Genomic DNA, 57,671 nt, shown 5'->3' with positions numbered 1-57,671 from the left:
ATCGGTCCCCGCGCAGTCGAGCGCGACCGTCACCCCGACCGGTGCGGCCTCGCGTACGCGCTCCAGCAGCCCGTCTCCGTATGCGACCGGGATCGCACCGAGGTCACGCAGCTGATCGTGTCGGGCCGGGCTGGCGGTCGCGATGACGGTGGCGCCCCAGGCGACGGCGAACTGCACGGCTGCCTGGCCGACCGAGCCCGAACCGCCGTGCACGAGCAGCACGTCACCGTCCGTGACTCCGAGCGAGCGGAGCGCCTGATAGGCGGTGCCGGCGGGGATGCCGATGCCGGCACCCTCCGCTGCGGTGACGGAATCGGGCAGCGCGACGAGCTTGTCGACCGGTACGGCGCGCATGCTCGAGTAGGTGCCGACGGTGTCGCGGATCGCGACGCGGTCGCCCACCGCGAATCCGTCGACGTCGTCGCCGAGCGATTCGATGACCCCGGCACCGTCGAACCCGACGGCACGCGGCTCGGTGATCGGCGGCGAGGGGCGCTTCGCGCTGCGCAGCTTGGCGTCGATCGGGTTGGCACCCGCCGCCTCGATGCGCACCACGGCCTCGCCGCTGAGCGCGATCGGATCGGGGATCTCGATCAGGTGCAGCACATCAGGAGAACCGAACTCTGTGTAGACGATCGCGCGAGCCATGGATTCAGGCTACCCCCGAGACGACAGCACCTTCATGATCCGCTGCGGAGAGACGGGCTGCGCGGTGCCGAGACGCTGCGCGAACACGCTCACCCGGTACTCCTCGAGCAGCCAGCGGGTCTCGACCAGGGCCGGCGGCGCGTCGGCGGGCAGCGGGATCGCGCCCCCGGCATCCTCGAAGGCCTTCGCCATGCGCTCGAACTCGCTCATGCGCGTGCGGTCCTTGCCGGGCTCGTTCGCGAGCGTCTTCAGCCGCTCGAGCATCCCGTCGAGGTATCGCGGGAAGTGCGTGAGGCGCTCGACGCCTGCCGCCGAGACGAACCCGGGGTGCAGGAGTCCCGAGAGCTGCGTGCGGATGTCGTTCAGCGGCCCGAGCAGTGCGAGGGAGTTCTGCGAACGGATGCCGCGTTCGACATCGCGGGTCTTCGTGAGGATTCGAGCGACGAGCGACACGCAGGCGAAGAGGTCGTCGACGAGCGACGCCGACACCGCGTCGCGCACGCGCACGAACTCGGCCTCGGTGCGCACGAGGCCGCCCGGCGCCAGCCGATCGATCGTGCTCTGGACGACCGCGGCCCGGCAGTCCTCGATGAGCGCGGCGGCCGACTGGTAGGGCGACGCGGCGAGTGCGAGCTTCTCCTGGCTGGTGAGGTGCTGCTGCACGTACGACGAGGGCGAGGGCACACCGAGCAGCACGAGGCGCAGCACGCCCGCCCGCGTGGCGGTGGCGGCGGTATCCGCCGTGGACTCGACGCGCACCGAGACGGTCTTCCCCTGGTCGACGATCGCCGGGTACCCGCGCACCACTCCGCCGGCCACGCGGGTGTCGAGCACCTCGGGCAGGTCGCCGAACGTCCAGGCGGTGAGGCCGTCCTTCTCGATCGAGGTGGCGGCGGCAGCGGGCTGCGGTCCCTTCGAGGGGCCGGGGCGGCGGGGCGGGGTCGCGATCGACCGGGCCACGCTGCTGCGCGCACGGTCGGCGAGCTCGGCCTGCAGCGCACTGAGGTCGCGGTTCGATCCCGCGACGCGCCCGCGCTCGTCGACGGCGCGGAAGTTCATCCGCAGGTGTGCGGGCACGCGATCGTCTTCGAAGTCGGCAGCCGAGACGAGCTGATTCGCGAGCGGCTGGATGAGGCGTGCCAGCGCCTCTTTGAGCGTGCGATGAGGAAGGCCGCCGTGCGACTCGGGGCCGTCTCCGGCGAGCTCGGCACCGAACTTGTCGGCCCAATCGGCCGCAGGCACCACGTGCCGTCGGATCGCCTTGGGCAGTGCGCGGAGCAGGCCGGTGACGAGTTCGGCGCGCAGCCCCGGCACTTGCCAGTCGAAGCCCCTGTCCTCGATCTGCGCGAGCAGAGGCAACGGGATCACGACGCTCACGCCGTCGTCGGCCGCCCCCGGTTCGAAACGGTACGCGAGCCCGAGCACCTGGTCGCCCTGCGTCCACCGGGTGGGGAACTCGCTCTGATCGGCCCTGCTCTCGTCGTCGAGCAGGTCGGCCTCGCGCATCACGAGCAGCTTCGGGGTCGCGGCCAGCGCGTCGCGCCACCATTTCTCGAACGAGCGCACGTCGAAGACGTCGGTCGGGATCCGCTCGTCGTAGAAGCGGAACACCGCTTCGTCGCCGGCCAGGATGTCGCGACGCCTCTCACGTTCCTCGAGCTTCTCGAGGCGCTTGCGCAGTTCGGCGTTGCTGCGCCAGAAAGCGCTGACCCGCTTGTCGATGCGCGTCGGATCCCATTCGCCCTCGACGAGGGCGTGTCGCACGAACATCTCACGCGACGCCGCCCGGTCGATGCGGGCGAACTGCACACGGCGCCGGGGGATGATCTCGACCCCGAACAGCGTCACCTTCTCGTACGCGACCGCCGCGCCGGCATCCTTCGACCAGTGCGGCTCGGTGACCTGGCGCTTCGCGAGATCGCCCGCGAGCGCCTCCGCCCAGGCGGGGTCGATCGCGGCGACCGTGCGGGCGTAGGTGCGTGAGGTCTCGACGATCTCGGCGGCCATGACCGCCTGCGGGGCCTTCTTGCGCAGGGCGGATCCGGGGAAGATCGAGAAGCGGATGCCGCGGGCGCCACGGTATTCCGCCATCCTCTTCTTCTTCGGATCGAGGCCCTTGCCGGTGTTGCGCTCGTCGAGGATGCCGATCTGCGACAGGAGTCCGGCGAGCAGAGCCCGATGGATCGCATCCGGATCCGCGGTCCCCCCGCGCGAGGAGTCCTTCTCCCGCACGAGCGACCGCAGCTGACGGTGCACGTCGAACCATTCACGCACCCGGACGTAGTTGAGATGCTCCGAACGGCACAGGCGACGGAAGGCGCTCGAACCGAGCTCGCGCTGCTGCTCCCTGAGGTGGTTCCACAGGTTCAGGATCGACAGGAAGTCGCTCGTCGGGTCGGTGAAGCGCGCATGCATGCGGTCGGCTTCGTCGCGCACGCTCTGCGGCGCCTCCTGCGACGGCCGCTCGCGCACGTCCTGGATCGACATTCCGGCGACGATCGCGAGCACGTCACGGGTGACGTCGGCGCCGCCGGGGCGTCCGGCCTCGATCAGCATGCGGGCGAAGCGGGGGTCGATCGGGATTCGGGAGATGTCTCGACCGATGCGGGTGAGTCGAGGTGCGTCTCCGCTGCCGATGACGGCGCCCAGCTCGGTGAGCAGGTCGACGGCGGCCTTGACTCCCCGGGAGTCGGGCGGGGTGAGGAACGGGAAGGCGGTGATGTCGCCGAAGCCGAGCGACAGCATCTGCAGGATCACCGAGGCGAGCGAGGTGCGCAGGATCTCGGGTTCGGTGAACTCCGCGCGCTTGTCGAAGTCCTCCTCGCTGTACAGGCGGATCGCGATGCCGTCGCTCGTGCGCCCGGCGCGGCCCGAACGCTGGTTCGCGGAGGCCTGCGAGATCGCCTCGATCGGCAGCCGCTGCACCTTCGAGCGGTTGCTGTATCGCGAGATGCGCGCGGTGCCGGTGTCGATCACGTAGCGGATGCCGGGAACGGTGAGGCTGGTCTCGGCGACGTTCGTGGCGAGCACGACCCGGCGCCGCACACCGGCGACGCGGCTCTTCTCGAACACCCGGTGCTGCTCCGCCGCCGACAGCCGGCCGTACAGCGGCAGCACCTCGGTGGGGGAGCGATCCTTCGCGTACGCGCCGCGCACGGCATCGGCGGCATCCCTGATCTCGGCTTCGCCCGGCAGGAACACCAGCACGTCGCCCGGCTCCTCGCGGTCGAGTTCACGGAGGGCCGCGACGATGGCGGTCACCTCGTCGGACTCCTCGGTCTCCTCCGTCTGCTCGCGGTAGCGGATCTCGACGGGGAAGGTACGGCCGGACACCTCGATCACCGGCGCGGGCACACCCTCGGGCGTCGCGAAGTGTCGGGCGAAGCTCTCGGGATCGATCGTCGCCGACGTGATGATCACCTTGAGATCCGGTCGTTCGGGAAGGATCCGCACGAGGTATCCCAGAAGGAAGTCGACGTTGAGCGAGCGCTCGTGCGCCTCGTCGATGATGATCGTGTCGTAGCGGCGCAGCAGCCGGTCGCGGTGGATCTCATTGAGCAGGATGCCGTCGGTCATCAGCGCGATGCGCGTGTCGTCGGACACCTTGTCGGTGAAGCGCACCTTGTATCCGACGAGGCCGCCGAGCTCGACCTGCAGCTCCTCGGCGACGCGCTCGGCGATCGTGCGGGCGGCGAGTCGTCGGGGCTGCGTGTGCGCGATGCGCTCGCGCCCGAGATCGAGGCAGATCTTCGGCAGCTGCGTCGTCTTCCCCGAGCCCGTCGCTCCCGCCACGATGACGACCTGGTTGTCGCGGATGGCGTCGGCGATCTCCTCCCGCGCAGCGCTGACCGGCAGCTCGGGAGGATAGAAGATCACGGGGGAAGGCATAGAACTCCCATCGTACGATTCATCCGTGAGCACTGTGTCGAAGCCTCCTCCCGCATCGCGGTGGTTCCACGAGTTCGGGCGGGCTCCGCGCATCCTCGGACTCGACGTCGCCCGAGGGCTGGCGATCCTCGGCATGGCCGGAGCGCACATCGGCGAGACCGAGGCGTTCGATCCCTTCGACCTGTCGACCTGGACCGACCTGGTGCACGGGCGATCGTCGATCCTGTTCGCCGTGCTCGCCGGCGTCTCGATCGCCCTGATGACCGGCCGCAGCGTGCTGCCCGATCCCGAGCGGATGCCGAGCCTCCGCCTGCAGCTGATCGGTCGCGGAGCGGTCATCTTCCTGATCGGTCTGGCGCTGGAGATGCTGAACACGCCGATCGCGGTGATCCTCACGCTCTACGGACTGCTCTACGTCGCCGTCATCCCGTTCCTCCGGTGGCAGCCGTGGAAGCTGCTGATCGCCGCCGGCATCCTGGCACTCGCGGCACCGGCGCTGCTCGCGTTGCTCGCCGCACTCACCCTGAACCCCACCGGCGCGGGCGTCAGCCTCGTCCTCTACGGCTCGTATCCGATCACCGCGTGGCTCGCGTTCGTCTTCGCCGGTATGGCGCTCGGGCGCCTGCGTGTCGAGAAGCTCGAGACCGCGGCGATCACGCTGGGCGCGGGCGTCGGACTCATGGTCGTCGGCTACGGACTGGGCCTCGTCGGAGGAGTCACCCGCCTCGGCTCCGGCTCGGCGATCTTCGGCGGCGAGCCCGCCGCGGGGTGGAGCACCTACTCCGACGCGCTGGCCGCAGCGGATCCGGCAGGGGCCGTCGTCCGGGCGATCTTCGCCGTCGAACCGCACTCCGGCGGAACGGCCGAGATCCTCGGCTCGGGCGGGTTCGCACTGTCGGTCATCGCGCTGTGCGTGCTGCTCAGCGGGCCGTTGCGTGCGGTGCTCCTTCCGCTCGGGGCGTTGGGGTCGATGCCCCTGTCGGCCTACAGCGTGCACGTCGTCTCGGTCGCGCTCGTGGCAGGACCCGGCGGCTTCTTCTCGAGCAACGCTTTTTGGTTGGCGACGGCCGTCGCGCTGCTTCTCGCGACCACGCTGTGGTCGATCCTGTTCGGGAGGGGCCCGCTCGAGAGGCTGGTCGGCTGGGTCGCCTCGAGGATGGCGGAGGTTCCTCCTGGTCGACCTGTCATCACAGGTCGTAGGGTGGATTCATGACGATTTCTGCACTCGAACTGAACGACGGCCATTCCATCCCGCAGCTCGGCTACGGGGTGTTCAAGGTTCCGGCCGACGAGACCGAGCGCGCCGTGAGCGAGGCGCTCGAGATCGGCTACCGCCACATCGACACGGCCGCCATCTACGGCAACGAAGAGGGCGTCGGGGCGGCGATCGCCTCTTCCGGCATCCCGCGCGACGAGCTGTTCATCACGACCAAGCTCTGGAACGACCGCCACCACGACGACGAGCCGCGTGCGGCGATCGGCGAGAGCCTCGAGAAGCTCGGGCTGGATGTCGTCGACCTCTACCTCGTGCACTGGCCCACTCCGGCGAAGGACGACTACGTGCACGCCTTCGCTCGGCTCATCGAGCTGCGCGAGGCAGGACTGACACGCAGCATCGGCGTCTCGAACTTCCTCGTTCCGCACCTCGAGCGCGTGGTGGCCGAGACCGGCGTGACGCCGGCGGTCAACCAGATCGAGCTGCACCCGGCCTACCAGCAGCGCGACGTCGTCGACTGGGCGACCGAGCACGGCATCCGCATCGAGTCGTGGGGCCCGCTCGGCCAGGGCAAGTACGACCTGTTCGGCACGCCGGCGGTGGCCGAGGCGGCGGCGGCGCACGGCGTCACCCCCGCGCAGGCGGTGCTGCGCTGGCACCTGCAGCGCGGATTCATCGTCTTCCCGAAGTCGGTGCGCGCCGAGCGCCTGCGCGAGAACCTCGACGTGTTCGGGTTCGAGCTCACCGACGCCGAGGTCGCGGCGATCGACGCCCTCGACCCGCTCGACGGCTCTGGTCGGGTCGGATCGCACCCCGACGACGTGAACTGACACGCTCCGTGTCGACAGATGACGCCCCGTGTCGCTTCCCGCGACACGGGGCGTCGTCGTGAGTAGCGTCGTCCGCATGACAGCTCCCTACCGCGTCGTCGCCGTCTCCGGATCTCTGCACGAGCCCAGCAAGACCACGGCGCTCATCCGTGCGATCGCCGGGGCGATCGCCGAGCGCGCCGAGGTCGAGATCGAGGTCATCGAGCTCACCGACATCGGCCCGTCGCTCGCAGGAGCGCTGCGTCGCGACCAGCTTCCGGCGCGCGTCGAGGAGAAGCTGGTGGCGATCGAGGCGGCAGACCTGCTGATCGTGGGCAGCCCCGTCTACCGCGCATCCTTCACCGGCCTCTTCAAGCACTTGTTCGACTTCGTGGGTCAGTACGAGCTCGTCGGCAAGCCGGTGCTGCTCGCGGCGACCGGCGGCGGCGAACGCCACGCGCTCATCATCGAGCACCAGCTGCGGCCGCTGTTCGCGTTCTTCCAGGCGCTGACGCTGCCCCTGGGTGTCTACGCCAGCGACACCGACTTCGACGGCTACGTGATCGCCTCCGACGTGCTCCACGCGCGCATCGCCCTCGCTGCCGAGCGTGCGCTGCCGCTCGTCGGCTATGCGGCATCCCGGCCGGCGGAGCTGCTCGTCTCCTGACCGTCTCGTCAGGCGCCGATCGGCGTAGCGTGGACGTATGACGAACCGGCTCGCCGACACGCTCAGCCCGTACCTCCGCGCCCACGCCGACAATCCTGTCGACTGGTATCCCTGGGGCCCGGAGGCCTTCGCCGAGGCGCAGCGCCGCGATGTGCCGCTGCTGATCTCGATCGGGTACTCGACCTGCCACTGGTGTCATGTGATGGCCAGGGAGTCGTTCGCCGACCCCGACACGGCTGCGCTGATCAATCGCGACTTCGTCGCGGTGAAGGTCGACCGCGAGGAGCATCCCGACGTCGACGGCGCCTACATGGCAGCTGCCTCGGCGTTCACGCAGAATCTCGGTTGGCCCCTCACCGTCTTCACGACGCCGCGGGGCCGCACGTTCTACGCCGGAACCTACTGGCCGCCCGAGGCACGACAGCCGATGCCCGCGTTCCGTGACGTGCTCGCCGCGGTGCAGGAGGCGTGGACCCAGCGCCGTGCCCAGGCCGAGGAGTCTGCGGATGCCGTCACGGACGCCCTCGCCCGCGCAGGCGCCTCGACCCCCTCCGATCTTCCGGACGCCGATGCTCTCGCCGGCGCGGCGCGGACGATCGCGGCTCGGGAGGATCGCCGCTTCGGCGGTTACGGCGATGCGCCGAAGTTCCCGGTCGCGACGACCCTGAGGATGCTGCAGACGCCGCTCGTGCGCAGAGAGGCCCCGGATGCCGCCGAGTCGGCCGACCGGGCGCTCGCCGCGATGGCCGCCTCCGATCTGCGCGATGCCGATGGGGGGTTCTTCCGCTACGCGACCCGACGCGACTGGAGCGTGCCGCACTACGAGCGGATGCTGACCGACAACGCGCAGCTGCTCGACGTGGCGCTCGACGCGGGTGACGACGCGACCGCACGCGGCATCGCCGACTTCCTCCTGGGCACGCTGCGCAGGGCGGGCGGCGGGTTCGGCGCGGCTCAGGACTCGGAGTCGTGGATCGACGGCGAACGCAGCGAGGGCGGCTACTACCTGCGACCGCCCTCCGAGAGGACCGGTCTCGAGCTCCCTGCCGTCGACGGCAAGGTCATCACGGGATGGAACGGTCTGGCCATCACCGGTCTCGCCCGCGCGGGAGCTTCTCTGGCGGAAGGGTCCTGGGTGCGGGCCGCGGCCGAGGCTGCCGAGTACGTGCTGCGAGTCAACAGGGATGCGACCGGGGCTCTCGTGCGGGCCTCGCTCGACGGGGTCGCCTCGGGTGCGGTCGCCACCGCGGCCGATGTCGCTCTCCTGGCCGACGGGCTGTTCGCGCTCGCCGCGGCCACAGGTGAGGCGGCGTGGGCGGTGGAGGCACGCACACTGCTCGACGCGGCGATCGAGGGCCTCGTGGGCGACCCGCTGCTCGCCGAGCACGGCATCGCCGCAGCGCCCGATCAGACCGATGGCGATCTGCCGTCGGATTCGGCGGCCGTGGCTGCGGCATCTCTCACCGCCTGGCGTCTCGGCGCGGGGGATCGGTATCGCGAGGCAGCCGCGGAACGCGTGCGCGAGCATGCCGCGCCCGCCATTGCACAGCCGTTCGCGCACGGCAGCCTGCTGCGTGTGGCAGCGGGTCTCGTCGATGCGCCGAGGCAGCTCGTCGTCGTCACCGAGACGCCCGAGGGTGCACTCGCCTCGGCAGCCCGCAGGGCCGACGCGGACGTCGTCGCGATCGTCACCCCGGTGCAGGCCCAGGCATTCGCGGATGCCGGCTTCGAGCTGTTCGACGGCAAGGGCGACGCGATGGAGCAGGCGTTCGACTGCCGCTCGTTCGTGTGCCGGCTCCCGGTGCGCGACCCCGCAGACCTCCCGCTCGCGCGGTGAGCTCAGGCTGCGATCCTGGACGGCGGGCGGAGCCGCGTAGGCTGAGCAGTCTGCTCATCGCACGCAGGAGGCACGCGCATGACCGAGGTTCCCACCACGACGACCACGACCAAGGGTCTGCACCCCGGGCTGACCCGTCGGCAGATCTCGATGATGGGACTCGGCGGGGCGATCGGCGCCGGACTGTTCGTCGGGTCGGGACAGGCGATCAGCATCGCCGGTCCTGCCGTGCTCATCTCGTACCTCGTCGCCGGCGGCATCGTCGTGCTGATCATGGCGATGCTCGCCGAGATGGTCGCCGCCCGCCCGAGCTCAGGAGCCTTCAGCTCATACGCGCAGAAGGCGATGGGCCGCAGCGCCGGCAGCGCGGTCGGGTGGCTCTACTGGATCCAGCTCGTCGTCGTGATCGCCGCCGAGGCCACCGGCGCCGCCGGGATCATCGCGGCCTGGACCCCCGGCATCCCGGCCTGGGTGTGGGTGCTCGTCTTCGTCGTCGCCCTGACCGCGGTCAACCTCTTCGGGGTGCGCAACTACGGCACGTTCGAGTTCTGGTTCGCGGCGATCAAGGTCGCGGCGATCATCGTGTTCCTCGTGGTCGGCGTGTGCGCGATCCTGGGCTTCATCCCCGGCGTGCCCGCGACCGGCATCGGTAATCTCGTCGACAACGGCGGCTTCGCTCCGAACGGCCTCACGGGCATCGCGGCGGCGCTCCTCATCGTGGTCTTCGCGTTCGGCGGCACCGAGGTCGTCGCGATCGCGGCGGCGGAGTCCGACGACCCCGCACGCAACATCCGCCGGATCGTGCGCGAGGTCCTCGTGCGCATCCTGATCTTCTACGTCGGCTCGATCTTCGTGATCGTGTCGGTGCTCCCGTGGAACGATCCCGCCGTCAAGGACGGTCCCTTCTCCGCAGTGCTCGACACTTTGCAGCTGCCGGGCGTCGGCCTCGTGATGGACCTCATCGTCGTGATCGCGCTGCTGTCGGCGATGAACGCGAACATCTACGGCGCGTCGCGAATGGCCTACTCGCTCGGTGAGCGCGGGCTCGCACCGCTCGCGGCGACGCGAACGACGTCGACGGGCGTGCCGGTCGTGGCCGTGCTCGCCTCCGTCGCGTTCGGCTTCATCACGGTCGGGCTGAACTGGGCGTTCCCCGATGTGGTGCTGCCGGCGCTGCTCAACGTGGTCGGATCGACGCTGCTCATCATCTGGACGGCGACGGCGGTCTCGCAGATCATCCTCCGCCGCCGTGCCGATCGTGAGGGTGCGGCGATGCCGATGCGCATGTGGGGCTTCCCCTGGCTGTCGTGGCTGTGCCTGGCGCTGCTCGCCGGAGTGATCGCGCTCACCATGATCGACGAGGCTGCGCGTGTGCAGCTGCTGCTCACGATCGGCCTCACTGCGGTGCTGCTGGTCGTCGCCCGCCTGACACGCGGTGTCTCTCGCCCGGGGGTGGCCGGCGAGCGCGACGGAGTGGTCGAGGGCTGACCGCGGCACGTGCTGCCGCTGGTCGGGTCAGATCCAGCCGGGCAGCCAGTTGTGCAGGAGCCAGAACTGGTAGGGCACGCTCATGCCGGTCCACACCGGGTAGAAGAACGCGGAGACCAGCACCACGACGGCGAGGAAGACGATCACGGTGCGCTCGCCCGACTGCCGGCGGTGCAGCGGATCCTCCCGGCGTCCCGCGATCTGACGGAGAACGACCGCGAGTGCGAGCACGAGGAACGGCGCCATCGCGACCGTGTAGAACTGGAAGATCGTCCGCTCAGGGAACAGCAGCCAGGGCGCGTACGTCGCCGCGAGCCCGACCAGGGGGAACGTGAGGGCTGGACCGACGGGGCGACGTTCGGCCCACCCGCGCACGAGGCGGTAGAGCAGGTAGAGAGCCGCGGCGACACCGGCGTACCAGATCAGCGGGTTGGGGATCGTCGAGATCACCGCGATGCAGTGATCGACGCCGCAGGGCCCGGGGTCGCTGCCCACCCAGACGGCTGTGGGGCGCAGCAGCAGAGGCCACTCCCACGCGGGGCTCGCGTACGGGTGGCCCTTGCTGAGACCGACGTGGAAGTTCAGGATCGCCTCGTGGTAGTTCCACAGCGCGATCAGCGGATTCGGATCGCTCTGCCGCGCATAGCCCCCGGCGGTGACGAGCCACCCCGTCCAGCTGGCGAGGTAGGTGGCGAGCGCCGGCAGCACGAGCAGCACGAAGGAGACCGGTCCCTGACGGAAGGCGGCTGCGGTGGGCCAGAGCACGACGCCCGCGCGGCGTCGTGCCAGGGCATCCGTCACCACGACGTACAGGCCGAAGGCCGCGAGCGCATAGAGCCCCGACCACTTCACGGCGCAGGCGGCGCCGAGCGCGACACCTGCGGCGATCAGCCACGGACGCCGCCAGAGCACAGGACCCCACATCGGCGCGGGGGAGTCGGAGTCGGTATCGGGGTCTGCGCGTTCCAGCACGGGGATCACCCGGTCGCGGTCGATCAGGATGAAGAGCGCGCCGAGCATGAGGAAGAACGTCAGAGGGCCGTCGAGCAGGGCCGTGCGACTCATCACGATGCTGAGGCCGTCGATCGCCAGCAGGGTGCCGGCGACCGTCGCCACCACGATCGAGCCGGTCAGGCGGCGGGCGACCAGATAGACGAGCAGCACGGTGGCGGCGCCCAGCAGTGCCGTCGCGATGCGCCAGCCCACCGTGTTGTCGGGTCCTCCGATGGCCATCCCCAGGGCGATCAGCCATTTGCCCAGGGGCGGATGCACGACGAACGACCCGGCATCCGACAGCGGCAGCTGCTGCAGTGTGATGAACGCCTCGTTCGCATCCTTGCCCCAGGTGCCTTCGTATCCGAGAGTCCACAGCGACCAGGCGTCCTTGACGTAGTAGGTCTCGTCGAAGGCGAGCTGGTGCGGATGGCCGAGGTTGACCAGGCGCAGCACGGCGGCCAGGGCCGTCACCACGAGCGGCGCGAACCAGCGCACCATGCGCCCCCAGTCGGGGTCCTGCAGCACGCGGTCGCGCAGTCGCTCGTAGCGCGTCAGTCGCTGCTCGGGCGGAGGCAGCAGAGGCAGGGGCGCGGTCACCGCACCAGCCTAGACACTCCGCCGATGGGCGCCGCCTAAGCTGGGCGGGTGATCATCCTCGCCGCAACACCGATCGGAAACCTCGGGGATGTCTCGCGTCGCCTCGTCGAGGTGCTGGAGAATGCCGAGGTCGTCGTCGCGGAGGACACGCGCACCACGCAGCGGCTCATGCAGGCTCTGCAGATCTCGAACCGCCCCCGGCTGATCGCACTCCATGATCACAACGAGAAGCAGAGAGCGGCGGAGCTCGCCGCACTCGCGGTCGAGACGGATGTCGTCGTCGTGAGCGACGCGGGGATGCCGGCCATCAGCGACCCCGGGTACGGGCTCGTCGCCGAGGCGGTCGCTCAGGGAGTGACGGTGACGGCGATCCCGGGGCCGAGCGCCGTGCTGATGGCGCTCTCCATCTCGGGACTGCCTACCGACCGCTTCACGTTCGAGGGGTTCCTGCCGCGCAAGCCCGGGGATCGGCGCTCGACGCTGCGGGCGCTCGCCGCAGAGCCACGCACCATGGTCTTCTTCGAATCTCCCGCCCGCCTGGCATCGTCGCTCGCCGACATGGGCGCAGCCTTCGGCGACGACCGCCGCATCGCCGTCTGCCGCGAGCTGACCAAGTTCTACGAAGAGGTGCGCCGCGGCACCTCCGCCGAGCTCGTCGAGTGGGCGATGGCGGGCGTCAAGGGTGAGATCGTCGTGGTGGTCGAGGGTGCAGCGCCTCGTGAGGCGTCGGCGGAAGACGCTCTCGCGCAGGTGCAGCGACTCGTGGCATCCGGCGTGCGTCTCAAGGAGGCCTGCGCCGAGGTCGCCGCGGCGACGGGCCTGTCGTCGCGCGACCTGTATCAGGCAGCGCTCGCCGCGCGCAGCTGATGGAAGGCACCTCGGACGCGGGCGTCGCCGCTGCCTACGACGAGCGGGCCGCGGAGTACGTGGAACTCGCCGGTGCGATCGAGCAGATGGATGCCCGGGATGCTGCGGTCATCGAGGCCTGGCGTGACACGGCCTCCGGCCTGCTGCTGGATGCCGGCTGCGGGCCCGGGCACTGGACCCAGCTCCTGAGTCTCGGCGAACGCGTGGCGCAGGGGATCGACCTGTCGGAGGAGTTCATCGCGACGGCGAGGAAACGGCATCCGGGCATCTCCTTCGACGTCGGCTCGTTCCGCGACCTGCCGTTCGCGGCGGGGTCGGTCGGAGGCATCCTCGCCTGGTACTCACTGATCCACACCTCGCCGGCTGACATCCCCGGGATCCTCGAAGAGTTCGCCCGCGTGCTGGCTCCCGGAGGCAGCATCCTGATCGGCTTCTTCGACGGCGAGCCGCGCGAGCCGTTCGCGCATGCCGTCGCGCCGGCGTACTTCTGGTCTGCCGAGGCGCTCGCCGGGCTTCTCGCCGACGCGGGCTTCGAGGTCGTGTCGAGTGACACCCGGGGCCGCGAACCCGGCGAGATCAGCGCCCGCCCTCACGGCTCACTCGAAGCACGCAGGCGGTGACTCGCTCGCCGGGTAGCCTGGTGCACACGCAAGCGGAGGAGGACCGAGCGTGAGCAAGAGGGCGACCGTCTACGACGTCGCAGACCGCGCCGGAGTGTCGATCGCGACGGTCTCCCGCGTGCTGCGGCAGCCGGATGCCGTGCGCCCCGCCACGCGCGAGCGCGTGCTCGACTCCGTCTCGGCGCTCGGCTACGTGCCCAGCGGCAGCGCGCGCGGTCTGGCCGAGCGCCGCACCGGCGTGCTCGGGCTGTACTTCCCCGGTTTCGATGCCTCGGAGGACGCGCCCGTCCTCGACGTGCTGGCCGATGACCAGGGCGAGGCGCCGCCGTTCACGGTCGAGCAGGCGTCCGCCGACGCGGGCGCAGAGCATCCGACCATGCTGTTCCTCGACGAGGTGCTGCGCGGAGCGGAGCTCGAAGCCTGGAAGCAGGGTTTCGTGCTCATGATCGGCGTCGGCCGTGACGATCCGACGCGCGAGACCGTGCGGGACATCGCCGGACGCGTCGACGGGCTGATGGTGCTGGCGCAGAGCGTGCCCGACGACGTGCTCGCCCGGCTCGCTCAGCGGATCCCCGTGGTGGTGCTCTCGGGGCCGGCGCGCGGCGACAGCTACGACCACGTGACCGTCAGCAACGCCGAGGCGATGTCGGAGCTGACCAGACTGGTGCTCGCGCAGGCCGATCAGGGGACGCTCGCTTTTCTCGCCGGCCCCGAGGACTCGCCCGACGGCGCCCAGCGCTGGGAGGGTTTCGCCGCGGCGGTCGCCGAGGCGGGCATCGCGACGGATGCCGTGACGGTGCTGCGCGGCGACTTCACCCGCGCATCCGGGCGGCGGGCGGCTGAGCAGCTGATCGCCGACGGCGTCCCCGCCGCACTCATCGCCGCGAACGACCAGATGGCCCTCGGGGCGATCGACGCGTTCCGATCGGCCGGCATCCGCGTGCCCCACGATGTCCGGGTCACGGGCTTCGACGGCATCGAGGCGGCGGCGCTGTCGCGTCCCGCCCTCACCACCGTCCGCCAGCCGATGATCGATCTCGGGCGGGCCGCCGTGCAGCTGCTCTCGCGACGTCTCGAGAACCCGGACGGCGAGCCGATGACGGTGCGCCTGCCCGTGCAGATCCTCGTCCGCGAGAGCTCCCAGCGCCCCGAGTGAACGGCTGGCGGCGTTCAGGTGCGGTCGTGCAGGGTGATGCGGTAGCCATCGGGGTCGGCGAAAGTGAACGTGCGACCGAACGGGCCGTCGATCGGCTCGGACACGATCGCGCGGCCGTCGGCGAGGAGGGCGTCATGGATCGCCTGGACATCCGTGGCGTGCAGCCAGACCGCCGTGCCGATCCCGGGCTGGTCGACGGAGTCGAGGTCGGTTCCCGGGGCGAGGTCGCGCAGCGCGAAGGCGATCGGCGTCGTCTCGAAGACCACGGCGTGAGGCGGACCCGCCGGCGATCTGACGAGTCCGAGATAGCGCTCGTAGAACGCCTGTGAGGCGTCGAGGTCGCGCACCTGCAGGGAGATGAAGTCGGGTCCGGTGACGGGCATGATCGTGCTCTTTCCTTGTCGTGTCAGTTATCTGACATGTCTGAATCTATGTCAGAATACTGACATGAGTCAAGACCGAGCCGGCATCGACCTCGACACCTCGCTGGGCTACCTGCTGAAGGAGGCGTCGAGCGCTCTCCGCATCGCGATGGAGGAAGTGCTGAAGCCCCTCGGCATGACGATCACCCACTACTCGTGTCTCGAACTCCTCGCTCAGCGACCTGGGCTCTCGAACTCGGAACTCGCCCGAGGTGCGTTCGTCACGCGTCAGTCGATGAACGTGCTCCTCCAGTCTCTCGAGCGTGACGGATTCGTCTCGCGGGCCGACGAGGCTCCGGTCGGCAAGGTGCTGCCGACCAGCCTGACGCCGAAGGGGCGGAAGAGCCTCGCCGCGGCGACGGCCGCCGTCCGCTCGGTCGAGGTCAGGATGCTGACCGGGATGACCCCGGCAGAGCAGTCCGCCGCGCTCCGCGCTCTGCGCAGCATGATCGACTCGCTGCGCCGCGCCCCCCACTGAGACGGGATTTGACACCGCTCCCACGCCGGTCGTCGCAGGGGAGTGGGGGCTCTCGGCGTCATGCGAGGGGGTTGCAGCCGCCAAATGTATGCGCTTACAATTGCTGATGCGGCTTCGGCCGCGGGGTGCCCCGACCCGTGGGACCCCCTTCATGACACAGACGACATGAGGTGGCAGTGTGGCGAAGACGCACATGCTCCGGCGCTGGCGGAGAGCCGCGATCGTGGGACTGGCGGCAGCGGCCGTCGTGCTCAGCGGTTGCAGCATCCAGATCAGTTCGCAGCCCGATCCATCGATCGGCGACGACACGATGCTCATCAACGCGGACAAGGGGAACCCGTTCTTCACGCGGAACTTCAACCCGTATCTCACCAACACGCGCACCGCGTCGCGGTGGATCTATGAGCCCCTGATCCTGGTGAACCCGCTCGACGGAACCGAGAACCCGTGGCTCGCGAGCGAATGGTCGCAGCCCGATGCCCGGACGGTCGTGATGACGATCCGCGATGACGTCGAGTGGAGCGACGGCGAGAAGCTGACGCCCGACGACGTGGCGTTCACGTTCCAGCTGCTGAAGGACAACCCCTCCCTCGACATCAAGGGCGCCTGGCAGCACCTCGAGACCGTCGAGGTCGACGGCGACGACGTCATCATGCACCTGCAGACCGATGACGCGCCCTCGCTGCCGATCCTCGGCCAGACCATGATCGTGCCGGAGCACCTCTGGTCGGATGTGAAGGACCCGGGCACGTACCGCAATGAGAACCCGGTCGGCACCGGCCCGTTCGTGCTGGGCAACTACAACGACCAGCAGTACTCGATGGACAAGAACCCCGACTACTGGCAGGCCGACAAGATCGAGATCGAGCACATCATCCTGCCGTCGACGAACTCGCAGCTCGACACCGTCACCCGCGGCTACGACTGGGCGTACTCGTTCATCTCCGACGTCGAGGGCACGTGGGGTGCGGCCAGTGAGAACAACGACTGGTGGTTCCCGCCGGGAGGCGTGATCGCGCTGATGCCCAACCTCGAGGTCGCGCCGTTCGACGACGTGAACGTGCGCCGCGGCATCGCCCTCTCGCTCGACCGCGAGGAGATCGCCGAGACCGCCTCCGAGGGCTACATGGAGCCCGCAGGGCAGACCGGCCTCGTGCTCCCGAACCAGGAGGAGTTCCTCGACCCCGGCATCCCCGATCAGGGCATGATCACGCAGGACAGGGATGCCGCACTCGCGGCCTTCGCCGAGGCGGGGTACACCCTCGACGGCGACCGGCTGGTGAGTGCAGGCGGCGAGCAGCTCGAGTTCGCGCTCACGACGGCCAACGGATTCTCCGACTGGACCCGTGCGGCGCAGACCGTGCAGAGCCAGCTTGCCGACGTCGGCGTCAAGGTGACGCTCAAGCTCCCGCAGCCGGCCGGATACCAGAGCGCCATCAGCAACGGCGACTTCGAGATGGCGATCGGCGGCATGGGCAACGGCGACGTCTACCAGGCATACAACAACCTGCTCTCGAGCGAGTTCTACGTGCCGTCCGGCGAGACGACCGCGAACAACTTCGAGCGGTACCGGTCGGATGAGGCCGACGCGCTGCTCGCCGAGTATCGCGAGACGGTCGACCCCGCCCGCCAGACCGAGATCGTGCAGGAGCTGCAGGCCATCGTCTACGAGGAGATGCCGGTCATCGGCCTCTACTACGGCGGCATCTGGGGCCTGTTCAACGACTCCAAGTTCACCGGCTGGCCCTCAGAGGATGACCCGTACATGATCCCGCAGAACTACGACTCGGCACCGCTGGGCATCTTCACCCGGCTCGAGCGCGTGAAGGAGGACGACCGATGAAGTACGTCTTCCAGAAGATCGGGCTGTTCGTCCTCACGCTGTGGGCGGCCATCACCCTGAACTTCTTCCTTCCGCGGCTGATGCCCGGCTCGCCTGCCGACGCCGCCATCGCCAAGCTCTCGCAGAACGGCCCGGTGTCCGATGCGACGCGAGCCGCGATCGAGGCGCAGCTCGGTGTGCCGACCGGCTCGATCTGGGATCAGTACGTCGCCTACCTCGGTCAGGTCGCACGACTCGACTTCGGTGTCTCGTACACGTTCTACCCTCAGACCGTGTCGAGCATGGTCTCGACCGCGCTGCCGTACACGATCGGCCTCGTCGGCATCGTCACGATCCTCGCGTTCGTGATCGGCACCCTGATCGGCACCGCCGCCGCCTGGCGCCGCGGCACGTGGCTGGACTCGCTGCCGACGCTGACCGGCTCCTTCCTCAGCACCTTCCCCTACTTCTGGACAGCGCTGCTGCTGCTGTTCTTCTTCGGGTACGTGCTGCACTGGTTCCCCACCACCGGCGCGTATTCGGCGACGACCACGCCGGGCTTCACCTGGGACTTCTTCATCGATCTCGTGCAGCATGCGATCCTCCCGGCGGTCACGATCCTGTTGACCTCTCTCGGCGGATGGATCATCGGCATGCGCAACGCGATGATCAACACCCTGGGTGACGACTACGTGACGTTCGCCGAGGCGAACGGCCTGCACGGTCGCACCATCGCCCTCCGCTATGCCGCACGAAACGCGATCCTGCCGAACCTCACCGGCTTCGGGCTCACGCTCGGCGGCGTGGTCGGCGGATCGATCCTCGTGGAGCAGGTGTTCGGCTATCCCGGCATCGGATACCTCCTCTTCAACGCCGTGATCGGGCAGGACTACCCGCTCATGCAGGCGCTCTTCCTGATGATCACCGTCAGCGTGCTCGTCGCCAACTTCCTCGTCGACATCCTGTACGGCGTGCTGGATCCAAGGACCCGCCGATGACCTCCACCATGAATGTCAAGGTTCCCTCCGACCGGATCGCGGCTCCCAGCCCGTGGCGCTCGTTCGCCCGGATGGTGGGCACCCTCTGGTCCAACGGCAAGGCCCGTCTGGGCCTCATCATCCTCGGTCTGTTCGTGCTGGTGGCGGTGTTCGCTCCGCTGCTCGCCCCGTACGGACCGAAGGAGAACACCTTCGAGCGCAACGCCGACGCGTCGGCCGCGCACTGGCTCGGCACCACCGCCGCCGGCGAAGACGTCCTGAGTCAGCTGATCTACGGCTCGCAGATCAGCCTCCTGGTCGGCATGGCCGCCGGCATCCTCTCGACGATCGTCGCCGTGCTGATCGGGCTCAGCTGGGGCTACATGCGCGGATTCCTGGGCGAGGTGGTCGGCTTCATCGTCAACCTCTTCCTGGTGATCCCCGGTCTGCCGCTGATGATCGTGATCGCCGCGTACCTGCAGAACGGCGGCATCCTGATGATCATCGCGGTGATCGTCGTCACCGGCTGGGCCTGGGGTGCGCGCGTGCTGCGCAGCCAGACGCAGTCGCTGCGAGGCAACGACTTCGTCACCTCGGCGCAGTTCTCGGGTGACAGCAGGGCGCGCATCGTGTTCCGCGAGATCCTGCCGAACATGACCTCGATCATCGCGGGCACGCTCTTCGGAGCGGCGACCGCGGCGATCCTCGCAGAGGCGGGCCTCGAGTTCCTCGGGCTCGGCGACTCGAGCATCGTCAGCTGGGGCACCATGCTCTACTGGGCGCAGAACTCCAACTCGCTGCTCACCGGGCAGTGGCTGCTGCTGTTCGCCCCTGGTCTCTGCATCGCCCTGCTCGCCCTGAGCCTGACACTGATCAACTTCGGCGTGGATGGGATCTCCAATCCGCGCCTGCGAGAGGGGAAGGGCCGATGAGCGCCATGGAAGCGAACATCCCCACGGATGACGTGCTGCTCGATGTCCAGGGTCTGTCGGTCGAGTACGCCTCGCCCGGCACCACGCCGGTCACCGCCGTCGAGGACGTCTCGTTCACGCTGCGTCGCGGCGAGTTCGTCGGTCTCGTCGGCGAGTCCGGCTCGGGCAAGTCGACGCTCGGCTTCGCGCTGACACGGCTCCAGAAGCCGCCGGCTCGCATCAGCGGCGGGCGCATCCTGTTCGACGGGCGCGACATCCGCGAGCTCGACGCCGAGGAGCTGCGCCGTCAGCGCCAGGGCGGGTTCGCGATGGTGCTGCAGTCGGGGATGAACGCGCTGAACCCGGTGCGCACGATCGGCAACCACTTCCGCGACATCTTCGCCGCGCACGGACACGTGGCCCGCGACGATCGGGATGCGAGGGCGCGCGAGCTGATCGGCAAGGTCGGTCTCGACCCCGCAGTGCTGGCCAGATACCCGAGCGAGCTCTCGGGCGGCATGCGGCAGCGCACCTCGATCGCGCTGGCACTGTCGCTCGAGCCGCAGCTGATGGTGTTCGATGAGCCGACCACGGCGCTCGACGTGCTCGTGCAGCACGCCGTCATGGACACCATCAAGGATCTCCAGCGCACCGAGCACTTCACCGCGATCCTCATCAGCCACGACCTGGGCATCGTGCTCGAGGCGACCGATCGGGTGATGGTCATGCATGAGGGTCGGATCGTCGAAGACGCGCCGAGCCTCGACATCCTGCAGCGTCCTCAGGACGAGTACACGCGGATGCTGCTGAGCCACTACGCCGATCCTCGGGCCGAGTCGATCTCGATCCCCGGGTTCGTCGACCTCGGCACGCGCCGTCGCGAGGGGCGCTCACGCACCGACCTGACCGAGACCCTGCCCACCGTGTCGCAGCGCGACACGCGCCGGGCGGACGCCGCGATCGTGGTCGAGGGCGTGTCGAAGCGGTATCCGGCTCCGCGTCGGGGCGAGCAGCCCGTCACCGCGGTCGACGATGTGTCGTTCCGACTCGAACCCGGCGAGGCCCTGGCACTCGTCGGCGCCTCCGGTTCGGGCAAGTCGACGATCGCGAAGCTGATCACCGGTGTCGAGAAGCCGACCGAGGGCACGGTGCGCTTCGGCGATGTCGACGTCGCTGCCCTGCGCCGTGCGGGCCTGCGCGACCTGCGCAAGGACGTGCAGATGGTGTTCCAGGATCCGTATGCCGCGCTCAACCCGCTGCACACGGTGGAGTACGCGCTGAGCCGACCGATCCGCAACTACACGCCGTTGCGCGGTGACGAGGCGAGAGCCCGCGTGCTCGAGCTCCTCGAGACCGTGGGCCTGACACCTGTCGAGCAGTTCGCGGCCAAGCTGCCGCATCAGCTCTCAGGCGGTCAGCGTCAGCGCGTGGTCATCGCCCGGGCGCTCGCGAGCGATCCGCAGGTGCTGATCGCCGACGAGCCGGTGTCGATGCTCGACGTGTCGCTGCGTGCCGGAGTGCTCGCGCTGCTCGAAGACCTGCGCGAGAGGTGGGGCATCAGCATGCTCTACATCACGCACGACCTGCTCAGCGCGCGGCTCGTCACCGAGAACATCCTCGTGCTCAACGGCGGTCGCGTCGTCGAGCGCGGTGAGACCTCTCAGGTCCTCCAGCATCCGGAGGACCCGTACACGGTGCAGCTGCTCGACGCCGTGCCCAACCCATCCCGAATCTCGAAATAGAGAGGAGCACTCGTGCTCACATTCCCTGACGGCTTTCTCTGGGGCGCTGCGACCGCAGCCCATCAGGTGGAGGGGAACAACACGACCAGCAACTGGTGGGCCATGGAGCATGCTCCGGGCTCGACGATGGTGGAGCCCTCGGGCGATGCCGCCGACCACTTCCACCGGTACCCGGAGGACATGCGGCTGCTGGCGGATGCCGGTCTGAACTCGTACCGCTTCTCGATGGAGTGGGCGCGCATCGAGCCCGAGCGCGGCTTCGTGTCGCGGGCGATGCTGGATCACTACCGCCGCATGATCGACACGGCCCGGGAGAACGGTCTGGACCCGACGGTGACGCTGATGCACTTCACGGTGCCGCAGTGGTTCCAGAAGGACGGCTTCTGGCGTGCGGACGACGCGGTCGACCTGTTCTCCCGCTACGTCGAGACCGTGCTGCCGATCCTCGAGGGCGTGACCTACGTCTGCACGATCAACGAGCCGAACATCGCGGCGATGCTCGCCGGGGGAGAGGATGCCTCGAACCTCGTCGCCTTCGGACTGCCGAACCCCGACCTCGCCGTCGCGGACACGCTGCTCGACGCGCACCACCGGGCCTCCGAGATCCTGCATTCCGTCTCGGGCGTGCAGGCCGGATGGACGATCGCGACGCAGGCCTTCCACTCCACCGGTGAGCCGGGGGCGGACGAGATGCTGGCCGAGTACGGCGACCCCCGCGACCACTGGTACCTCGATCAGTCGGCCGGTGACGACTTCGTCGGCGTGCAGGCCTACACCCGCACCTTCATCGGCCCCGAGGGTCCGCGTCCGGTCGCCGACGACGTCGAGACCACGCTCACCGGCTGGGAGTTCTTCCCCGAGGCGCTCGAGATGGGCGTGCGCAGCGCGTGGGAGCGCAGCGGCGGCGTGCCGGTGCTCGTCACGGAGAACGGCATCGCGACCGGCGACGACACGCGGCGCATCGCCTATACCCAGGGTGCTCTCGAGGGACTCCACCGTGCCATCTCCGACGGCATCGAGGTCAAGGCTTACCAGCACTGGAGCGCACTCGACAACTACGAGTGGGCGAGCGGATTCCGCCCGACCTTCGGCCTGATCGGCTTCGATCACGAGACGTTCGAGCGTTCGCCGAAGCCCTCGCTCGCCTGGCTCGGAGAGGTCGCACGCCGCAACGGGCTCTGAGCCGCACGACCCCGGGGCCCAGCCCCGGGGTTACGCTCTGATCATGACCCACGCAGTCCGCGCGAAGCGCGGAGACAGGCTTCGATCGGCGGCCGCCGGCTTGAGCGCGGCCGTCGTCGCGGTCGGCCTGGCAGAGCTGGTCGCAGCGATCGTCGAGCCGAGCGCGAGCCCCTTCGCCGTGATCGGCAGCGGTCTCATCGATCTCGCCCCCAGCTGGGCGAAGGATGCGGCGATCGCACTGTTCGGCACCGGCGACAAGGTGGCGCTGATCACCGGGATAGCGGTGGTCCTCGTCGGGGTCGCCGCGCTCGCCGGCATCCTGGAATCCCGCCGCGCGGGCGTGGGATCCGCGATCCTCGCCGCTCTCGGCGTGCTGGCGCTGGTGGCCGCGATGATCCGTCCGGGCGCGGGCCCCTTCGCCTGGCTCCCCGGTCTCGTCGCCGGCGCGACCGCGGTCGTCGCGCTGCGGCTGCTCATGCGCAAGGTGCATCCGATCCCCTATCTCCGCGCCGAGCATGAGGAACGCCGCCAGTTCCTGCTGTGGACCGTCGGCGTCGCCGCGACCGGCGTCGTGGCGCTCGTCATCGGCAGCGCAGCCCGCGGCGCGACGAGGTCGATCGAGGCGATCCGCTCGACGTTGCGGCTGCCGAAGGCTGCCGCCCCCGCGCCGATGGTGCCGGCCGGTGCAGAGCTCGACATCCCCGGCCTGGCTCCTGTCGTGACCCCCAACGCCGACTTCTACCGCATCGACACCGCACTGATCGTGCCGCGCATCGACCCGGCCGACTGGTCGCTGCGCATCCACGGGATGGTCGATCGCGAGATCGTGATCACGTGGGACGAACTGGTCGCGCTGCCGATGCAGGAGTCGCACGTCACCCTCGCCTGCGTGTCGAACCAGGTCGGCGGGGACCTGATCGGCAACGCCCTCTGGCTCGGGCATCCGGTGCGCGATCTGCTCGCGAGAGCGGGAGTCGATCCCGACGCCGACATGGTGCTGTCGACCTCATCCGACGGGTTCACGGCCTCGACGCCGATCGAGGCGCTCACCGACGAGCGCGATGCCCTGCTCGCGGTCGGCATGAACGGCGATGCGCTGCCTCTCGAACACGGCTTCCCGGTGCGCATGGTGGTGCCGGGCCTCTACGGCTATGTGTCGGCGACCAAATGGGTGACGGACCTCGAGGTCACCCGGTTCGACCGCACGACCGCCTACTGGACCGACCGCGGATGGTCGGAGCGCGGACCGGTGAAGCTGCAGTCGCGCATCGACGTGCCCCGGCGGGGGACCAGGATCGAGGCCGGCGACGCCGTCATCGCGGGCATGGCGTGGCAGCAGCACGTGGGCGTCGAGGGTGTGGAGGTGCGGATCGACGACGGTGAGTGGCGTCGCGCCGAGCTCGGCGCCGCGATCTCCGACGACACCTGGGTGCAGTGGCGTCTCGACTGGGCGGCCGAGAGTGGAGCGCACACGATCGAGTGTCGCGCGATCAGCGCCGACGGGGAGACGCAGACCTCGGATCCGGCCGATGTCGTGCCCGACGGCGCCCAGGGGTGGCACCGCATCGAGGTGTCTGTCGCCTGAGCGTAACGACCCCCTGCATCCCACCTAGAATTGTCCCCATGCCCGCAGGCGAATCGTTCTACATCACCACGCCCATCTACTACCCCTCCGATGTGCCCCACATCGGTCACGGGTACACCTCGGTGGCGGTCGACGCGCTCGCGCGCTGGCACCGGCAGGGCGGCGATGACACCTGGATGCTGACGGGCACCGACGAGCACGGCCAGAAGATGCTCCGTGCCGCGGCCGCGAACAACGTCACTCCGCAGGAGTGGGTCGACAAGCTCGTCACCGAGGCGTGGTTCCCCCTGCTCGAGACGCTCGACGTCGCGAACGACGACTTCATCCGCACGACGCAGGAGCGCCACGAGACCAACGTGCAGACGTTCTTCCAGCGTCTCTACGACCGTGGCTACATCTATGCGGGCGAGTACGAGGCGCTGTACTGCGTGGGCTGTGAGGAGTTCAAGCCCGAGTCCGAGATCGTCGACGGCACCGGTCCGTTCGAGGGCCTCAAGGTCTGCGCCATCCACTCGAAGCCGCTCGAGCTGCTGCAGGAGAAGAACTACTTCTTCAAGCTGAGCGAGTTCCAGGACCGTCTGCTCGAGCTCTACAAGACCCAGCCCGACTTCGTGCGCCCCGATTCGGCGCGCAACGAGGTCGTCTCCTTCGTCAGTCAGGGTCTCAAGGACCTCTCGATCTCGCGCTCGACGTTCGACTGGGGCATCCCGCTGCCGTGGGACGAGTCGCATGTCATCTACGTCTGGGTCGATGCGCTGCTCAACTACGCCACCGCCGTCGGCTACGGCTCCGATCAGGAGACCTTCGACCGCCGCTGGCCCGCCTATCACGTGGTCGGAAAAGACATCCTGCGCTTCCACGCGGTGATCTGGCCGGCTCTGCTGATGGCCGCAGGGCTCGATGTGCCCAAGGGCGTGTTCGCGCACGGCTGGCTGCTCGTCGGCGGTGAGAAGATGTCGAAGTCGAAGCTCACCGGCATCGCGCCGACCGAGATCACCGACGTCTTCGGATCCGACGCCTACCGCTACTACTTCCTCTCGGCGATCGCGTTCGGCCAGGACGGCTCGTTCTCGTGGGAGGACCTCTCGGCCCGCTACCAGGCGGAGCTCGCCAACGGCTTCGGCAACCTCGCCTCGCGCACCACGGCGATGATCGAGAAGTACTTCGAGGGCATCGTGCCGCCGCCCGCCGACTACACCGAGAAGGATCTCGAGATCCAGAGGATCGTCGCGGATGCCGCCTCGAATGCAGATGCCGCGATCGAGCAGTTCCGCATCGACGAGGCCATCTCGTCGATCTGGACGATCGTCGACGCTCTCAACGGCTACATCACGGAGAACGAGCCGTGGGCATTGGCACGGGACGAGTCTCAGCGCGGCCGTCTCGGCACCGTTCTCTACACGTGCGCCGAGGGACTTCGCGCGCTCGCCGTGCTGCTCTCGCCCGTGATGCCGCAGTCGACGGAGAAGCTCTGGGTCGCCCTCGGCGCCGCAGAGAGCCTCGGACGTCTGCAGGACCAGCCGATCCGCGAGGCCGGAGCCTGGGGCGTGCTGCGTCCCGGCACCAGCGTCGACGGTCTCACCCCGCTGTTCCCGCGCGTGGAGTCCACCGCCTGAGCATGACGTACGTGCAGCAGCGAGACGGCGGCGGGCGCAAGGATCTCCGGTATCCCGCGGCTCCGGAGCCCCTTGCCGTGCCCGTCTACGACAATCACGCGCATCTCGAGATCCTCGACGGCGATGAGCCGCTCTCGTTGACCGAGCAGCTCGATCGTGCGGCGGCCGTGGGCATCGCCGGGGTGGTGCAGGCATCGGGTGACATCGAGTCGTCCCGGTGGGCGGTCGAGGCCGCCGAGTCGGACCCGCGCGTGCTCGCGGCTGTCGCGATCCACCCGAATGATGCGCCCGCCTACGCCGAGGAGGGTCGTCTCGATGAGGCCATCGCGGTGATCGACGAGCTCGCGGCGCACCCGCGAACGCGGGCGATCGGCGAGACGGGTCTCGACTTCTTCCGCACCGAGCCCGAGCGCCGAGCGCCGCAGTTCGAGTCGTTCGAGGCGCACATCGCGCTGGCGAAGAAGCACGGCATCGCGATGCAGATCCACGACCGTGACGCGCATGACGCGGTGCTCGAGACGCTGAGTCGCGTCGGGGCGCCCGAGCGGACGGTCTTCCACTGCTTCTCCGGCGACGATGCGATGGCGAGGATCTGCGCGGATGCGGGTTACCACCTGTCCTTCGCCGGCAACGTCACGTTCAAGAACGCGCAGAACCTGCGCGACGCGCTGAAGGTGACGCCCCTGGACCGCATCCTCGTCGAGACCGATGCGCCGTTCCTCACCCCGACGCCGCTGCGCGGTCGTCCAAACGCCCCCTATCTCGTGCCGATCACGGTGCGGTTCATGGCGGCGGAGCTCGGCATCGAGGTCGACGAGCTGTCGACCCGACTCGCCGCAAACTCCCTGCGGGTCTACGGCTCGTTCACCGACTGATCCGCCGGTGCGGCACTGACGATCTGCGAGATCGGCTTCCAGACCAGGACAAGGGTCAGCGCGGCGCCCACGAAGGCGAACCACCACGGAGCCGTGAGACCCCAGACCTGGGCGATCACCCCGCCGAGGGCCTGGCCGATGACCATGCCGCCGAACACGCCGACCATGTTGACCGAGGCCACGCGGCCCTGCAGCTCGGCGGGGACCAGACGCTGACGGACGGTCGTCGAGATCGTGCCCCACACGAACGCGTAGGCGCCGAACACGAACATGATCACGAGCGCCACCCAGCCCGCGGTGGTGAGTGCGAACGCGAGGTGCATCAGCACCTCGAGCGAGAGGACGACGCGCATCAGCGTCGCGAACGACACGTGGCGCTCGAGCCAGCCGAAGCAGAGGGTGGCGAGGATTCCTCCGGCCGCCGAGGCGGTCGTCAGGGCGCCGTAGCCGACCGCGCCCATGTTGAGATACTCCGTGGCATAGAGCACGAGCACGCCCCACGGGGCCGCCCAGGTGACGTTGAAGACGAGGATGATCAGCACCAGCATCCGCACCGGCGGGTTCTGCCACAGCCAGCGGAGTCCCTCGCCGATGTCGGTGTGCACGTGCGACTTCACGCCGTCTCCCGTTGACCGGGGCGGCACGGGGGTGCGGGCCATGCGCGAGATCAGCACGACCGCGAGGAGGACGCAGAGGATCTCGAGCAGGAACGGCCACGCCGCGCCGGCGGCGAAGAGGAACGCGCCGAGCGGCGGCCCGGCGAACTGGTTCGCGACCAGATACCCGGCCTGCAGCCGCGCGTTGCCGATGCCGAGGTCGGCCGGCTTCACGAGCATCGGCAGCAGCGTGCTGCCGGCGGTGTCGACGAAGACCTCCGCCGTGCCGTAGAGGAAGGCCACGGCGAGCACGATCCAGATGTTCGCGGTTCCGGTGAGCAGGAACGCGCAGAGCCCCGCGAGCGCCACGGCCCGTGCCGCGTTGGCGAACATCACGAGGCGCCGACGGTCGAACCGGTCGGCGATGGCTCCGGCGTGCAGCCCGAACAGCAGCCACGGGAGGAACTGCAGGATCGCCCCGGACGCGACGAGGATGGGCGACGACGTCATCGACGCGATGAGCAGGGGAGCGGCCGCGAGGGCGACGCCGTCTCCGACGTTGCTCGTCCACGATGATGCGAGCAGCCAGCGGAAATCCCTGCCCATGCGCCGTGGTGCGATCAGTTCACCGAGGGAGGGCATCACAGCAGACTACTGGGCGGCTCGGACACCGGCGGGGGTGGGGGACAATGGAGCAATGACAGTCACCCTGCTCGGCGCCACAGAGATCCGCCGGCTCGCCGCCGAGCTCGATGTCACCCCGACCAAGAAGCTCGGACAGAACTTCGTCGTCGACGCGAACACCGTGCGCAAGATCGTGCACGCCGCCCGCGTCCAGCAGGGGGAGCGGGTCGTCGAGGTGGGCCCGGGGCTCGGCTCCCTCACCCTCGCGATCCTCGAGGCCGGCGCATCCGTCACCGCTGTCGAGATCGATCACCGGCTCGCCGCCCGGCTCGCCCAGACCGCCGAGGAGCACGGCGTTCCCGCCGACATGCTCACGGTCGTCGATGCCGACGCGCTGCGCATCACGGAGCTGCCGGGCGAGCCGACCGTGCTGGTCGCGAACCTGCCCTACAACGTCTCGGTCCCCGTGCTGCTGCACTTCCTCGAGAACTTCTCCTACCTGAAGCGCGGTGTCGTGATGGTGCAGGCCGAGGTCGCCGAGCGCATCGCGGCCAAGCCGGGCTCCAAGATCTACGGCACCCCGAGTGTCAAGGCGGCCTGGTACGGCGAGTGGAAGCTGTCGGGCACCGTGTCCCGTCAGGTCTTCTGGCCGGTCCCGAACGTCGACAGCCTGCTCGTCGGATTCGACCGGTCGGAGGGCGAGCGCGGCACAGAGGACGAACGCCGACTCACCTTCAAGATCGTGGATGCCGCCTTCAACCAGCGCCGCAAGATGCTGCGACAGGCGCTGTCCGAGCTCTTCGGCAGCTCCGCCGCGGCATCCGCGATCCTGATCGCGGCCGGAGTCGCGCCGACCGCTCGTGGCGAGGACCTCACGGTCGATGACTATCACCGTATTGCGCGGCACGTCGCTCAGATCGAAGACGCCGTCGTCACCGACTAACCTGGCACCGTGACCGACTCTCCTCGCTTCCGTCCGAACATCCCCGAGCTCCACCGGCCGTACGCCGCCGATGAGAGCCGCTACCAGCAGTTCGAGTACCGCCAGGTCGGCACCTCGGGGCTGTTCCTGCCGCCCATCTCGCTGGGCCTGTGGTGGAACTTCGGCGACAACATCCCGCTCGACAACCAGCGCGCGCTGCTGCGTCACGCCTTCGACCGCGGCATCACGCACTTCGATCTCGCGAACAACTACGGCCCGCCCTACGGCTCGGCCGAGAAGAACTTCGGCCGCATCTTCGCCGAGGACTTCCGCCCCTACCGCGACGAGCTGATCATCTCGTCGAAGGCGGGCTGGGACATGTGGCCGGGTCCGTACGGAGACTTCGGCAGCCGCAAGTACATCCTCGCGAGCGCCGAGCAGTCGCTGACCCGCATGGGCCTCGACCACGTCGACATCTTCTACTCGCACCGCGCCGATCCCGTGACGCCGGTCGCCGAGACCATCGGGGCGCTCGACACGCTCGTGCGCCAGGGCAAGGCCCTCTACGTCGGCATCTCGTCGTACAGCGCCGAGCGCACGGCCGAGGCCGTCGCCGTCGCCACCGACCTCGGTACCCCGCTCGTCATCCACCAGCCCGCCTACTCGATCCTCAACCGTTGGGTCGAAGACGGCCTCACCGACACCCTCGAGCAGTCCGGCGTCGGTACGATCGCGTTCACACCTCTCGCGCAGGGGCTCCTCACCGACAAGTACCTCGGCGACGGCACGGCCGCCCGTGCGCAGAAGCGCGGTTCGCTGCCGGATGCGCCGCTGTCGGATGCCGCCGTGCAGACCCTCCGCTCGCTCAACGCCATCGCCGAGCAGCGCGGGCAGTCCCTGGCGCAGATGGCGATCCAATGGACGCTGCGCAACCCGGTCGTCGCCTCCGCGCTGGTCGGGGCATCGCGTCCCGAGCAGCTCGACGAGAACATCGCCGCCGTCAACGGTCCGGCATTCACCGACGACGAGCTCGGCCGCATCGACGAGGCGGCCGGTGCCATCGACGTCGACCTGTGGGCGACGTCGACGGAGCTGTGACGGGAACACCGACATGAGCTTCGCCGCCCCCGTCGACTCCGTGCACGTGCGCGCGCCCGGCAAGATCAACGTCTATCTCGGTGTGGGCGGCCGCCACGACGACGGGTATCACGCGCTGGCCACGGTGTTCCAGGCGGTCTCGCTCTATGAGGACGTGATCGCCCGGCACGCCGACGACTTCTCGATCACCGTCTCGGGCGTCGACGACCCCGACACCGTGCCGCTGGACGATCGCAACCTCGCGATGCGCGCCGCCAAGCTGCTCGCGACCGCGGCCGAGTACGACGGCGGGGTGGCGCTGGAGATCCGCAAGAGCGTGCCTGTCGCCGGAGGCATGGGCGGCGGGTCGGCGGATGCCGCGGCCGCTCTCGTCGCGTGCGACGCACTGTGGGGTACCGGGTTCTCGACCGCCCGCCTGCATGAGCTGGCCGCCCGGCTCGGCGCGGACGTCCCGTTCGCGTTGCACGGCGGCACCGCCGTCGGAACCGGCCGAGGAGATCAGCTGAATCCCGCGCTGGCGAGCGGGCGGTTCGACTGGGTGCTCGTCCCGAGCGATGACGGGCTGTCCACGCCCGTCGTGTATGCGCGACTCGATGCGCTGCGAGACGCTGAGGGCTCTCTCGCCGACGATCCGCCGCTGTCGCTCGAGGTGCCGGCTCCCGTGCTGCAGGCGCTGCGTTCCGGCGATCCCGAGCTGCTGTCCGAGAGCATCTACAACGACCTGCAGGAGGCCGCCCTGTACGAGCGGCCCGAGCTGGAGACCACGATCCTGCGCGGCATCCACGCCGGCGCTCTGCAGGGCATCGTGTCGGGTTCGGGACCCACCGTCGCTCTCCTCTGCCCGAGCCCCGAGGGTGCGCAGGAGGTCCAGTCGCTGCTGCGTGAGCACGGACTCGAGTCGCTGCACGTGCACGGGCCTGTGCCCGGCGCGCGCATCCTCGCCTGACCCGGCCCGCCCGCATCCTCGCCTCGGCGAGGTGCGCTCCGCGCGCCTGGCATACATAATGAAGAGACGGTGTGACCGTGCACATACAAGGAGGTCTGTGATGTCGACTGCCTCCGAGCGTGCCCGGATGCCGAGCATCCGCGACGTCGCGAGACTCGCGGGGGTATCGCACCAGACCGTGTCGCGGGTGCTGAACGACCACCCCAGCATCCGTCCCGAGACGAAGGCGAAGGTCCTCGACGCCATCGCCGTGCTGGACTACCGCCCCAACCTCGCGGCGCGGGCGCTCGTGACGAGCAAGTCCAACATGCTCGGCATCCTCTCGGCCACGGTGGGGGAGTTCGGACCGACGTCGTCGATCGTCGGCATCGAGGACGCCGCTCGCGAGGAGGGGTACTCGGTCTCGACCCTGAACCTCTCGGCCACGACGCCCGAGGCGATCGGCAACGCCCTGCGGCAGCTGGCACGCGAGCAGGTCGACGGCATCGTGGTGCTCGCCCCGCAGGTCCGGGCGTTCCATGTGCTGAAGGGCATGGCGGTCGAGATGCCGTTCGTCTCGCTGCAGACGGCCTCCGGCTCCGACGGGGTGACCCTGTCGGCCGACCAGGTCGCGGGCGCGCGCACCGCCACCGAGCATCTGATCGGGCTCGGGCACAGCGACATCATCCACATCGCCGGGCCGCAGGACTGGATCGAGGCCGAGTCGCGCATGCGCGGATACCTCGATGCTCTGCGGGAGGCCGATCTGCCCACCTTCCCGCCGATCCGCGGAGACTGGACGGCCGACTTCGGGTATTTCGCGGGGCAGGAGCTCGCCCGACGGCGTGACTTCACGGCCGTGTTCGTCGCGAACGACCAAATGGCGATCGGGCTGCTGCACGGGTTCAGGGATGCCGGCATCCGCGTGCCCGAGGACGTGAGCGTCGTCGGGTTCGACGACATCCCGGTCGCGGCGCATGTCGCACCGACGCTGAGCACGGTGCATCAGGACTTCCCCGAGCTGGGTCGCCGCGCCGTGCGCATCCTGCTCGCGCAGATCCGTGGTGAGCAGGTGCCGCAGTTCGGGCCCCTGCAGACGACCCTTCGAACGCGGGAATCGTCCGCGCCTCGATAAGGCCACATTTTCGCGAGTGGTCTTGACACCGTCTCAGCGAGCGTAGACTATGTAATCCAATGTGAACGGTCACATCGAAGGTGACCGCCCGTCGCGAGGAAGATCTTGTGAGCACCACAGCAACGTTGCCGGTCGTGTCAGGCCCCATCCTGGAGATGCGCAGCATCACCAAGGAGTTCCCGGGTGTCAAGGCGCTGTCCGACGTGTCCATCACCGTCCGGGCCGGAGAGATCCATGCGATCTGCGGCGAGAACGGCGCCGGGAAGTCGACCCTGATGAAGGTCCTCTCCGGCGTGTACCCCTACGGCACGTACGAGGGGGAGATCCTGCTCTACGGCGAGGAGCAGCGCTACCGCGACATCGCGGCGAGCGAGCAGGCCGGGATCGCGATCATCCACCAGGAGCTCGCGCTGATCCCTGAGCTCTCGATCACCGAGAACATCTTCCTCGGCAACGAGATCCGCCACTTCGGCGCGATCGACTGGCGCGCCCAGCGTCAGCGCACGGTCGAGCTGCTGGCCCGCGTCGGCCTGCGCGAAGACCCCGACGTCGCCATCAAGACGCTCGGTGTCGGAAAGCAGCAGCTGATCGAGATCGCGAAGGCCCTCAACAAGGACGTCAAGCTCCTCATCCTCGACGAGCCCACCGCGGCACTGAACGAGAACGACTCGCAGCACCTCCTCGACCTGATCCTGGGTCTGAAGGCCAAGGGCATCGCGTCGATCATGATCAGCCACAAGCTCAACGAGATCGAGCAGATCGCCGACGAGATCACGATCATCCGCGACGGTCGCACGGTCGAGACGCTCGACATCTCGCGCGGCGAGATCAACGAGGACCGCATCATCCGCGGCATGGTCGGCCGCTCGCTCGAGAGCCGCTACCCCGACCGCACCCCCGAGATCGGCGACGTGTTCTTCGAGGTCAAGGACTGGTGGGTGCAGCACCCGACCGTGTCTGAGCGGATGGTCGTCAAGGGGTCGAACCTCAACGTGCGTCGTGGCGAGGTCGTCGGCATCGCCGGTCTGATGGGCGCGGGCCGCACCGAGTTCATGATGAGCATCTTCGGTCGCTCCTACGGCACGTTCCTCGGCGGACAGATCGTCAAGGACGGCCAGGAGATCACCATCCCCGACGTCTCCTCGGCGATCAAGCACGGACTCGCGTACGTCAGCGAGGACCGCAAGGTGCTGGGGCTCAACCTGCTCGACACCATCAAGCGGTCTGTCGTGGCGGCGAAGCTGTCGAAGATCTCGAAGCGCGGCGTCGTCGACGAGCGCGAGGAGTACTCGGTCGCCGAGCGCTACCGCAAGGCGCTGCGCATCAAGACGCCCAGCGTCGAAGAGGGCGTCGGCAAGCTCTCGGGAGGAAATCAGCAGAAGGTCGTGCTGGCCCGGTGGATGTTCACCGACCCCGACCTGCTGATCCTCGATGAGCCCACGCGCGGCATCGACGTCGGAGCGAAGTACGAGATCTACGCGATCATCAACGAGCTCGCCTCCCAGGGCAAGGGCGTCATCGTCATCTCCAGCGAGCTGCCCGAGCTGCTCGGCATCTCCGACCGCATCTACACAGTCTTCGAAGGTCGGGTCACCGACTGCATCCCGGCCGACCAGGCGACACCCGAGGCTCTCATGCGCAGCATGACCTCCGCGACTCAGAAAGCATCCGCATGACCACCGACCTCACGACAACGAAGCGCGGCTTCCACTTCGGCGACATCCGCAAGATGTTCGGAAGCAACGGCACCTCGTCACTGCGCCAGTTCGGCATCCTGGGCAGCCTCATCGTCATCATCGTCCTCTTCGAGGTGCTGACGCTGCTGCGCAACGGACCGAACGGCGCGACGCTGACGTCGGGCAACCTGATCAACGTCATCAACCAGTACTCGTTCATCCTGATCCTCGCGATCGGCATGGTGATGGTCATCATCATGGGGCACATCGACCTGTCGGTCGGCTCCGTGGCGGCCTTCACCGGCATCATCGTCGCGAAGTCGATGGCCGACTGGAACCTCCCTTGGCCGCTGGCGATCCTGCTCGGCCTCGGCGTCGGTGCCCTGGTGGGCGCCTGGCAGGGGTTCTGGGTCGCCTACGTCGGGGTGCCCGCGTTCATCGTGACGCTCGCCGGCATGCTCTTCTTCCGTGGCGCGCAGCAGTGGATCGGTGACGCTCAGACGATCCCGGTGCCCAAGGGCTTCCAGGTGATCGGCACCGGCTACCTTCCTGAGGTCGGGCTCCCGCTGGACTTCAACGTGCCGACCATGATCCTCGCGCTGGTCGCGGTGGCGTGGCTGGTCTTCTGGGAGATCCGCACCCGTCGCCAGCAGCACAAGATGGGCTCCGACAGTGCGCCCCTCTGGGTCAGCGTCGTCAAGGTCGTGCTGCTCTCGGTCGTCGTGCTCGCCGCTGCGTGGATGTTCGCGACGGGTCGCCCGGGCACGAGCTTCCCGGTTCCGGGTCTGATCCTGCTCGCCCTCGTGATCATCTACTCGTTCATCACGCGGAACACCGTCTTCGGTCGCCACATCTACGCCGTGGGTGGCAACCGCCAGGCCGCACGCCTCTCCGGCGTGAAGGACCGCTGGGTCGACTTCTTCGTCATGATGAACATGTCGATGATGGCCGCACTCGCCGGCATGATCTTCGTCGCCCGTTCGCAGGCATCCGGACCGAACGACGGCACCGGCTGGGAGCTCGACGCGATCGCGTCGGTGTTCATCGGTGGTGCTGCGGTCGCCGGTGGTATCGGTACCGTGATCGGCTCGATCATCGGTGGTCTGGTCATGGCGTTCCTCAACAACGGTCTCGCTCTGCTCGGCCAGGGTGCCGACGTCGTCTCGATGATCAAGGGCCTCGTGCTGCTGCTCGCGGTCGGCATCGACGTCTGGAACAAGCAGCAGGGCCGTCCGTCGCTCATCGGTCTCCTGACCCGCCGGTCGGGCCGCAGGAGCGACCCGGAGGCCACCGCGACCTTCGAACCCAACAGGACTTACCAAGCCCCTCCCGTCGATAAGACGAGGGCCGAGTAAGCGGACTCTCCGCGCAGTGCTCGCACGCAGAATCCGTCACATCACACAGAAAGAGATCACATGAAGAAGATCATCGTCACAGCGACAGCGCTCGTCGCGACGGCTGCCTTCGCACTCACGGGCTGCTCCGGTGAGCGCGGCGGCGGAACCGACACGGGATCCGGCGAAGAGGCCGAAGCAGGCTTCGCCGCCGACTCCTCGATCGGTGTCGCCCTTCCCGACAAGACCAGTGAGAACTGGGTCCTCGCGGGTCAGCTCTTCACGGACGGCCTGGAAGAGGCCGGCTTCAAGGCAGACGTGCAGTACGCTCCGGCGAGCAACACGGTCGCCGAGCAGCAGAACCAGATCCAGGCCATGGTCACCAACGGCGCCAAGGTCATCATCATCGGCGCGAAGGATGGCAAGCAGCTCGCCACCCAGGTGCAGGCGGCCAAGGATGCCGGCGCATACGTGATCGCGTACGACCGTCTCATCGAGAACACCGAGGCAGTCGACTACTACGTCGCGTTCGACAACTTCAAGGTCGGCCAGCTGCAGGGCCAGGCCCTGCTCGACGGTCTCGCCGAGCGTGCGGGCCACGAGGCTCCGTACAACATCGAGCTCTTCTCCGGCTCGCCGGATGACGCCAACTCGAAGGTCTTCTTCGACGGCGCCATGGACGTGCTCCAGCCGGAGATCGACAACGGCAACCTGGTGGTCGTGTCGAAGCAGACCGAGATCGCGCAGACCGCGACCGAGGGATGGCTTCCGGAGAACGCGCAGAACCGTATGGACACGCTGCTCACCTCGTCGTACAGCGGTGACACCGTGGTCGACGGCGTGCTGTCGCCGAACGACACCCTTGCTCGCGCCATCATCACCTCGGTGCAGCAGGCCGGCAAGCCGGTTCCGGTCGTCACGGGTCAGGACTCCGAGGTCGAGTCGGTGAAGTCGATCATGGAGGGCATCCAGTACTCCACGATCAACAAGGACACCGCACTGCTCGTCGAGCAGTCGATCAAGATGGTCGGCCAGCTGCAGAAGGGCGAGACCGTCGATGTCAACGACGAGGAGTCGTACGACAACGGCGCCAAGGTCGTTCCGGCGTACCTGCTCGACCCGATCATCGTCACCAAGGAGAACGCTGCTGAGGCGTACGCCAACGTGCCGAGCCTCCTCGAGATCGTGAAGTCGTACCAGTAAGCGACATCGCACTCACCGCAGACGAGCCGTCCGGACCTTCGGGTCCGGGCGGCTCTTCGCCATGTCGGGTCGACTTTTCACACCGCGCGCGGACGAGCCGCTGGCCGGAAGCGGACGTCCTGTCGGAGGACGTCCGCACACGGCGCTAGCCCCAGACGGGGTCGTCGGGATCGGGAGAGTCTGTGCCGTCGGCATCTGTCATGATGCGCGCTTCAGCGATCCACGACGTCAGAGGGCCATCGCGGAGGAGATGAGGCCGCGGTGTGTCGAGCAAAACGGAGGCGGCGACCTTGTCCAGCGGCTCATCGCTCGCGAAAATGACGACGTTGCCGAGTGGCCCTTCCGCATCTTCCGGCTCTGCGTCGAGCACGACAGCGACGTGATCGAACACGGTGCTCAGGGTCGCGGCCTGTCGTCGTGAGTATTCGAACGGATGCCCGTCGAGCAGGTTCACGGCGACCACGCCCGCTGCTGCGGAGCGCGCGGCGACCCGGCGATAGAACTCCTGGCTGGCCACACGATGCCGGATGACGGCGGCATCCCAGAGATCGACGACGGTGAAGCACGCCTCCACCCAATCGGTGTCGATTGCGGTGCGATAACTCGCGGCGTCGTCAAGTCCGGGGGACGGAGATGACTGCACCGGCGATGTCTTCTCATTCGGAAAAGCGGCGTCCGCGACCGTTCGAGCGTCACCGAGGATGACTCGTATGTCAGACCCGGGAGGCAACGGCAGCGCGTCGATGACGGCGGCGTAGAGCGCGGGTTCGAACTCCACCACCAGCTGAGGTGATCCGGCGCGCGTCGCCTGGACGTAGCGTGCCAGCGTGAGTGCTCCGGCCCCCAGATGCACGGTGAACAGCGGCGCACCAGGCTCGGCGGCGGCATCCATTGCGCGGGCGATGTGTTGGGTGTAGCTGTACTCGAGGTCGGTCGGCTCGGTCATCGAGACGACGGACTGCGCAATTCCATCCACGCTGAGCTCGAAGCGACCGGGTCGCCTTCTCGACTGCACCAGCTTTGCCTTGCGGTCGGCTAGTGAGAGCGAGAACACCCGGCGACTCCATGGCACCTGCCTAGTTTAAGCCGGAGGGGATCGGTCGGCGGCTGCCTCTGGAGGAGCAGAGCGCCGTAGGCGAACTTGCTCTCGGAAGGCCGAGCCTCCTCGAGATCGTCGAGTCGTACGAGAAAGCGATCAGCCATCGGGCAGAAGAGGGCCGCTCGGACCTTCGGGGCCGGCGGCTCTTTCTTGTTGTCGTGCTGCTGTGGTGCGTTCTTCAGCAGCCGACGCCGGCCGGGTTCTCGTGGCAGGTGTGGGCGACGAGCGCGGTGCGGGCCTCGAGGATGCGGATCTCCTGCGTGGCGCCGCTGGTCGTGAGCTGCCCGGGAATGTCGATCCATCCGCCGCCGAGGTCCACCTGCGCGGTGAATCGGATGTCCACGCGGGCCGGGTACACGCCGGGTTCGCGGTAGACGTGGCTGGTCGGGGTCGGCGTGAACTGCGCCTGACCGAGCGCCTCCCACGTCTGACCCGGCGTGGTCACGGTCGCCGAGCTCCCGTCGCCGTACGTGTAGATGTAGCTGGCCGGCGCGAAGCGCACACGCAGCGGGGCGCCGAACAGCTCGCCGTCTTGGATCTGCGTGGATGCTGCGGCCGTGAAGTTCGTCGGCATCCCGGCGATCCCGACGTTGCCGGGTTCGGCGGTCGCACGGATTGATGCCGGTGCGAATCGCGCCAGGTCGGAGATGGTGATCGTCGGCGCGCCCGGCGTCGACGGAGCGGAGGCCGGGGGAGCGGGCCGGTTCGGGCGCGGCGCACAGCGCGTGGTGCCCGAGTCGTCCATGCATGCCGCGAGGTCGATCGCCTCCTGGCTCGGTCCCGACGGTGTGCTCGGACCCTTGCCGTCGCCCGGACCGCCATCACTCCAATTCGAGTCGGTGCCGGGATCAGTGCTCGGCTGCTGCTGGGTGCCGGAGATGGTGAGGGAGGAACCATCTGTGCCGTACAGATAGTCGCCCGCGCTGTCGCTTCCGTCAGCCGTAGCCATCATCGACCAGAGCGCGCCCGCGACTGCAGCAACAGCTATCAGTCGGTGCATTGTTCGTCTCCCACGCGACGTGAGGAGTCCATGGTGAGCGGCCGGTCATCCCCCGCCACGAACTCAACGGATAGGGCGTACATGTCCGGCCGCCCGGGTGCGACGAGTGAATTGCCGTTGGCATCCATCACATTTACCGCGCTCACATCCAGACATATCGCGGCGATGACAAGGTCATAGGGCGGCGAGCTCGACTCGCCTTCGAAGCTCGCCACCCTTGCGTCGCCGCTGATGATGTGGCCTTCCGCGTGCATCACCGAGAAGTTCTCTCGATCCGCAGCCTCAAGACCCCCGCTCGCTAGCAGAAACAGCGGTTCGAACGTCTCCGGGAGCGCCGGATCGAGTTCGTTCAACGCCTCGTTGTACGCCCGGTACACCTTCTCCGCTGCAGCGAACGCCTCCTCCTCGTTGGCGAAGGCCGCGGTGGGCGTAGGGGCGGGCTCGGGTTCAGTGGTGCATCCCGCGAGAGCGCCAACCCCCAACGCCACTACGGCGACAGCAACTATGCGCGCGCCCAACCGTGGAACTGCCGCACCACCGCCTCTGCCGTGACGAATCGCAAGAACGGACAAGGGGCGCAATGGAGGAGGAGTCACCGCGCCACCGTAGTGAAATCGGCCAGGCTCGCGTCGCGTTTCTCCACAGGTCCGCGCCAGCGCGAACGTCTCCGCTCAGAACGGCGCACGCACGGCATCCGATTCGGTGAAGATCACCGTGTTCGGTGCAGGGGGAGTGTCGATGTACGTCCGCCCGATGGGACTCGTCCACTCCATGACCCCGCCGGGCTTCTGCTCGACGTGCCATGGCGTGTGATGTTTCAGAACGTGATGTCGGCGACAGAACGATGCCAGGTTCGATTCGCAGGTCGCGCCACCCGTCGAGGCAGCATGGTTGTGGTCGAGGTCGCATTTCCGCGCCGCCACTCCGCATGCCGGGAATCGACATCGCTGATCTCTCGCCCGTAGGTGCCTGCGCAGGTGGCCGCTCGGTCGGTATCGGTCGACGGCGAGGACGCGACCGGTGATCGGATGCGTCAGCACCCGCTCCCATCCCTTCGTCTGCCCGGCCAATCGGCGCGCGGTATCGACGTCGATCGGAATCACGCCGTCGAGCTCGGCGGGCGGCGCCGCCTCGGCATCCGGAGCACCCGACCCCTCGTGCGCATCGTCGTCCATCAGGGTCGTCACCGGAACGGTGATCTCAATGCGCGCACTGATGGTCGCCAGCAGTCCGTCTTCGCTGTCGTGCCCGGTCGGCTGGCCGCTGAGCACGAGGTCGGCGAGCAGGTCGGCGCGGATCTCGTCGACCGTCCGATCATCCGCCTCGAACTCATCGCCGTCGCGAGCCGCCCGCCGCTTCGCGCGAAGGTTCTCGACGCGCAGTGCGTGCGCCATCTGCGAGAGACGGTCGAACATGCCGTGGACGAGCGCGGCAGGCGCGTGCGTGTGCAGCGTTGCCATCCCGTCTTCGCCATCCGTCGCCCAGACTCGCCGCTGAGATCTGGCGCGACGATGCCGCTCCGACACTGTCGTCGGAGCGAAGCGCTCGGCCACACGGCGTGCCAGCGCGCGCAGTCGGTTCGGCGATTCCACCTCCGCCAGCGGAAGGATCACCGCGGAATATGCCTCGCGGTGATCGGGCGACTCGAGGCCCGAACCTGCGTCGACGATGACGCGGGAGTGCGCGGCGCTGATCCGCCCCGCTCCCTGTGCGGCCCAGACGGCGGGGAACCGATCGACCAGCAGCTCCGCCGCTCGATGGTGCGATCGCTGACATGCTGCACGGCTCCGATCTCGGCCGCGATGGTTCTGATCGAGTGGTCTCCCCGGTCCGGGTGATCCCCCTGCTTCGCGATGTCGACCGCGAGCCGACCGGCGATCGCCAGCAGCCCGTCGCGCGCGGCGCTCATGCTGCTCACTGTCGCCTCTGCGACTTGCAACGCGGCGACGAGATCGGCGAGATTCGCGATTTGCGTGTCCGTCGCGTCGAGCAGTGCTGTCATGTCTCCGAGTAGATCACGGACCACCGACATTCGAACAAAGCTTCGAGACATTCCCGAACCGACATGATCCCGGAAGAGTGATGACTCATGCGACACTGACGTCATGCTCCTTCACGCCGTCGACGTCGGCGACGGCCCTCGTACGGTGGTTCTGCTCCACGGGATGATGGGCTCGGCCGACAGCTGGTGGCGTGTGATGCCGGTGCTCGCTGCACAGGGCTTCCGTGTGCTGGCGATCGATCTCCCCGGTCACGGTCTGTCCCCGCGAGACCCGCGTCTGACGATCGAGCGGGCCGCATCGTCGGTGGTCGAGACCGTCCGAAGTCTCGCCCCGGGGCGGCCGCTCGCGGCCGTCGGGCACTCCTACGGGGCGAGCGTGCTCGCACAGGCGGCCCCGCTGCTCCGACCTGAACCGGGCATCTATATCGATGCCGCACTCGTCCTCCCCGGCGGCAGCGACCGTGACGATCTCATCGAGCGGTACGCCCGCGATCGCGAAGCGCGACTGTCGCCGGAGGACCTCCGCGCCTCGCGTCCGTTCTACTCGGAGAGGGATGCCGAGATCGAGGCCCTCGCCGCCCGCCGCTTCGACCCGACGACCATGGCATCCGTCTCCTGCGGCCGCGATCACATGTGGCTTCCCGACCCGGGGTCGATCATCGTCCGCGCCGACCCGAGCGACTGGGTGACCGCCGCCGACGTCGCCCGGTTCGAGGCGAACGGCATCGACGTGCGCAGCATCCCCGGAGCCGCGCACACTGTCTGGTACAGCCACTTCGAGGAGTTCACGGCGTCGCTCCCGGAGCTGTTCGGCCGGCGCGCTCGTGCGCAGGGTGCCGGATGCGAGGCAGCCGTGACAGGAGGCTGACCGGGCCACCCAGACCGCGCGACTACCCTGGGGAGTGACATGGCACATCTTCTCGGGGCAGAAGCCCTTCATCTCGAATATCCGACGAGGGTCGTCTTCGACTCCGTGACCCTCGGCATCGAAGAAGGTGACCGCATCGGCATCGTCGGCCGCAACGGCGACGGCAAGTCGAGCCTCCTCGGAATGCTCGCCGGCATCAAGGAGCCGAACTCGGGCCGCGTCACGGTGCGCGGTGGCACGACCATCGGCGTCCTGGACCAGGCCGACACCCTCAGCGACGACCTGACCATCAGCGCGGCGGTCGTCGGTGACACCCCGGAGTACGAGTGGGCCGGCGACCCGCGCATCCGCGACGTGATCGAGGGACTGCTGAAGGACCTGCCCTGGGATGCGGAGATCGGCTCCCTCAGCGGAGGCCAGCGCCGACGCGTGTCACTCGCCAAGCTGCTGACGGGGGACTGGGACGTCATCGCCCTCGACGAGCCCACCAACCACCTCGACGTCGAGGCCATCACCTGGCTCGCCGGACACCTCAAGAAGCGGTGGAGCCCGAACTCCGGAGCGCTCATGGTCGTGACTCACGACCGGTGGTTCCTCGACGAGATCTGCACCGAGACCTGGGAGGTGCACGACCGCATCGTCGAGCCCTTCGAGGGCGGCTATGCGGCGTACATCCTGCAGCGCGTCGAGCGCGACCGCATGGCGGCGGCGACCGAGGCCAAGCGTCAGAACCTCGCCAAGAAGGAGCTCGCGTGGCTCCGTCGAGGGGCGCCCGCGCGAACCGCGAAGCCGAAGTTCCGCATCGATGCGGCCAACGAGCTCATCGCCGACGTGCCGGAGATCCGCGACAAGGTCTCCCTGCAGTCGCTCGCCGTCTCTCGTCTCGGCAAGGACGTCGTCGACCTGCTCGACGTCGGAGTGACCTATCCGACCGCCGACGGCGGCACCCGCGAAGTCCTCCGCGACGTCGAGTGGCGCATCGCACCGGGGGAGCGCACCGGCATCCTCGGTGTGAACGGCGCCGGCAAATCGACGCTGCTCGGCCTGATCTCGGGAACCGTCGAGCCCACCGTCGGCCGTGTGAAGCGCGGCACGACCGTGAAGGTGAAGACGCTCACGCAGCGCCTCGACGAACTCGAGGACGTCCGACGCGAGCCGGTGCGTGTCGTGATCTCGCGACTGCGCACCTCGTACACGATGGGATCCGGCTCGAAGGCGCAGGAGCTCACGCCGGGCCAGCTCCTCGAGCGGCTCGGCTTCGATTCGGCGCAGCTCTCCACCCCCGTGAAGGATCTCTCCGGAGGTCAGCAGCGCCGCCTGCAACTGCTTCTCGTGCTCCTCGACCAGCCCAACGTGCTGATCCTCGACGAGCCCACCAACGACCTGGACACCGACATGCTCGCGGCCATCGAGGATCTGCTCGATTCGTGGTCGGGAACCCTGCTGGTGGTCAGCCACGACCGGTACTTCCTCGAGCGCGTCACCGATCAGCAGTTCGCGATCCTCGACGGCCACCTGCGGCACCTGCCCGGCGGCGTCGACGAGTACCTGCGCCTGCGCCAGTTGCAGACCTCGGCACCGGGCAGGTCGCAGACGGCCGTCAACACCGAGAAGAAGGCCCCCAGCCTCGACGGTGCCGCACTGCGCGCCGCCCAGAAAGAGGTCTCGTCGCTCGAGCGCCGCATCCAGAAGCTCACGCAGCAGGTCGACAAGGCGAAGACCGCTCTGGCGGATCACGACCAGTCGGACTTCGCCGGCCTCGGCGACAAGATGAAGGCGATCAGCGACCAGCAGGCCGAGATCGAGGAACTCGAACTCCGCTGGTTCGAGCTGACCGAAGAGCTCGACTGACGAGAGGTCTGGCCCTTCCGCCCTCGCGGGAATACGGTGGCAGTCGAATGCGCTGTGCTCTGGGCGGGGTTCGATGCCAGCCGGGATCGCACAGCTTGATCCTGCGGTACCCGGGAGGTTCAGATGGAAGGACTCGAGGTCACCGTCCTGATCGGACTCACGATCCTCGTGGGCACGTTGATCGCGCCGCGCGTTCGACTCGCGCTGCCGCTCGTCCTCGTGATCTTCGGACTCCTGCTCGGCTTCGTCCCGCAGCTCCGCGAGATCCAGCTGCCCCCTGAGACGGTCCTGCTGCTGTTCCTCCCGGTGATGCTGTTCTGGGAGAGCCTCACGACCTCGCTGCGATCGATCCGCCGTGACTTCCGCTACATCCTCCCGATGAGCACGGTGCTCGTCGTGGCATCCGCATTCGCCGTCGCGGGCATCGGTCTGCTGTTCGGGATGCCGTGGGAGACCGCGCTGATCCTCGGCGCCGCAGTGGCCCCGCCGGATGCGACGGCCGTGGCAGCCCTCGGCAGGCTGCTGCCCCGGCGCATGTTCATGAAGCTCAAGGCCGAGAGCCTCACGAACGACGGAACCGCGCTCGTGCTCTACGCGATCGCCGTCTCGCTGGCTCTCGGCGGCAACATCACGCCCTTGTCGGTGACGATGTCGGTGCTCACCTCCTATGTCGGAGGAATAGCGGCCGGTGTCGTGATCGCAGGCCTCGGGTACCTGCTGCTGCGTCGCACCTCTTCGACGATCGTCATCAACGTCGCGCTGCTGCTCATCCCGTTCAGCGCGTTCCTCCTCGCGGAGATCGTGCACGCCTCCGGCGTGCTGGCCGTCGTCGTCGCCGGTCTCATCGTCGCCTATGTCTCCCCCCGGGTGACGACAGCCTCGTCGCGGCGGCAGGCCGACGCCGCATGGCCGTTCGGCGTCTTCCTGCTCAACGGAGCGCTGTTCGTGCTGATCGGGCTCGAGGTGCAGTTCGTCGCGCATGAGATCTCCGCGGCAGCGATCGGCCGGCTCGTGCTCATCACCCTCGCGGTGTGGGGGACGCTGCTCGTCGTCAGATATCTCTTCCAGCTGCTGAACGCGCCCTTCCAGCGACGCAATCCGGCGCTTCCGTCCCGTGGTGCCAAGGCGCGATCGATGGCGGTGTCGACGGTCGCAGGCATGCGGGGTGCCGTCTCGCTCGCGATCGCGCTGTCGGTTCCGGCCGCCAGCGCGACCGAGGGCGAGATCGCCGGACGCGACGAGATCGTCTTCGTCACGGCGGGAGTGATCCTGCTCAGCCTGCTCGTACAGGGGCCGCTGCTGCCGGCGATCGTTCGCTGGGCGCGTTTCCCGGTCGATCACATGGAGGCCGAGGAGTACGAGCTCGCCGAGCGGACGATCTCGGGCGCGGCACTGGCCGCCCTCGACGACCTCGCCGTCGAGCACGGCGTCGGTCAGGAGATCCGAGACAAGGTGCGTGCCGAGGGCTACCAGATGCTCGAGTTCTCGAACGCGCGTGCGCTGGCGCGCGAACAGGCGATCGTCGATGCCGAGGCCCAGGCGCTCGACGTCATGCTCGACGAGCCCGATCCGCTCGGCGGCGGCCAGCAGATGAGCGGGGGAGCGGATGCCGGTGCCGCGGAGGCGTCGGTCGCGCTGCGACTGCCGGACGCGACTCGTGTCGGCGACGACGGTGAGCTCGCGGACGGCGAGGTCAGGACTCTGCAGATGATCGCCACCTCGGCCGACGTCGACGTCATGCAGCGGTCGCCGCTGCTGCGTCACGAGGAGCACACGCGCCTCAAGCTCGCGCTCATCGACCGCAAACGCGAGGTGCTGCTCGGGCTGCGCAGAGACGGGACGATCGACGACCTCGTGGTCCGTCGGATCTCGGCACGACTCGACCTCGAACAGGTCCGGCTGCAGGGCATCGAGGACTACGACTGAGAGCTGTGACGCTCTGTGACACTCGATTGTCGCGCAGCGCGTCGCCCTGCCTAACGTATTCGAGTCCCCCAAGAGAGGAACCCGAACACTCATGTCCATCACAGCATCCCGTCGGACCACATCCGTCATCGCCGCGCTCGCCGCGGTCCCGCTCTTCGTCGCACTCGCAGGCTGCGCGACCGCATCGTCCGACGCCGGTTCCGGCGGCTCCGAGGACGAGACCGTCAAGATCGGTGTCGTCGGCAAGGGAGACGCACAGTGGGCTCCTTTCGTCGAGGCAGCCGCTGACGAGGGCATCACGGTCGAGCTCGTCGACTTCGGCTCGTACGAGCAGCCGAACCCCGCTCTGACCGAGGGTGAGATCGACCTCAACCAGTTCCAGCACATCGTGTACCTCGCCGAGTACAACACGGCATCCGGCTCCGACCTGACGCCGGTCGGCTCGACGGCGATCTACCCGCTGGGCCTGTACTCGCAGAAGTACGACGATGTCGACGACATCCCCGAGGGGGAGACCGTCGCGGTTCCCGACGACGCATCGAACCAGGCTCGCGCGCTGCTCGTGCTGCAGTCGGCCGGACTCATCGAGCTCAAGAGCGGCGGCACGATCTTCTCCGACCTCTCCGACATCGACACGGGCAAGTCCAAGGTCGAGGTCACCGCGCTCGAGGCCGCGCTGATCCCGACGTCGCTGCCCGACGTCGCGGCGGCGATCATCAACAACGACTTCGTCGAGGATGCGGGTCTGACCTTCGAGGATGCGATCGCTCAGGACGACCCTGAAGACCCGAACGCGCTGCCGTACGTGAACATCTTCGCGGCCCGCGCCGAGGACGCCGACAACGAGACGTACCTGAAGCTCGTCGAGATCTTCCAGACCAATGAGGACGTCCAGGCCGGCCTGCTCGAGTCGTCGGGTGACACCGCCGTGCCGCTGCAGACCCCGGTCGAGGATCTCGTCGCCTCGCTCGAGAAGGTCCAGAAGGACACCGAGGCCAACAAGTAGGACGACCGGGGTGGGTGACACCCCCGTCCGATGAGGGAGAATCGGGTGGCGCTTCGTGCGTCACCCGATTCTTCGTTCTCGAAGCAGACAGACCGGAGTACCGCATGCCGATCGTCACCCTGACGAATGTCTCGAAGACCTACCCCTCCCGCACGCGTGACGAGTCCGAGGTCGTGGCCGTGGACGACGTGACCCTGTCGATCGAGAAGGGCGACGTCTTCGGGATCATCGGATACTCGGGCGCCGGCAAGTCCACGCTCGTACGACTGATCAACGCGCTCGAGCCGGCGACGAGCGGGACCATCACCGTCGACGACGTCGACATCACAGCTCTCAAGGAGAGCGAGCTGCGCAAGGTGCGCGGCGGCATCGGGATGATCTTCCAGCAGTTCAACCTGTTCTCCTCGCGCAGCGTCAAGGCGAACATCGCCTACCCGCTCAAGCTGGCCGGATGGTCGAAGCCGGACATCGAGAAGCGGGTCGCCGAGCTGCTGAGCTTCGTGGGCCTGGCCGACAAGGCGAAGGCGTACCCCGAACAGCTCTCCGGTGGCCAGAAGCAGCGCGTCGGCATCGCCCGCGCCCTCGCCACCGGCCCGGCCATCCTCCTCGCCGACGAGGCCACCAGCGCACTCGACCCGCAGACCACGCACGAGGTGCTCGACCTGCTCAAGCGGGTCAACCAGGAGCAGGGCGTCACGATCGTCGTCATCACCCACGAGATGGACGTCATCCAGACGATCGCCACCAAGGTCGCGGTCATGGAGAACGGACGGGTGATCGAGCAGGGCGATGTCTTCGACGTGTTCTCCGCCCCGCAGAATCCGGCCTCGCAGCGCTTCGTCGGAACGGTCGTGAAGGGCGTCCCGTCGCCGTCCGAGCTCGGCGTGCTGCGGGAGCGCCACCGGGGCCGCCTCGTCACGTTCTCGTTCCGCGACGGCGACTCGTCGCAGGCTCAGGTCTTCCTCGACCTCGCCGGCGCCGGACTCGACTTCGAGCTCGTGTACGGCGGGATCAACGACATCCGGGGGCGCGCCTTCGGCCACCTCACACTCGCGATCCGGGGTGAGAGCGCCGTGATCGACCGCGCGCTCGAGCAGATCGGCCAGCGCGTCGAAGTCACCGAGATCGCAGAAGAGGAGGCACGCTGATGGATCGTCTGAACGAACTGTGGCCCGACCTCTGGAAGGCCGCCCTCGAGACCCTGTACATGACGTCGTTCGCACTCGTGCTGGGCGGCATCCTCGGTCTCGCGATCGGCGTCATCCTGTATGTCACCCGTCCGGGCGGGCTCGCCGAGAACCGGGCCGTGTCGGTCATCGCGAACCTCGGGGTGAACTTCTTCCGCCCGATCCCGTTCGTGCTCTTCGTCGCCGTGGCGCAGCCGTTCGCCCGCGCGGTGGTCGGCACCGGCATCGGCACCACGGCCGGCGCGTTCATGATCGGTCTGGCCGCGGCGTTCGCCATCGGCCGCATCGTCGAGCAGCACCTCGTGTCGGTGTCGCCCGGCGTGATCGAAGCCGCGCGCGCCATGGGCGCAGGTCCCGCGCGCATCCTGTTCACGGTCGCGATCCCCGAGTCGCTCGGACCGCTGATCCTCGGCTACACGTTCATCGTGGTGGCACTGATCGACATGACCGCGATGGCAGGCCTCATCGGCGGCGGCGGCCTCGGCGCGTTCGCCCAGATCTACGGCTTCCGGCAGTTCGAGCCGGTCGTCATGTGGACGGCGATCGTCCTCATCGTCGTCTTCGTCCACCTCGTGCAGATGCTCGGCACGTGGCTCGCGCGCAGGATCATGCGGCGCTGACGGGAGCCTCCTGCAGCGTGCGCGTCGTGGTGAAGACCCGCGGCGCGCCGCTCAGCGGATCGACGAAGTGCAGCTCGCGCGCGAGCAGCTGCATCGGCTTCTCGAAGTCGTCGGGCTTCTCGCCACGCAACTCGGGGTAGAACGGATCGTTCAGGATGCCGAGCCCCAGCGCGGCGAGATGCACGCGGAGCTGATGCATCTTGCCGCTGTGCGGGTGCAGGAGCGTGTGCACGACGCGATCGTCGGCATCGATCACGTCGATCTGCGTCTCGGCGTTCGGCTCCCGCTCGTCGTCGACCTGGACCTTCAGCTCATTGCGGAGCTTCACGATGTGGTTGCGGTAGACGAGCGGGAATCGTGAGGCATCCCAGTCGGCCGGACGAGCCGACACGGCCTCGTACACCTTCTGCACCTGCCGCGTCTCGAAGAGCAGCTGATACGGCCCTCTCGTGGCCGGTCGCGCCGAGAACATCAGCACTCCTGCCGTGGCCCTGTCCAAGCGGTGGATGGGGGCGAGCTCGTCGTTGTCGAGAAGGTTGCGCAGTCGGATCAGCGCCGAGTTCTGCAGGAACTTCCCGCCGGGGATGGTGGGCAGGAAATGCGGCTTGTCGATGACCACCAGATCGTCGTCCTGATGGAGGACCTCGATCTCCACGGGGAGACGGGTCTCGACGGGCGGGTCGCGGTAGTACCAGATGAACTCCTCGACCCCCAAGGGCGTGTCCCGTGCGAGAGGGGTGCCGTCGCGGGCGACGATCTCACCGCGATCGAAGCGGCTGAGCAGCCCCTCGGGATCGAGGTGGAAGAAGCGCTCGATCATGTACGCGCCGACGGTCGGCCATTCGCCGCTCATCGGCACGTGCAGACGCGTCGCGCCGACGCCGCCGCGCACCGGAAGAGGGGAGAGCATGCCCATCCGTCAGCCCCTCACGCGTCGAAGCTCAGGCTCAGCTTGCGCAGCAACGCAGCGAGCCGATCGCGGTCACCGCGGGACAGCGCCTGCAGCAGGTCGTCCTCGACGTCGACGAGGCGCGTGATCGCGGCATCCACCCGGATGCGTCCGTCGTCCGTGAGCGTCACGAGCACGCTGCGGCCGTCGGCCGGGTCGCCCTCCCGTCGCACGAAACGTCGGCCGACCAGACGGTCGATGCGATTGGTCATGGTGCCGCTCGACACCAGCGTCTGCTGCAGCAGCTGCTTGGGGGAGAGCTGGAAGGGCGCGCCCGCGCGGCGCAGAGCCGACAGCACGTCCCATTCCCAGGCCTCCAGGTCGCTGCGTCGGAACACATCTCTGCGAGCCCGGTCGAGCAGCCTGGTCAGGCGATCCATCCGCGACAGCACCTCGAGAGGCGAGAAGTCGAGGTCGGGGCGCTGGGTGTTCCAGGCGCCGACGATCCGATCAACCTCATCCGCCTCAGTCATCCGTCCATTATCGCCGGTAGCACGCAGGTGGACGTGGCAGACTTGATCCGCGGCGCCCTCGGGGGCCGCGGTCCGCCGTGGTGTAATGGCAGCACGACAGCCTTTGGAGCTGTTAGGTCTAGGTTCGAGTCCTGGCGGCGGAGCATGACTGGGAACCATCTCGCGATCATCGTCCTCGCCGCAGGCCAGGGCACCCGCATGCGCTCGCGTCTTCCGAAGGTGCTGCACCCGATCGGCGGGCGTCCGCTCGTCGGCCACGTGCTGACCACCGCGACGCGACTCAGCGCCGATCACATCGAGGTCGTCGTGCGGCATGAACGCGACCAGGTCGTCGCCGCACTCGAGAAGGACTACCCGACCGCGGTCTTCATCGATCAGGACGACGTCCCCGGCACCGGACGCGCAGTGCAGGTGGCTGTCGACGCGCTCCCTGCCGACTTCGACGGCGACGTGCTCGTGCTCTCGGGCGACTGCCCTCTCGCGGATGCGGACACGCTGGGCTCGTTCCTCGACGCGCACCGCGCCGCGCAGGCGGAGGCGACCCTCATGACCGCCGTGGTCGAGGACCCGACCGGCTACGGCCGCGTCATCCGCGACGCCGACGGCGGCGTCGATCGCGTCGTCGAGCAGAAGGATGCGACGACCGAAGAAGCTGCCGTCAGCGAGATCAACGCGGGCATGTACGTGTTCCGCGTCTCGACGCTCCGCAAGTACCTGCCGTCGGTGGGCGTCGACAACGCGCAGGGCGAGATGTATCTGACCGACGTGCCGGGGCTCCTCCGCCGCGATGGCAGCCGTGTGGCGGCATCCGTCGTCTCCGACGTCACCGTCACCTACGGCGTCAACGACCGCGCTCAGCTCGCGGAGGTCGGTCGTCTGCTCAACCGCCGCATCGTGCGGCGCTGGCAGCTCGAGGGCGTCACCGTGATCGATCCGGCGACGACGTGGATCGACGACGACGCGACCCTCGCGCCCGACGTCACGATCCTCCCGAACACGCACATCCTGCGGGCGACGACGATCGCCGAGGGCGCCATCATCGGACCGGACACCACCCTCGTCGACTGCGAGGTGGGAGAGGACGCGATCGTCCGCCGCACCGATGCGACGCTCGCGGTGATCGGTGCCGAGGCCACGGTCGGACCGTTCTCCTTCCTGCGGCCGGGCACCGTCCTGGGGGCCAGAGGCAAGATCGGCGCCTACGTCGAGACCAAGAACGCCGAGATCGGCGAAGGCAGCAAGGTGCCGCACCTGTCGTACGTCGGAGACGCGACCATCGGGCGAGGCGTCAACCTCGGTGCCAGCACGATCACCGCGAACTACGACGACGTGAACAAGCACCGCACGGTGGTCGAGGACGAGGTGCACACCGGCTCGCACACGACCCTCGTCGCGCCCGTTAGGCTGGGAGCCGGCGCCAAGACAGGTGCTGGCGCTGTCGTCCGCAAGGACGTCCCCGCCGGCTCCCTTGCCATGAGCGTCGCCCCTCAGCGCAACATCGAGGGTTGGGTCGAGAAGAACAGGGCAGGCACGGGCGCGGCAGACGCCGCAGCCCGAACCCGAGTGGCGGAGTAGGCAGAACGATGGCGCGCAAGAAGAAGACGGTCGATCTGGACAGGGACAACGGCATCGCTCCGGGTCTCGTTGCCAAGACCAAGAAGCGACTCGTGGTCGCAGGTGGTCGATCGCACCCCGAGCTCACCGCGGCGGTGGCCGCGTCGCTCGGAACAGAGGTCGTGCCGACAGAGCACCGCACCTTCGCATCCGGTGAGATCTACGCCCGGTTCGAGGTGTCGATCCGAGGCTGCGACCTCTTCCTGATCCAGACCTTCGGTGAGCCGGTCAACGAGTGGCTCATGGAGACCCTCATCATGATCGACGCCGCGAAGCGCGCGTCCGCCAAGCGCATCACCGTCGTCGCCCCGTACTATCCGTATTCGCGTCAGGACAAGAAGGGCCGCGGCCGTGAGCCGATCAGCGCCCGCCTCGTCGCCGACCTGCTGAAGACCGCCGGCGCAGACCGCGTGATGAGCGTCGACCTGCACGCCGCACAGATCCAGGGCTTCTTCGACGGTCCCGTCGACCACCTGTTCGCCAAGCCCGTGCTGCTCGAGTACTTCCAGCGCACGCTGAGCCCCGCCGACCGAGAGATCCTCACGGTCGTCTCGCCCGACATGGGTCGTGTCCGCGTGGCCGACACATGGTCCGACAGCCTCGGCGCCCCGCTGGCGATCATCCACAAGCGACGCGACCCGAAGGTCGCGAACCAGGTATCGGTGCACGAGATCGTCGGAGCGGTCGAGGGTCGCACCTGCCTGCTCGTCGACGACATGATCGACACCGGTGGAACCATCGTGAAGGCCGCGCAGGCGCTCAAGGCCAACGGCGCGCATCGCGTGATCGTCGCCGCGACGCACGCGATCTTCAGCGATCCGGCCTCGGAGCGTCTGCAGGACGCCTCGATCGACGAGGTCGTGATCACCGACACGATCCCGCTCACCGAGTCGCGTCGCTGGGACAAGCTGACGGTCCTCCCGATCGCCCCGATGCTCGCGCGTGCGATCCACGAGGTCTTCGAAGACGGATCCGTCACGAGCATGTTCGGCGGAGACGCGTAAGCGACTCATATATCGGGCACAGCCTGCACATAGACGGGCTCCCTACGGTCGAATCAACACATCGATCAAGGCCGGGAGGACCATCATGATCCGCATGACTGTACCGACTTCTGTTCGCAAGAGCGCCGCCCTGGTCGGCGTCGCCGGGCTCCTCGTGCTCGCCGGTTGCTCCGGCACCGCGGATGCCGAAGACCAGTCCACCGACGCCGGAACCGACACGAGCACCGAGTCGACGGATTCGGGCGCATCGACGAGCGGCGACTACACCGACGGCACGTACACGGCCGACGGTTCGTACCAGACCCCCGAGACGGTCGAGAAGATCAGCGTGACCCTCACCGTCGCCGACGGCCTGGTCACCGAGGTCGAGGTGACCGGTGACCCGCAGGCACGCGAGAGCGAGCAGTACCAGGGGCAGTTCATCGACGGGATCTCGGATGAGGTCGTGGGCAAGTCGCTCGACGAGATCGAGGTCAGTCGAGTGGCCGGATCGTCGCTCACCAGCGGCGGGTTCAACGAGGCCGTCGAGTCGATCAAGGAGCAGGCGGCCGCCTGAGGCGCCTGACCACGTATGGCGATCTGGCGTTTCGACGCGATCGGCACGGCCTGGGAGATCGAGACGTCGCACGAGCTCGACGAGCGTGACCGTGAGCGAGTCGGGGCCGAGATCGAGCGGTTCGACCGAGAGTGGTCGCGGTTCCGTGACGACTCCTCGGTCACGCGGGTCGGCCGTGACGGCGGCTCGATCTCCTCGCCTGATACGGGAACGATGCTCGATGCCTTCCGCGAGCTGTCCCGCGCGACCCACGGGGCGGTCAACCCGCTCGTCGCCGACAGCCTGTCGGCCCTGGGCTACGACTCGTCGTACTCGCTCGTCGCGCACGATCCCGTCGCTGCGCCCGGCGACTGGACGTCCCTGCTGGACTGGACGCCGGGGGAGGCCACGGCATCCGTTCCCGCCCTCCTCGATGTCGGGGCCCTCGGCAAGGGACGCCTCGTCGACCTCGTCGCCGCGGTGCTCTCCGACGTTCCCGGGAGTGTCGTGGTCGATGCCGGCGGTGACATGAGAGTTCGCGGCGATGCCGTTCGGGTGGGCCTCGAGCATCCATACGATCCGACGAAGGCGATCGGAGTGATCGAACTGCAGGATGCCGCGCTGTGCGCCTCGGCGGTCAATCGCCGTGCGTGGGGCGACGGACTGCATCACGTCCTCGACGCTCGCACCGGCGTGCCCGTGCGGACATGGGCGGCCACGTGGGCGATCGCCCCCGACGCGATGCGAGCGGACGCGGTCGCGACTGCCCTGTTCTTCGAGGGCGGGCCAGAGATCGCCGCATCGTGGGGCGTGGAGTGGGTGCGGATGACGACCGACGGGCGGGCGGAACGCTCGAACGGCTGCCCCGCTCAGCTGTTCACCACCCGCCGTTGAATCAACGAAGTAGGGAAGAGTAGACCTGTGATCACCTCCATCACCGCACTGCGGCAGCGGGTCCTTGCGTTGCTCGGCGGCATCTCGATGTATCGCCTGGTGCTGTTCGCGCTGCTGACGCTGGCGCTCATCGCTGTGGTGCTCTCAGCTCTCGGCGTGATCGTCTCACCCACGCCGGTCGAGATCCTCGCATCCTTCGTCGTCCTGGCCATGGTCATCTCGCTGGTGGACGCAGCGGCCCAGCGAATCCTGCGCCTTCCATGGCGTATCGAGTCGTCGCTGGTCACCGCGCTGATCCTGCTCTTCGTGCTCCGCCCCGGCATCGAGCCAAATGCCCTGCTCGGCCTCGCCATCGCCGGAGCCGTCGCGAGCCTCTCCAAGTACCTGATCGCGTGGCGGGGTCGGCACATCCTCAACCCGGCGGCGTTCGGCGCTGCCGTCGTGTCGATCCTCGGGTCGTTCGGAGCGTTCGAATGGCTCGGGACCTCGTCGTCCTGGTGGGTGGGCACCCCGTCACTCTTCATCCCCGTCCTGATCCTCGGGCTCGCCGTGCTGTGGCGCACCGAGAAGGTGCGGATCGTCGTCGTGTTCCTCGTCGTCGCCATCGCCGTCTCGGTCCTTCGTCAGGCCGTGCAGGCGCAGGAGTTCGCGATCGACTTCGACGCCGGCTCCGCCCTCTCGTTCGCGATCCTGCAGTCTCCGTTCCTGTTCCTCGGTGCGTTCATGCTGTCGGAGCCGTTGACTCTGCCGCCGCGCCGGTGGCAGCAGTTCTCGGTGGCAGTTCTCGTCGGCGTGCTCGCCGGCTGGCCGATCGCGATCGGCGGCCTCTTCACGCTCGGGCAGGAGCGTGCTCTGCTCATCGGAAACCTCCTGGCCTTCGCCTTCGCGCTGCGCGGATCCGTGCGTCTCGTGCTCGAGAAGCGGCAGTTCATCACGCCGACGGCTCAGGAGCTGACGTTCCATGCGAAGGGCACGCTGAAGTTCCTGCCGGGGCAGTACCTCGAGCTGGACGTGCCGCACGCCCGCCCGGATGCGCGCGGAACCCGTCGCGAGTTCAGCATCGTCTCGGCGCCGGCCGACCTCCCGACGCTGCGCATCGCCTACAAGGACGGCGATCAGAAGCATCCCTCGAGCTACAAGCGCGCGCTGGCGGCCGCCGAGCCGGGTGCTGCGCTCGCGGTGACCGGCACATGGGGCGACTTCCTGCTTCCACGCGCCGAGACCCCGGTGCTGATGGTGGCCGCGGGCATCGGCGTCACGCCGTTCGTGTCGCAACTGCGACAGCTGATGCTGACCGAGCAGCAGCGTGACGTGGTTCTCGTCTACGTGGCATCCGACAGCTCGGAGCTCGCGTTCCGCGACGAGCTGGCCGCGACCGGTGCGCGCGTGATCGTGTTCACCCGGGACGAGCCTGTCGACCTGCCCTCGCGCTGGACCTGGGCCCAGGGTGTGCGCCTCGACGCGGCGGCTCTCGAGCACTACGTCCCGGACATCGGCGAGAGGCATTCCTACATCTCCGGCCCGCCGCGGCTGATCGCCGACCTCGCTCCCGCCCTGCAGAAGGCGCGGTCGCTCACGACAGACGCCTTCGCCGGGTACTGAGTCCGGTCTGTTCGGTGTCGCCCGGCGCCACGTGCAGGACGCCAGCACGTTCTGCGGGCCGGTTCTCCTGATTCCGTCCTGCATTCGTGCCTCGGTCCTGCAAGTGGTACAGGCTGTGCGTCGCCGAAGCGCGCCGTAGATCGCGGGGGTGGGTCTCCCGGTGCCGCGTGCCGCGTGCAGGACGCCAGCACGTTCTGCGGGGTGGTTTTCCTGATTCCATCCTGCATTCGTGCCTTGGTCCTGCAACCGGTACGTCAGATGCGTGCGCGAAGGCGATCGACGGCCGCAAGGATGGCGGCTTCCACGACCGGCCAGTCGTGGACGATCATCGCGTAGTCGAAGCGCAACGTCTCATATCCCTGCCTGGATGCCTCCGCATCGCGCAGCAGATCTCGATGGCGGTGCGATGCGCTGTCGTGATTCTCCGCCCCGTCGGCTTCGAGGATGAGCAGCTCATGGAGCACGAAGTCCACGCGCCCGACCGAAGGAATGTCGACCTGACATTCGAGATGGATCCCGAGCAGGTGAAGCCGAAGACGAAGCAGCGACTCGAGGCCGCTGTCGGCATCCGTCCGAGCCAGATCGACCAGCCACCGAGCCTTCGCCGGGAGGCGGGATCGGATGCGGGCGCGCCCTGCCGCTCCGATCTTGCGCAGCTGCAGGGCCGACTCGATCGAGACGAAGAACGACTCATCGCCCTTGCAGAGATAGACGTGAACAAGGGCGTCCTCGAGGGGAGCGAGGCCGAGAACCGTCCGTCCGCCGAAGTAGTGGCCGGTGCAGGTGCATGCGATGTGGTGGTTTCGGCCGTGCGTGCCGAGCCAGACATGCGGATTCGTATCGTCCTCGAGCGTCCAGATGCCGTGCATGCGCAGTGCACGAGAGCAGGTCAGCGCGCCTCCGTGCGCGGCAGAGGTGAGAACGTCGGCGGGAGCGGATGGCGTCGCGAACACGCCGTTGCGGACGCGAGTGATCGTGCCGTCGCGAATGGCTGACGAGAGCATCCGTCTGCTCAGCCCGAACTGGCGAAGAGTCGTACCCCTGGCCAGATCACCCAGGTGAGAGAGGACGTGTGCGGCGGTCGGCATCTGATCGATCCTGCCCGTTCTGAGGCGGGGGACGGAGAGGAGTCGAGGGTCGTGGAAGGTATCGGCTGATAGCCCGACCTGTGCAGAAGAGAAGTCGTGGGTCCGTGCGGTCGTCTGCTTCACCGTCTGGAGGATGAGAGCACGGTTGCAGGATCGAAGTCGTCGGTTCGTCCTGCGAACGTGCCGCGGCCCCGCAACCGGCCCTGGGGGAGGGCCGGCGCAGAGGGGAGCGTGTTCCGTCTGCAGGATGAGAGCACGGTTGCAGGATCGAAGTCGTCGGTTCGTCCTGCAAGCGTGCCGCGGCCCCGCAGCCGGCCCGGGGGGAGGGCCGGCACAGAGGGGAGCGTGTTCCGTCTGCAGGATGAGAGCACGGTTGCAGGATCAAAGTCGTCGGTTCGCCTTGCAGAAGTGCCTCGGTCCCGCAGACGGCTCTGCGGGACCGAGGGGAGACGAAGGCGCCGTCAGTCCGAGGCGGCCGCCGGGTTGATCGGGAGCCGCACGCTGAAGGTCGTGTCTCCGGGCTCGCTGTCGACCGTGAGGTGACCGCCGTGTCCTTCGACGATCGCCTTCGCGATGGCCAGTCCGAGCCCCGTGCCGCCCGTCTGGCGGGCGCGGGAGCTGTCACCGCGGGCGAAGCGTGCGAAGAGCTCGTCCCGCACCCCGGGGTCGATGCCCGGGCCGTTGTCGTGCACGCGCAGCACGGCCTCGTCGCCTTCACGGGCCACGCTGAGGGTGATCGACGTACCGGCAGGCGTGTGCGTCCGCGCATTCGCGAGCAGGTTCGCGACGACCTGGTGCATGCGGCCCGCATCGCCGACGATGACGATGGGCTCGTCCGGCGCCTCGATGTTCCAGTGGTGGTCGGCTGCGGTCGGGCGCGCGTCGGAGAGCCCCTCCAGCGCGAGCTGCGTCAGATCGACGGTGCCGTAGACGAGTTCTCGTCCCTCGTCGAGACGGGCGAGCAGCAGCAGATCCTCCACCAGGCGCGTCATGCGCAGGGACTGGGCCTGGATGCGCTCGAGCGACGTCGTGGTGCTCTCGACGGCCGCCTCTCCGCCCTGCTGCTTCAGCGCACGCAGAGAGAGCTCGGAGTAGCCGCGGATCGACGACAGAGGTGTGCGCAGCTCGTGGCTCGCGTCGGCGACGAACCGACGCATCCGCTCTTCATTCTTCTGACGGGAGGCGAGAGAGGCGTTGACATGGTCGAGCAGCTTGTTGAGGGAGGAGCCGACGAGACCCGTCTCGGTCCGCGGATCGGCCTCCGCGGCAGGCACCCGCTCGGTGATCTGCACCTCTCCGCGGTCGAGGGGCTGGTTCGCCACCCGCGTCGCCGTCGCGGCGACCGCACGCAGCGGTCTCAGTCCGACGCGGATCGTGATCGCCGTCGTGAGAGCGAGGAGGATCAGACCGCCGATCGTTGCGAGGGCGATCACGGTGAGCAGTGTGGCCAGCTGATTCTGGATCTCGGTCCGGGGGAGACCGGTGACCACATTCACACCGTTGGGCGCCTGCTTCGCGAAGACCATGTACGAACCGAAGTCGTCCAGGGCGACGGTGGCGCTGGGCTGGCCGGCAAGTGCTGCGTCGATCCGTTCGAGGTCCGCGCTGGTCAACTTCTGCGGGACGCCGCCCCACTCGTCCTTGGTGTCGGGGAAGAGCACGCCGCTGGTGCCACCCTCGGTGCTGGACACCGCCAGCAGGAGTCCCGGAACCCGCGCATCGTTGATCTCGAGGATGTTGTCCATGTTCGCGAACTGGGCCGGTACCCGGCTGACCCACTGCGTCACCTGATTCGAGTAGCTGTGCAGGCGATCCTCGAGCTGCCGTTCGAGCGTGCTGCCGAGCAGCGCACTGGTGATCACGGCGACGATCACGAGGATGAGCGAGACGAAGCCGATCACGGCTGTCATCAGCCGTGTCTGCAGACTCATCGGCCGTCTGGCCATCCCCGTGCTGCTCACTGAGGCGCCTTGATCATGTAGCCGACACCGCGCACGGTGTGCAGCAGCGGGGTGCGTCCGGCGTCGATCTTCTTGCGGAG

General features: G+C 68.3%; 49 protein-coding genes and 1 tRNA gene (2 of these 50 running past the window's edge). 36 read left to right on the top strand and 14 right to left on the bottom strand.

Annotated elements, in window-relative coordinates; translation table 11 throughout:
- On the bottom strand, positions 1-648 hold the 5' portion of the coding sequence (locus LQZ85_RS00770) for an NADP-dependent oxidoreductase (protein ID WP_230100344.1). 297 nt of this gene lie to the left of the window's left edge; the window shows 648 of its 945 coding nt (coding positions 1-648); it begins with the start codon at positions 646-648; its stop codon lies beyond the left edge, outside the window.
- A gap of 9 nt (positions 649-657) precedes the next feature.
- Positions 658-4,536: an ATP-dependent RNA helicase HrpA gene (gene hrpA, locus LQZ85_RS00765; protein ID WP_230100343.1), complete on the bottom strand. Its 3,879-nt coding sequence runs from the start codon at positions 4,534-4,536 to the stop codon at positions 658-660.
- 25 nt (positions 4,537-4,561) lie between these two features.
- Between hrpA and LQZ85_RS00760 the strand changes: the two genes are divergently transcribed.
- The 5 genes from LQZ85_RS00760 (at position 4,562) to LQZ85_RS00740 (ending at position 10,553) form a co-directional block, all read left to right on the top strand.
- A complete protein-coding gene (locus tag LQZ85_RS00760; protein WP_230100342.1) occupies positions 4,562-5,749 on the top strand; it encodes a heparan-alpha-glucosaminide N-acetyltransferase domain-containing protein in 1,188 nt (395 codons plus the stop codon).
- Entirely contained in the window at positions 5,746-6,582 is an 837-nt protein-coding gene (locus LQZ85_RS00755; protein WP_056279984.1) for an aldo/keto reductase, read from the top strand. Before LQZ85_RS00760 ends, LQZ85_RS00755 begins: the two co-directional genes overlap by 4 nt.
- A gap of 76 nt (positions 6,583-6,658) precedes the next feature.
- Positions 6,659-7,228 carry an FMN reductase gene (gene msuE, locus LQZ85_RS00750; protein ID WP_053099190.1) on the top strand — a complete coding sequence of 190 codons (570 nt, stop codon included), beginning with the start codon at positions 6,659-6,661 and terminating at the stop codon, positions 7,226-7,228.
- Between the two features lie 37 nt (positions 7,229-7,265).
- Entirely contained in the window at positions 7,266-9,065 is a 1,800-nt protein-coding gene (locus tag LQZ85_RS00745; RefSeq protein ID WP_056279986.1) for a DUF255 domain-containing protein, read from the top strand.
- Positions 9,066-9,143: 78 nt separating this feature from the next.
- Positions 9,144-10,553: an amino acid permease gene (locus tag LQZ85_RS00740; RefSeq protein ID WP_056279989.1), complete on the top strand. Its 1,410-nt coding sequence runs from the start codon at positions 9,144-9,146 to the stop codon at positions 10,551-10,553.
- A gap of 27 nt (positions 10,554-10,580) precedes the next feature.
- Here LQZ85_RS00740 and LQZ85_RS00735 read toward each other — a convergent pair whose 3' ends face one another.
- Positions 10,581-12,146 carry a phospholipid carrier-dependent glycosyltransferase gene (locus LQZ85_RS00735; RefSeq protein ID WP_230100341.1) on the bottom strand — a complete coding sequence of 522 codons (1,566 nt, stop codon included), beginning with the start codon at positions 12,144-12,146 and terminating at the stop codon, positions 10,581-10,583.
- Positions 12,147-12,194: 48 nt separating this feature from the next.
- On the opposite strand from LQZ85_RS00735, the gene rsmI reads away from it, so the two are divergent.
- The 3 genes from rsmI to LQZ85_RS00720 are packed head-to-tail and all read left to right on the top strand — an operon-like array spanning position 12,195 to position 14,789.
- Positions 12,195-13,013: a 16S rRNA (cytidine(1402)-2'-O)-methyltransferase gene (gene rsmI, locus LQZ85_RS00730; protein ID WP_230100340.1), complete on the top strand. Its 819-nt coding sequence runs from the start codon at positions 12,195-12,197 to the stop codon at positions 13,011-13,013.
- Positions 13,013-13,633, top strand: a complete 621-nt coding sequence (locus LQZ85_RS00725) for a class I SAM-dependent methyltransferase (protein ID WP_230100339.1) — start codon at positions 13,013-13,015, stop codon at positions 13,631-13,633. Before rsmI ends, LQZ85_RS00725 begins: the two co-directional genes overlap by 1 nt.
- A gap of 49 nt (positions 13,634-13,682) precedes the next feature.
- The gene (locus LQZ85_RS00720; RefSeq protein WP_230100338.1) at positions 13,683-14,789 is read left to right on the top strand and encodes a LacI family DNA-binding transcriptional regulator; all 1,107 of its coding nucleotides are present in this window, start codon (positions 13,683-13,685) and stop codon (positions 14,787-14,789) included.
- 14 nt (positions 14,790-14,803) lie between these two features.
- Here the strand turns inward: LQZ85_RS00720 and LQZ85_RS00715 are convergent, their stop codons facing one another.
- Entirely contained in the window at positions 14,804-15,172 is a 369-nt protein-coding gene (locus LQZ85_RS00715) for a VOC family protein (RefSeq protein WP_053097114.1), read from the bottom strand.
- 64 nt (positions 15,173-15,236) lie between these two features.
- Between LQZ85_RS00715 and LQZ85_RS00710 the strand changes: the two genes are divergently transcribed.
- The 9 genes from LQZ85_RS00710 to LQZ85_RS00670 all read left to right on the top strand — a co-directional run bounded on the left by LQZ85_RS00710 (position 15,237) and on the right by LQZ85_RS00670 (position 26,399).
- Positions 15,237-15,689 (top strand): MarR family transcriptional regulator, encoded by a 453-nt coding sequence (locus tag LQZ85_RS00710; protein WP_053097109.1) that lies wholly within the window; start codon positions 15,237-15,239, stop codon positions 15,687-15,689.
- Positions 15,690-15,867: 178 nt separating this feature from the next.
- On the top strand, positions 15,868-17,532 hold the full coding sequence (locus LQZ85_RS00705) for an ABC transporter substrate-binding protein (protein ID WP_230100337.1): 1,665 nt from the start codon (positions 15,868-15,870) through the stop codon (positions 17,530-17,532).
- Complete coding sequence (locus tag LQZ85_RS00700) at positions 17,529-18,509, top strand: ABC transporter permease (RefSeq protein WP_056280002.1); 981 nt, start codon at positions 17,529-17,531, stop codon at positions 18,507-18,509. The genes LQZ85_RS00705 and LQZ85_RS00700 overlap by 4 nt, the downstream gene beginning before the upstream one ends.
- Positions 18,506-19,420 (top strand): ABC transporter permease, encoded by a 915-nt coding sequence (locus LQZ85_RS00695; RefSeq protein WP_053097105.1) that lies wholly within the window; start codon positions 18,506-18,508, stop codon positions 19,418-19,420. Before LQZ85_RS00700 ends, LQZ85_RS00695 begins: the two co-directional genes overlap by 4 nt.
- Positions 19,417-21,141 (top strand): ABC transporter ATP-binding protein, encoded by a 1,725-nt coding sequence (locus LQZ85_RS00690; protein ID WP_083569357.1) that lies wholly within the window; start codon positions 19,417-19,419, stop codon positions 21,139-21,141. The genes LQZ85_RS00695 and LQZ85_RS00690 overlap by 4 nt, the downstream gene beginning before the upstream one ends.
- Positions 21,142-21,153: 12 nt before the next feature.
- Positions 21,154-22,323 (top strand): family 1 glycosylhydrolase, encoded by a 1,170-nt coding sequence (locus LQZ85_RS00685; RefSeq protein ID WP_053097102.1) that lies wholly within the window; start codon positions 21,154-21,156, stop codon positions 22,321-22,323.
- Between the two features lie 43 nt (positions 22,324-22,366).
- On the top strand, positions 22,367-23,908 hold the full coding sequence (locus tag LQZ85_RS00680) for a molybdopterin-dependent oxidoreductase (protein WP_056280004.1): 1,542 nt from the start codon (positions 22,367-22,369) through the stop codon (positions 23,906-23,908).
- Positions 23,909-23,946: 38 nt separating this feature from the next.
- On the top strand, positions 23,947-25,524 hold the full coding sequence (gene metG / locus LQZ85_RS00675) for a methionine--tRNA ligase (protein WP_056280006.1): 1,578 nt from the start codon (positions 23,947-23,949) through the stop codon (positions 25,522-25,524).
- Between the two features lie 2 nt (positions 25,525-25,526).
- Positions 25,527-26,399 (top strand): TatD family hydrolase, encoded by an 873-nt coding sequence (locus LQZ85_RS00670; RefSeq protein WP_056280008.1) that lies wholly within the window; start codon positions 25,527-25,529, stop codon positions 26,397-26,399.
- Here the strand turns inward: LQZ85_RS00670 and LQZ85_RS00665 are convergent.
- Positions 26,378-27,637 carry an MFS transporter gene (locus tag LQZ85_RS00665; protein ID WP_056280009.1) on the bottom strand — a complete coding sequence of 420 codons (1,260 nt, stop codon included), beginning with the start codon at positions 27,635-27,637 and terminating at the stop codon, positions 26,378-26,380. The two genes, LQZ85_RS00670 and LQZ85_RS00665, sit on opposite strands and share 22 nt — an antisense overlap.
- A 55-nt stretch (positions 27,638-27,692) precedes the next feature.
- Here LQZ85_RS00665 and rsmA point away from each other — a divergent pair, with 55 nt between their 5' ends.
- From rsmA to LQZ85_RS00630, 7 genes are all read left to right on the top strand, one after another.
- Positions 27,693-28,562 (top strand): 16S rRNA (adenine(1518)-N(6)/adenine(1519)-N(6))-dimethyltransferase RsmA, encoded by an 870-nt coding sequence (gene rsmA, locus LQZ85_RS00660; protein ID WP_056280012.1) that lies wholly within the window; start codon positions 27,693-27,695, stop codon positions 28,560-28,562.
- A 9-nt stretch (positions 28,563-28,571) separates the two neighbouring features.
- Positions 28,572-29,639 (top strand): L-glyceraldehyde 3-phosphate reductase, encoded by a 1,068-nt coding sequence (mgrA, locus tag LQZ85_RS00655; protein ID WP_056280014.1) that lies wholly within the window; start codon positions 28,572-28,574, stop codon positions 29,637-29,639.
- Positions 29,640-29,652: 13 nt separating this feature from the next.
- Positions 29,653-30,585, top strand: a complete 933-nt coding sequence (locus LQZ85_RS00650; protein ID WP_230100336.1) for a 4-(cytidine 5'-diphospho)-2-C-methyl-D-erythritol kinase — start codon at positions 29,653-29,655, stop codon at positions 30,583-30,585.
- Positions 30,586-30,685: 100 nt separating this feature from the next.
- Complete coding sequence (locus tag LQZ85_RS00645; protein ID WP_053097086.1) at positions 30,686-31,699, top strand: LacI family DNA-binding transcriptional regulator; 1,014 nt, start codon at positions 30,686-30,688, stop codon at positions 31,697-31,699.
- Positions 31,700-31,854: 155 nt separating this feature from the next.
- Positions 31,855-33,375: a multiple monosaccharide ABC transporter ATP-binding protein gene (gene mmsA / locus LQZ85_RS00640; protein WP_222839478.1), complete on the top strand. Its 1,521-nt coding sequence runs from the start codon at positions 31,855-31,857 to the stop codon at positions 33,373-33,375.
- Positions 33,372-34,730 (top strand): multiple monosaccharide ABC transporter permease, encoded by a 1,359-nt coding sequence (gene mmsB / locus LQZ85_RS00635; RefSeq protein ID WP_053097084.1) that lies wholly within the window; start codon positions 33,372-33,374, stop codon positions 34,728-34,730. Before mmsA ends, mmsB begins: the two co-directional genes overlap by 4 nt.
- A 60-nt stretch (positions 34,731-34,790) precedes the next feature.
- Complete coding sequence (locus LQZ85_RS00630) at positions 34,791-35,912, top strand: sugar-binding protein (RefSeq protein ID WP_053097082.1); 1,122 nt, start codon at positions 34,791-34,793, stop codon at positions 35,910-35,912.
- Between the two features lie 145 nt (positions 35,913-36,057).
- Here LQZ85_RS00630 and LQZ85_RS00625 read toward each other — a convergent pair whose 3' ends face one another.
- The 4 genes from LQZ85_RS00625 to LQZ85_RS00610 all read right to left on the bottom strand — a co-directional run bounded on the left by LQZ85_RS00625 (position 36,058) and on the right by LQZ85_RS00610 (position 39,753).
- Entirely contained in the window at positions 36,058-36,888 is an 831-nt protein-coding gene (locus tag LQZ85_RS00625; protein WP_230100335.1) for a hypothetical protein, read from the bottom strand.
- Between the two features lie 301 nt (positions 36,889-37,189).
- A complete protein-coding gene (locus LQZ85_RS00620; RefSeq protein ID WP_230100334.1) occupies positions 37,190-38,011 on the bottom strand; it encodes a PKD domain-containing protein in 822 nt (273 codons plus the stop codon).
- Positions 37,999-38,583, bottom strand: a complete 585-nt coding sequence (locus LQZ85_RS00615) for a hypothetical protein (protein ID WP_157538294.1) — start codon at positions 38,581-38,583, stop codon at positions 37,999-38,001. The genes LQZ85_RS00620 and LQZ85_RS00615 overlap by 13 nt, the downstream gene beginning before the upstream one ends.
- A gap of 99 nt (positions 38,584-38,682) precedes the next feature.
- Positions 38,683-39,753, bottom strand: coding sequence for an HNH endonuclease signature motif containing protein (locus tag LQZ85_RS00610; protein ID WP_230100520.1), 1,071 nt, complete (start codon positions 39,751-39,753; stop codon positions 38,683-38,685).
- A 363-nt stretch (positions 39,754-40,116) separates the two neighbouring features.
- On the opposite strand from LQZ85_RS00610, the gene LQZ85_RS00605 reads away from it, so the two are divergent.
- The 6 genes from LQZ85_RS00605 to LQZ85_RS00580 all read left to right on the top strand — a co-directional run bounded on the left by LQZ85_RS00605 (position 40,117) and on the right by LQZ85_RS00580 (position 47,471).
- Positions 40,117-40,881, top strand: coding sequence for an alpha/beta hydrolase (locus LQZ85_RS00605; RefSeq protein ID WP_056280023.1), 765 nt, complete (start codon positions 40,117-40,119; stop codon positions 40,879-40,881).
- A gap of 39 nt (positions 40,882-40,920) precedes the next feature.
- Positions 40,921-42,732 carry an ABC-F family ATP-binding cassette domain-containing protein gene (locus LQZ85_RS00600; RefSeq protein ID WP_056280025.1) on the top strand — a complete coding sequence of 604 codons (1,812 nt, stop codon included), beginning with the start codon at positions 40,921-40,923 and terminating at the stop codon, positions 42,730-42,732.
- A gap of 123 nt (positions 42,733-42,855) precedes the next feature.
- Positions 42,856-44,658: a Na+/H+ antiporter gene (locus tag LQZ85_RS00595; protein WP_056280027.1), complete on the top strand. Its 1,803-nt coding sequence runs from the start codon at positions 42,856-42,858 to the stop codon at positions 44,656-44,658.
- 91 nt (positions 44,659-44,749) lie between these two features.
- Positions 44,750-45,664, top strand: a complete 915-nt coding sequence (locus tag LQZ85_RS00590; RefSeq protein WP_053097067.1) for a MetQ/NlpA family ABC transporter substrate-binding protein — start codon at positions 44,750-44,752, stop codon at positions 45,662-45,664.
- Positions 45,665-45,768: 104 nt separating this feature from the next.
- A complete protein-coding gene (locus LQZ85_RS00585; RefSeq protein WP_056280029.1) occupies positions 45,769-46,812 on the top strand; it encodes a methionine ABC transporter ATP-binding protein in 1,044 nt (347 codons plus the stop codon).
- Positions 46,812-47,471, top strand: a complete 660-nt coding sequence (locus tag LQZ85_RS00580; protein WP_053097064.1) for a methionine ABC transporter permease — start codon at positions 46,812-46,814, stop codon at positions 47,469-47,471. The genes LQZ85_RS00585 and LQZ85_RS00580 overlap by 1 nt, the downstream gene beginning before the upstream one ends.
- Here the strand turns inward: LQZ85_RS00580 and LQZ85_RS00575 are convergent.
- On the bottom strand, positions 47,458-48,381 hold the full coding sequence (locus tag LQZ85_RS00575) for a pseudouridine synthase (RefSeq protein ID WP_200955190.1): 924 nt from the start codon (positions 48,379-48,381) through the stop codon (positions 47,458-47,460). The genes LQZ85_RS00580 and LQZ85_RS00575 overlap by 14 nt on opposite strands.
- A 17-nt stretch (positions 48,382-48,398) precedes the next feature.
- Positions 48,399-48,893, bottom strand: a complete 495-nt coding sequence (locus tag LQZ85_RS00570; RefSeq protein ID WP_053097060.1) for a MarR family transcriptional regulator — start codon at positions 48,891-48,893, stop codon at positions 48,399-48,401.
- Between the two features lie 71 nt (positions 48,894-48,964).
- On the opposite strand from LQZ85_RS00570, the gene LQZ85_RS00565 reads away from it, so the two are divergent.
- The 6 genes from LQZ85_RS00565 (at position 48,965) to LQZ85_RS00540 (ending at position 54,542) form a co-directional block, all read left to right on the top strand.
- Positions 48,965-49,036 (top strand) — tRNA-Gln (locus LQZ85_RS00565).
- A 1-nt stretch (position 49,037) separates the two neighbouring features.
- Positions 49,038-50,468: a bifunctional UDP-N-acetylglucosamine diphosphorylase/glucosamine-1-phosphate N-acetyltransferase GlmU gene (glmU, locus tag LQZ85_RS00560; RefSeq protein WP_230100333.1), complete on the top strand. Its 1,431-nt coding sequence runs from the start codon at positions 49,038-49,040 to the stop codon at positions 50,466-50,468.
- Positions 50,469-50,476: 8 nt separating this feature from the next.
- Positions 50,477-51,511, top strand: coding sequence for a ribose-phosphate diphosphokinase (locus LQZ85_RS00555; RefSeq protein ID WP_053097056.1), 1,035 nt, complete (start codon positions 50,477-50,479; stop codon positions 51,509-51,511).
- 85 nt (positions 51,512-51,596) lie between these two features.
- A complete protein-coding gene (locus tag LQZ85_RS00550; protein ID WP_056280034.1) occupies positions 51,597-52,067 on the top strand; it encodes an FMN-binding protein in 471 nt (156 codons plus the stop codon).
- Between the two features lie 15 nt (positions 52,068-52,082).
- Positions 52,083-52,940 carry an FAD:protein FMN transferase gene (locus LQZ85_RS00545; protein WP_056280036.1) on the top strand — a complete coding sequence of 286 codons (858 nt, stop codon included), beginning with the start codon at positions 52,083-52,085 and terminating at the stop codon, positions 52,938-52,940.
- A 27-nt stretch (positions 52,941-52,967) separates the two neighbouring features.
- The gene (locus tag LQZ85_RS00540) at positions 52,968-54,542 is read left to right on the top strand and encodes an FAD-dependent oxidoreductase (protein WP_056280038.1); all 1,575 of its coding nucleotides are present in this window, start codon (positions 52,968-52,970) and stop codon (positions 54,540-54,542) included.
- A 254-nt stretch (positions 54,543-54,796) separates the two neighbouring features.
- Here LQZ85_RS00540 and LQZ85_RS00535 read toward each other — a convergent pair whose 3' ends face one another.
- The 3 genes from LQZ85_RS00535 to LQZ85_RS00525 all read right to left on the bottom strand — a co-directional run.
- A complete protein-coding gene (locus tag LQZ85_RS00535; protein ID WP_056280040.1) occupies positions 54,797-55,630 on the bottom strand; it encodes a DUF559 domain-containing protein in 834 nt (277 codons plus the stop codon).
- A 461-nt stretch (positions 55,631-56,091) separates the two neighbouring features.
- Positions 56,092-57,540: an ATP-binding protein gene (locus tag LQZ85_RS00530; RefSeq protein ID WP_230100332.1), complete on the bottom strand. Its 1,449-nt coding sequence runs from the start codon at positions 57,538-57,540 to the stop codon at positions 56,092-56,094.
- A gap of 47 nt (positions 57,541-57,587) precedes the next feature.
- Positions 57,588-57,671, bottom strand: partial view of a response regulator transcription factor gene (locus LQZ85_RS00525; protein ID WP_056280043.1) — the end only. 645 nt of this gene lie beyond the right edge of the window; only the last 84 of its 729 coding nucleotides appear in the window; its start codon lies off the right edge, out of view; it ends in the stop codon at positions 57,588-57,590.

Source organism: Microbacterium sp. Bi98, from assembly GCF_918698045.1.
Classification (GTDB): domain Bacteria; phylum Actinomycetota; class Actinomycetes; order Actinomycetales; family Microbacteriaceae; genus Microbacterium.
This window is presented reverse-complemented; position numbering and strand designations above follow the sequence as displayed.

Coding starts and splice junctions, on each gene's coding strand:
- hrpA (WP_230100343.1), bottom strand. CDS start 4,536: ATGCCTTCCCCCGTGATCTTCTATCCTCCCGAGCTGCCGGTCAGCGCT.
- LQZ85_RS00755 (WP_056279984.1), top strand. CDS start 5,746: ATGACGATTTCTGCACTCGAACTGAACGACGGCCATTCCATCCCGCAG.
- msuE (WP_053099190.1), top strand. CDS start 6,659: ATGACAGCTCCCTACCGCGTCGTCGCCGTCTCCGGATCTCTGCACGAG.
- LQZ85_RS00745 (WP_056279986.1), top strand. CDS start 7,266: ATGACGAACCGGCTCGCCGACACGCTCAGCCCGTACCTCCGCGCCCAC.
- LQZ85_RS00740 (WP_056279989.1), top strand. CDS start 9,144: ATGACCGAGGTTCCCACCACGACGACCACGACCAAGGGTCTGCACCCC.
- LQZ85_RS00725 (WP_230100339.1), top strand. CDS start 13,013: ATGGAAGGCACCTCGGACGCGGGCGTCGCCGCTGCCTACGACGAGCGG.
- LQZ85_RS00715 (WP_053097114.1), bottom strand. CDS start 15,172: ATGCCCGTCACCGGACCCGACTTCATCTCCCTGCAGGTGCGCGACCTC.
- LQZ85_RS00710 (WP_053097109.1), top strand. CDS start 15,237: ATGAGTCAAGACCGAGCCGGCATCGACCTCGACACCTCGCTGGGCTAC.
- LQZ85_RS00700 (WP_056280002.1), top strand. CDS start 17,529: ATGAAGTACGTCTTCCAGAAGATCGGGCTGTTCGTCCTCACGCTGTGG.
- LQZ85_RS00695 (WP_053097105.1), top strand. CDS start 18,506: ATGACCTCCACCATGAATGTCAAGGTTCCCTCCGACCGGATCGCGGCT.
- LQZ85_RS00690 (WP_083569357.1), top strand. CDS start 19,417: ATGAGCGCCATGGAAGCGAACATCCCCACGGATGACGTGCTGCTCGAT.
- LQZ85_RS00680 (WP_056280004.1), top strand. CDS start 22,367: ATGACCCACGCAGTCCGCGCGAAGCGCGGAGACAGGCTTCGATCGGCG.
- metG (WP_056280006.1), top strand. CDS start 23,947: ATGCCCGCAGGCGAATCGTTCTACATCACCACGCCCATCTACTACCCC.
- LQZ85_RS00670 (WP_056280008.1), top strand. CDS start 25,527: ATGACGTACGTGCAGCAGCGAGACGGCGGCGGGCGCAAGGATCTCCGG.
- LQZ85_RS00665 (WP_056280009.1), bottom strand. CDS start 27,637: ATGCCCTCCCTCGGTGAACTGATCGCACCACGGCGCATGGGCAGGGAT.
- rsmA (WP_056280012.1), top strand. CDS start 27,693: ATGACAGTCACCCTGCTCGGCGCCACAGAGATCCGCCGGCTCGCCGCC.
- LQZ85_RS00650 (WP_230100336.1), top strand. CDS start 29,653: ATGAGCTTCGCCGCCCCCGTCGACTCCGTGCACGTGCGCGCGCCCGGC.
- LQZ85_RS00645 (WP_053097086.1), top strand. CDS start 30,686: ATGTCGACTGCCTCCGAGCGTGCCCGGATGCCGAGCATCCGCGACGTC.
- mmsA (WP_222839478.1), top strand. CDS start 31,855: ATGCGCAGCATCACCAAGGAGTTCCCGGGTGTCAAGGCGCTGTCCGAC.
- mmsB (WP_053097084.1), top strand. CDS start 33,372: ATGACCACCGACCTCACGACAACGAAGCGCGGCTTCCACTTCGGCGAC.
- LQZ85_RS00630 (WP_053097082.1), top strand. CDS start 34,791: ATGAAGAAGATCATCGTCACAGCGACAGCGCTCGTCGCGACGGCTGCC.
- LQZ85_RS00620 (WP_230100334.1), bottom strand. CDS start 38,011: ATGCACCGACTGATAGCTGTTGCTGCAGTCGCGGGCGCGCTCTGGTCG.
- LQZ85_RS00605 (WP_056280023.1), top strand. CDS start 40,117: ATGCTCCTTCACGCCGTCGACGTCGGCGACGGCCCTCGTACGGTGGTT.
- LQZ85_RS00600 (WP_056280025.1), top strand. CDS start 40,921: ATGGCACATCTTCTCGGGGCAGAAGCCCTTCATCTCGAATATCCGACG.
- LQZ85_RS00595 (WP_056280027.1), top strand. CDS start 42,856: ATGGAAGGACTCGAGGTCACCGTCCTGATCGGACTCACGATCCTCGTG.
- LQZ85_RS00590 (WP_053097067.1), top strand. CDS start 44,750: ATGTCCATCACAGCATCCCGTCGGACCACATCCGTCATCGCCGCGCTC.
- LQZ85_RS00585 (WP_056280029.1), top strand. CDS start 45,769: ATGCCGATCGTCACCCTGACGAATGTCTCGAAGACCTACCCCTCCCGC.
- LQZ85_RS00580 (WP_053097064.1), top strand. CDS start 46,812: ATGGATCGTCTGAACGAACTGTGGCCCGACCTCTGGAAGGCCGCCCTC.
- LQZ85_RS00575 (WP_200955190.1), bottom strand. CDS start 48,381: ATGCTCTCCCCTCTTCCGGTGCGCGGCGGCGTCGGCGCGACGCGTCTG.
- LQZ85_RS00570 (WP_053097060.1), bottom strand. CDS start 48,893: ATGACTGAGGCGGATGAGGTTGATCGGATCGTCGGCGCCTGGAACACC.
- glmU (WP_230100333.1), top strand. CDS start 49,038: ATGACTGGGAACCATCTCGCGATCATCGTCCTCGCCGCAGGCCAGGGC.
- LQZ85_RS00555 (WP_053097056.1), top strand. CDS start 50,477: ATGGCGCGCAAGAAGAAGACGGTCGATCTGGACAGGGACAACGGCATC.
- LQZ85_RS00550 (WP_056280034.1), top strand. CDS start 51,597: ATGATCCGCATGACTGTACCGACTTCTGTTCGCAAGAGCGCCGCCCTG.
- LQZ85_RS00545 (WP_056280036.1), top strand. CDS start 52,083: ATGGCGATCTGGCGTTTCGACGCGATCGGCACGGCCTGGGAGATCGAG.
- LQZ85_RS00535 (WP_056280040.1), bottom strand. CDS start 55,630: ATGCCGACCGCCGCACACGTCCTCTCTCACCTGGGTGATCTGGCCAGG.
- LQZ85_RS00530 (WP_230100332.1), bottom strand. CDS start 57,540: ATGACAGCCGTGATCGGCTTCGTCTCGCTCATCCTCGTGATCGTCGCC.